Below are 57671 nucleotides of genomic sequence, written 5' to 3' on the forward strand. Positions count from 1 at the left end.
GCAGGGCAGATCACCCACGTGTTACTCACCCGTTCGCCGCTCGTGTACCCCGAAAGGCCTTACCGCTCGACTTGCATGTGTTAAGCACGCCGCCAGCGTTCGTCCTGAGCCAGGATCAAACTCTCCGTAAAAGACTCTCGATCAACAGTCGAAACTGCAAATCAGTCATAAACATGAAAGAGTCAAATCACTAGCAAAAAAACTCAACTAGCATTTCAAAACAACACCCGACAACAACCACCACAAGCGGGCAGCTGATACATCGAATGCATACCACCAAACAAAAAATTCGGCACTGACATTCATCGACACACTGTTGAGTTCTCAAAGAACACGCACACACCCAAACCCCACGAACACAATCCGCAGGCCTCGAGGGCAACTGTTCCAGCCTAGATCAGATGATCGTGCACGGTCAAGCCGGCGTCACACCCACCAAGCGTCTGAACCCCATCGGGTTCGTGATTCTTGGGTTTGCGCAGGCGAACTCGCTTCGCTCAGGCCTTGCGGTCTGGGCTGGCGTCCGTGTCGCTCTGACTTGGACAAAGTTACGCCCCGGATAACAGCGCGTCAAATCCCCAGGTCATTTTCACGCGAAAGGCGTGAACAGCCTGGCCACGGCCGCCTGGTTACCCGTCTGCCGGGCTCGGAAACCAAATTACACGGATGTGACTCCGGCCACTGAAGACAAGCCGATTCTCTAGCGCGCGAGCCGCGCGCCCGCAAAGTTCCGCTTGCCGCGGCGAACCACCAACCACTGGCCGTGGAGTAGGTCCTCCGCAGTCGGCGTCCACTCTTCGTCGGAGATCTTGACGTTGTTGATCGACGCGCCACCTTCTTTGACAGCCCGTCGGGCCGCACCCTTGCTTTCGCTCAGACCGGTAGCGACAAGCAGATCGACGATGGTCCTGGGTGAATCGACCGAGACCTCTGCGACGGAGGCCTCATGAAGGGCAGCTGCAAGAGTCGCTTCGTCGAGGTCCGTGAGTTCCGCTCGCCCGAACAGAGCCCGGCTGGCGAGTTCGACCGATCGAGTTGCCGCTTCCCCGTGCACGAGCGTCGTCATCTCGGCCGCCAAGCGTTTCTGCGCTTCGCGGGCATGTGGACGTTCCGCGGTCGCCACCTCCAGCTCGGCCAGCTCATCCTGGGACAGGAACGTGAACCAGCGCAGGTATTTCACGACGTCCGCGTCGCCGGTATTCACGAAGTACTGGTACCAGGCGTACGGACTCGTCATCTCCGGGTCGAGCCACAAACTTCCACCACCGGTGGACTTGCCGAACTTCTTGCCATCGGCCGAGGTGACCAAGGGAACCGTCAATGCATGGACCGGCTCGGCATCCTGCCTACGGTTCAGCTCCACCCCGGCGATGATGTTGCCCCACTGATCCGACCCGCCGATTTGCAGAGTGCAGCCGTACTCGCGGCGCAACTGCACGTAGTCATTGGCCTGCAGCAGCATGTAACTGAACTCGGTGTACGACATCCCATCGCCCTCGAGCCTGGTCTTGACCGTGTCGCGAGCCAACATCACGTTGACCGAGAAGTGTTTGCCGATGTCCCGGAGAAAATCGATGGCCGACAGCTCACCCGTCCACGACAAGTTGTCGACGACCACTGCACCTGTGGGGCTGTCGTCCAGATCGACGAATCGCTGAAGCTGACCGCGTATGCGCGAAGCCCACTCGGTCACCACCGCGGGCGAGTTCATGGTCCGCTCCCCCACGTCGCGTGGATCACCGATGAGCCCGGTAGCACCGCCGGCCAGAATGATCGGCCGGTGCCCGGCACGTTGGAACCGCTTGAGCGCAAGCAAAGGCACCAAGTGGCCGGCGTGCAGCGAGGGTCCGGTCGGATCGAAACCGGAGTACAGCGTGATCGGTCCCTCGGCCGCTGCCTTGCGCAGAGCGTCCACATCGGTGGACTGCGCGATCAGTCCGCGCCAGGTCATTTCGTCGATGATGTTGTCACTCACGGGTACATCCTCCCGCACGACCACGTGGGTCAGCTCTCGGGCTCACCGGTCGAGGGCGCACGCGGGCTTCGTCGGTAGGCCGACACCGCCGGCGATCCCTGCATCCAGAAACGCCACCGGCGATCGGCAGCCTGACTCACCCCGACCCGCGGACCACTTCCGACGGCACTACCTGTCAGCGGCCGACTGAGGAGTTCAAGCGTGACCGGTGCCGAAGCGTCGAACATGTCGGTTCCGTTGTCCTGCAACCCGACACCGAGCGCTCGTCCCAGATTGCCCGGACCGCTTGCCGCGCCTCTGGCCCACCGTCTCGCGGCTCCGCGCCTGGTCTCGACGACCCCAGCACCGGACAGCACCTCGCCGGCACGCAGCAATACCGCACCTGCTGTGCCTGCTCGGCCGCAGGTGACGTTCATGCACAGGTGCATGCCGTAACTGAGGTACACGTACAGACGTCCGGCCGGCCCGAACATGACGGAATTTCGAGCAGTGGCTCCCCGGAACGAATGGGACGCCGCGTCCGGCCAAGAACTGTCGATCGGTCCGCCATAGGCCTCGACCTCCGCTATCCGAACTGCCACCTCACCTGCGGTCACGATGCCGCCCAGCAACCGCACAGCGGCGCCTGCGGGACCGCCGCGCTCGAGATCTCGCACATCCACCCCCACATGATGCCGCCGCTTGACTGGTCGGCACATCCAGGCCTATAAATTCATCACCCGATGATTTCATCGGTTGATGAATTTAGGAGGTCGCAATGCCTCAGGCACACGAGTACGCCGTCGACATCGAACAGTTGACGATCCACCGCGGAGGACGCGAGGTGCTGCACGAGGTGGATCTGACGATTCCGCGGGGAGCGATCACCGGACTTCTCGGGCCTTCGGGCTGCGGAAAAACGACCCTGATCCGCGCCATCGTCGGTACCCAGGTCGTCCGGAGTGGAACTGTCACTGTCCTCGGAGCTCCGGCGGGTTCCACAGCCCTACGGAGCAAGGTCGGGTACGTCACCCAGAGTCCGAGCGTCTACCTGGACCTGACCGTTCGTGAGAACGTCCAGTACTTCGGGGCCATGTACGGCCGTCGTGCACCTGCGGTGAACGCGGCCATCGATTCGGTCGGACTGACGAACTGGGCGTCCTCGCGCGCAGGGCAACTCTCCGGCGGCCAGCTCGGGCGCGTCTCATTGGCGAGCGCACTGGTCGCGGAGCCTGAGTTGCTCGTGCTCGACGAACCGACCGTGGGCCTCGATCCCGTCCTGCGCGCCGAACTATGGTCGCGATTCGCCGATATCGCCGCCGGCGGGACGACGATCGTGGTGTCCAGCCACGTCATGGAAGAAGCCGAGCACTGCAGTTCGCTCATTCTCATGCGCGAGGGATCCGTACTGGCTCAGCTCAGTCCGGACGAATTGCTCACCCGGACCAACGAGACCAACCTCGAGCATGCGTTTCTGACACTGATCGAGTCGACTCAGATCACCGGAGACCAGTGATGAACAAGCAGATCTACGCCGCCGGCACAGGCCGAATCCTGCGCCAACTGCGAGCCGACCACCGCACGATCGCGATGATCCTGTTGGTGCCCACCCTCCTGATGGTGCTGCTGTACTTCCTGTACAAGAACGTGCCGACCATGCCAGGACAGCAGCCACTGTTCGACCGAATCGCGATCACGATGCTCGGGATCCTGCCGTTCGTGGTCATGTTCCTCATCACGTCCATCGCGATGCAACGCGAACGGACGTCGGGGACACTGGAAAGACTGCTGACCACTCCGATGTCAAAACTCGACCTCCTCGCGAGCTACGGATCCGCGTTCTCGCTCACCGCCGTTGTGCAGGCCGCTCTCGCCTGCGGGGTCGCATTCGGGCTACTCGGTTTGACGACCGCGGGTCCCGTCGGCTGGGTGGTGGTCATCGCTGTGCTCGATGCCATGCTGGGCGTCGCCATCGGACTGCTGTGCAGTGCGTTCGCCCGAACCGAGTTCCAGGCGGTGCAGTTCATGCCGGTCGTGGTGATCCCCCAGCTGTTTCTCTGCGGGCTCCTGGTGGCACGCGATCAGATGCCGGACTGGCTACACGCCATCAGCAACGTGCTCCCCCTCACCTACGCCGTCGACGCTCTCCAACAAATCTCACTCAACCCCGGCGTGACCGCGGAAATGGGCAGAGATCTCGCGGTGGTCGGTGGCTGCACCGTCCTGGCACTGTGCGCCGCCGCGGCCACGCTGCGCCGCAGAACCCCATGACACCCGACAACACCCGTGAGCACGGAAAGACCCCGCGATGGAGTGGAAACGGGCCGTCCGCAATGGTGGATCGAATGGTGAACGAAACAGATCCGTCCGCGACCCGAACCGGCCGTCGGCCGGGGCGATCAGGTACCAGAGACGCCATTCTGGAGTCCGCCCGCGGACTGTTCGCTCGACAGGGGTTCGACAAGACATCGGTACGCGCCGTTGCCGCTGGTGCCGGCGTCGACTCTGCACTGGTACACCACTACTTCGGCACCAAGCGCGAACTGTTCGTCGCATCGATCGCACTGCCGATCGACCCGAGCGACACGCTCGAACGGGTGCTGTCCGCGGACACCGATGACCTGGGTCGAGCGCTCGTCACCGGCGTACTCGGAGTGTGGGAATCCGACAACAGTGACGCAGTCATCGCCGCGTTTCGCACCATGATCGCCACCGGAGACACCGGTCTGCTCAGGACGTTCCTCATGCAGGTGGTACTTCGAGACATTGCTGCCCGCGTCGACGAACCAGCGGGATCGGCGCTCGAGCGCGTCAACCTGGTGGCCACTCAGATGTCCGGACTGCTGCTCAGCCGTCACATCCTGAAGTTGGAACCACTCGCCTCGATGCCCGCCGAACGAGTTGTCGATTGGGTGGCCCCGACCTTGCAGCGGTACCTCACCGGGCCGCTCCCGACGAGGTCGAGCCACTGATCCAACTCGTGAACAGCAGCGACCCGAAATCCCGAGGCTCAGGACTGGGCGCGCGCGACAATCGCGTCGTGCTCGGCGTCGTCCACGTCGCGGGCGTCGTCGGCAAGCAGAACGGGAATGCCGTTCTCGATGGGATACGCGCGCCGAAGACGGGGGTTGTAGAGCAACTCGCCCTCGACCAACAGCAGCGGCCCCTTGTCCACGGGGCAGGCAAGGATGGAGAGCAGTGTCTGATCGATCGCCACGAGTGTCCTTTGTTCTCTTCCGGCTCAGCCGGAGTCATGTACTGGCATACCGTACCCAACACCGTCGGCGGGCTGACGAGCTGCAGCTACGACGACACTTCCGCACCGTCGGCCCTGTCGACGAATCGTTCCGCAACAACGGCTTTGGTCAGTCGTCGATAGGTATTGGACTCCGCGTCGTAGAACCACGAACGAGCGCTCGGCGTCGGGATGCCGGCTTCCTTCAGTTCCGTTGCGTTCGGCCGGTACGCGCGCCCCACCGGAATTTCCGGCACCACGTGCACAATCCCTGGACGTTCCGCTGGAAGCAGCGCGCCGAGAGCGTCCGTCAAGGCACGAGCGGTTATCACCGCTTCCGGACGCAGCGAAATGGCGCAGACCGCCACCTCGGTCCCGCTGCCCTCGACGCGAACCGATCGCGGCCGATCGACAGTGACACGCACTCCGTAAACCACAGCCGAATCGACCTGGTCGAGATCTCCCACCGCGTCGACGATGGGCTGGGTGTACACCGGGCCACAAGCCGAGCGCACCACGGTGTCCTTGCGGTCGACGAGCCAGTAGTCTCCGTCGGAATCGCGGCGAAACAAGTTCTCGGTGGGGATCCACGCATCCGAGGGCTCGAAAACCCCACGCATCACGTGGCTGGTAGCTTCGCTCTCTCCGCTCGGTCTACCCAGGAGCAGACCGATCTCGTCGTCGCGGCACTGCCGGACGAAGCCGTCGTTGTCCTCTTCGAGCCGGCCGGTGCTCGGGTCGTATGCGGCCAAGGCAACCCGGGCGCTGCCGGGCAGCGGACGACCCTTCGAACCGATCTTCGACCCCGCCACGTTGGCCAGAATCACGTCGTTCTCGGTCGATGCGTAGAACTCGAGTACGCGGGCGGGACTGAACCGTGCCAGCGTGCGCCGCCACAATCCCACCGGCATACCGGAGCCGATGAACAGTCGCACCGGATGGCCGGAATCGACCGGAAAACGGTCGTCGTCGAGGATCTGCCGCATCATCGTCCAGGTGTAACTCACCACGGTGACGCCGTAGCGGTAGACCTCCTCGCTGAACCGCTCGGGATCGAGACCGCGGGAAAGCGCGATGCGCGATCCACCCGCGAGCGCACCGCCGATGGTGACCAGAACACCCGCCGAGTGATGCAGCGGAGCAAGGCAATACACGGTATCGCCAGGGCCGAGCGCGGCGGTGGTGGCGGTCCCGAAGGCCGACAATGCCCAGCGATGATTGGTGATGAACCGAGGTTCGGGGCCACGATCGGTGGCGGTGAACAAGATCATCGCGAGCTCGCGGGCAAGACCGGGATCGGGGTTGTACCACTGCGGCAGACGAACCGAGTCGGGATCGATGGCCTCGAGGTCGGTCACCTCGTAGCCCGCTGGAATGTCCAGTCGACGAGCGTCACCGCCGCCGAGAACCAACACATTCGGTGTCACCGGGAGCGCCGCTGCCGCATTCTCTGGATCCGCGACGACGGTATCGACATCGACGGTCCGCAGGGCAGCCGTCAGGTCGCTGCCCGGCTGCAGCAGAACCGGCACTGCCCCGATGCGCGAGAGCGCGGCGATCGCCGCCAGCGCACTCGGACGGGTCTCCATGAGCACTCCGATGCGTGAGGAGGGCCGCACCCCGACACTGATCAGACCTCGCACCACGTTGTCGATGCGAACGTTCACAGCGTCGTACGTGTGTACTCGGTCGTCGAACAGGAAGCATTCGCCGTTGGGAGACTTGCGGCCCTGTTCGGCGATCAAGCGGCCCAACGAGACCCGACTGTGCGGCTGCATCTGTCCCAGCCGAGCGAGCCGTGGCAACGTGCGCACGGCCTCGGTCGAGATCTCTCGGGTGCCGCGAACCGCGCCGGTGGCCGCCGACGCGAGGCCGCGGCCGACACCTACCCCGACCTCGGCGATGGAGGCAGCCGTATGGATCAGTCGGTTGGTGATCGACACTCCGCTCTCGGTATCGCTGTGTTCCTCGGGTTGCATGGCTCGGACCGCCTCCGGCTTCGGTCCGAGGTTCTCACGCCACCGAATCCAGTTCCCCGTTGTCGGCCACGTCTGGGCTGCGGCCGTGCTTCCGACCACCAAGCCGAAATGCCCTGCACGCAATGTGGTTTCGAACACGGGCGCACGCGGCGCAGCTCGCTGAATCCCGCGCACTGCCAACGGTTGACCGATATCGTCGACCTCGCCGACGAAAGCCAGCACCGGAAGCGTCAGTTCGGCAAGCGTCAACAACCGGTCCTTGATGACGAACCCACCGGTCATCATGCGATTGTGTACGACGAACTGCTTCAACAGCTCCGCCACAGCCGGCCCGGACCAGGCCACCCAGCCGTCCATCGCCAGAAAGCGACGCTGCGGCTCACGCGGCAACAGTGCCTCGCGATCGTGCAGCTGACGCAGGAAGTCCAGCCTCGACCGCACGGTCTTCGCCGGATCGAGCAATTGAAAACCCGTCCTGGCCATCCACCCCGATACGGCCAGGCGAGTGAACACGTGATCGGCCAGGAATTCCGCGCCCCGCGTGGCCACCCCCGCCGGGATCCCCAGGGGCAAACCGGCCAAAGTGTCCACCGGAGCACCGAATGTGATGAGGCTGGCGAGATTTCGTCCACCTCGGTAGGCAGCGGCCTGATAGCAGAACATTCCGCCCTGCGAGTAGCCACCCAGATGGACGTCACGCCCGGTGTGTTCGTGCACCTTGTCGACGACCTCGCTGATGGCAACGACGTGATCGGCGAGGGTACGGCTCCACCCGCCCTCCTCGGTGTCGGGTGAACCGAAATCGACCACCCATGGATCGAGCCCCATCCCGTGCAGGATTCCGGCGGCACCCTGGTCGGTGGTGACGTCGTAGACATCCGCCGAGACCATCATCGGCGGAATGAGCACTATCGGAGGACTGTCCGCAGCAACATCGTCGGGGAAGTAGCGCCGCAACCGATACATCGGCTCTCGGTCCATCACCCGAAACGGAGACGGATCCACCTCGGTTTCGAGACCACCCAATCGGATGACCTCGAGACCGTTCTGGGCCGTGGCGATGGCACGGCGGAGTGGACCACGTACGGCGTCTGCATTCAGTCCCACAAACTCAACTCCTGCGTTCGGCCCGACGGAACGACCGGCATCGATCTTCGCGTGACGACAGCTTCTCACATCCCACACGCGAGGAAACCGGCGTGGATATCGATTGCTACCTCAGTGCTGCAACACCGGTGCCTCGGCCCACGCACGCAAGGCCGACGCCGACGCCCGGACCCCGCCGAGCTGACTTGCCACCTGCACCGCAGCGGTACCGCCACGCGCATTTCGGGACGAGATGGAACCCTCCACAGTGAGCACCTCGCGAACCTCGGGAGTCAGTGCCGGATCGATGCCGGCGAGCTCCTCGTCGGTCAACTCCACCAGCCCGACGCCGCGTGCCTCTGCCGCCCGGACGCAGGCTCCCGCCGCCTCGTGGGCAACCCGGAACGCAATCCCCTGCCGCACCATCCACTCGGCGATATCGGTGGCAAGTGTGAACCCCGCAGGCGCCAGCTCGGCCATCCGCTCGGTGTCGAACTCGAGTGTGGCGGTCAACCCGGTGATTGCCGGAAGCAGCAGCTCGAGCTGCGCCACCGAATCGAACACCGGTTCCTTGTCCTCCTGCAGGTCACGGTTGTAGGCCAACGGTTGCGCCTTCAGCGTGGCCAGCAAGCCCGTCAGATTGCCGATCAACCGTCCCGTCTTGCCCCGGGTCAGCTCGGCAACATCCGGATTCTTCTTCTGCGGCATGATCGAGCTACCGGTCGACCACGCGTCCGCGAGAGTGACATAACCGTATTCCGGAGTGCTCCACGAGATGACCTCCTCGGCGAACCGAGACAGATCGACTGCGGTCATCGCCAGCACGAATGCAGCCTCGGCCGCGAAATCTCGCGAGGAGGTGGCATCGATCGAGTTCTCGGCAGACCCGTCGAACCCGAGCTCGGCCGCGATCTTCTCCGGGCTCAGCCCCAGAGAAGAACCAGCGAGTGCACCGGAACCGTAGGGCGACACCGCTGCTCGCTTGTCGAAATCGGCGAACCTCTGCACATCGCGTAGCAACGGATGCGTGTGCGCGAGCAGATGGTGCGCAAGCAGCACCGGCTGCGCCGCTTGCGAATGAGTCTTGCCCGGCATCACCGCGGTCGGATGCGCCGCAGCCTGTGTCGCCAGGGCGTCGACCACATCGAGAACACCGACCGACACTCGACGCACCGCATCGCGTAGCCACATTCGGAACAGCGTCGCCACCTGGTCGTTTCGCGATCGGCCTGCGCGCAGCCGCCCACCGACCTCCGGCCCGACACGATCGATGAGGCCGCGTTCGAGAGCGCCGTGCACGTCTTCGTCCGACTCCGCTGCCGCGAACTCACCCGAGGCGACGTCGTCGGCGAGCCGCTGCAAACCGTCGAGCATCGTCTCGAGGTCGTCCGGAGTGAGCAGGCCTGCACCGTTGAGGACGCGAGCGTGCGCCATCGATGCACGGATGTCGTAGGGCGCGAGAACCCAGTCGAAATGTGTCGACTTGCTCAGTGCAGCCATCGCGGCGGCAGGACCGGACGCGAATCTGCCACCCCAGAGCGAACCCTCGTTGGTTCCGTGTGAGTTCTCCGTAGTGCTCACAGGCCCAGGTCCCGCTTCGCTGCGATCTTCGACGACAGCCCGTGCAGCTGCACGAAGCCCTTGGCCGCCGACTGATCGAACGTGTCGCCCTCGTCGTAGGTGGCCAGATTGAAGTCGTACAGCGATTCCCCACTACGACGGCCGTTGACGATGATGCTCCCCGCGTGCAGCACCAGGCGGATATCGCCCGAGACATGCTCCTGAGTGTGGGCGGTGAACGCGTCGAGAGCGCCCTTGAGCGGCGAGTACCACAGACCGTCGTACACCAATTCTGCCCACTTCTGATCGGTGTGCCGCTTGTAGCGGCCCAGTTCGCGTTCGAGGGTGACGTGCTCGAGTTCCTCGTGCGCCCGAATGAGCACCATGGCACCGGGAGCCTCGTAGATCTCGCGACTCTTGATGCCGACGAGGCGATCTTCGACGACGTCCAACCGTCCGACCCCCTGTGCGCCTGCACGAGTGTTGAGCTCTTGAATTGCTTCGAGTACCGATACCGGGCGGCCGTCGATCGAAACAGGGCGCCCCTTGTCGAAGGAGAGAACGAGCTCGTCGGGTGCGCCGAAGTTGACCGTCGGATCCTCGGTGTAGTCGTAGACGTCCTTGGTCGGCGCATTCCACAGGTCCTCGAGGAAGCCGGTCTCGACCGCGCGACCCCAGACGTTCTGGTCGATCGAGAACGGCGATTTGGTGGTGACGTTGATCGGGATGTCGTTCTCCTCGGCGAACGCGATGGCCTTTTCACGTGTCCACGCGTAGTCACGAACCGGTGCAAGCACGTCGAGTTCGGGCGCGAGAGTGTTGAACCCGACCTCGAACCTGACTTGGTCGTTGCCCTTGCCCGTGCATCCGTGCGCGACGACGGTTCCGCCGTGCGCACGTGCGTTCTCGACCAGGTGCTTGACGATGAGCGGACGGCTGATGGCAGACACCAGCGGGTATCGATCCATGTACAACGCGTTGGCCTGCACAGTCGGCAGGCAGTACTCGTCGGCGAACTCGTTCCTGGCGTCGACGACGACGGATTCGACTGCGCCGCAATCGAGAGCGCGCTGCCGCACGACCTCCATGTCCTCACCGCCCTGACCCAGGTCGATCGCGACGGCGACGACCTCCTTACCGGTCTCCCTGCCGATCCAACTGATGGCGACGGAGGTGTCGAGTCCGCCGGAGTAGGCGAGGATGACGCGTTCGGCCATGGTGTTCAAGCTCCTTCGTTGTTCTTGTTGCACATGTGGGTAACCGGTTCTCAGTTCCCGCGTCGAGCAAGCTTCTCGATCTTGTCCGCGAGTTCGCTTCCGGTGTGCGGTTCGCGAGCGATGAGCAAGATCGTGTCGTCGCCGGCGATGGTGCCGACGATCTCGGGCAACGCAGCCCGATCGAGTGCGCTGGCCAGGTAGTGCGCCGCGCCTGGTGGTGTTCGCAGCACAGCCTGGTTTCCGCTGTGATCGGTCGAGACCAGCAACTCCCCCAACAACCTCAGCAGGCGGTCGGTTCCACCGGAGACTCCGCGAACCGGGCTGCCGTCCTCGGGCACCACGTACACCCCGACACCGCCGTCGGGGGCGCGCAGCTTCACCGCACCGAGTTCTTCGAGGTCCCGAGACAGCGTCGCCTGAGTGGTGTCGATTCCCTCGGCTGCGAGCAGCGACGCCAATTGCGGTTGACTACGCACCTCGTGCGTGGCCAGCAGCGCGATGATCCGTGCCTGCCTGCCCGCCCGGGTCGACGCGGTCAGCGGCACCGCAGTGGCGTCCTCTCTCACGGTCGCCGGGCCTGTTCGAGGAGCCACACCAGCAAAGCCTTCTGTGCGTGCAGGCGGTTCTCGGCCTCGTCCCAGACGACGCTCTGCGGGCCGTCGAGTACCTCGTCGGTGATCTCTTCACCGCGATGTGCGGGAAGACAGTGCAGGACGACCGCATCCGACTGGGCCTTCGACAGCAGATCGGAGTCGATGCGATACGGACGGAACGGAGCGACGCGATCGAGACCGTCGTTCTCCTGCCCCATCGACGTCCAGGTGTCGGTGACGAGCGCGTCGGCACCGGTGGCGGCCTCGACCGGATCCTCGGTGACGGTGATGGTGGCACCGGTCTCCTCGGCACGCGCGTGCGCAGCGTCGAGGACGTATCCGAGCGGGGCGAACTCCTTCGGGGCGGCGATCCTGACATTGAGCCCTGCCGTGACCCCGCCGAGAAGAAGTGAATGCGCCATGTTGTTGGCCCCGTCACCGAAATAGGCGAGAGTGCGGCCCTGCAGATTTCCCTTGTGCTCGATCAGGGTCTGCAGATCGGCCAGTACCTGGCAGGGATGGAACTCGTTGGACAGAGCGTTGACGATGGGAATCGTTGCGCCGGTGACCATCTGCTCGAGCCGCTTCTGCCCGAACGTGCGCCATACGACTGCCTCGACGTAGCGCGAGAGCACCCGCCCGGTGTCCTGAAGCGTTTCCTCACGTCCGAGCTGTGTGTCGCGGCCAGTGACGACCACGGCGTGACCGCCCAACTGCGCGATACCCATCTCGAAGGAGAAGCGCGTACGTGTCGAGTTCTTCTCGAAGATGACTCCGATTCCCTTCGGTCCTTCGAGAGGACGCTTCGAGAACGGTGCCCGCTTGAGTTCGGCGGCCAGAGCGAGGATTTCACCCTGCTGCTGTGGCGTGATGTCGTCGTCCCGAAGGAAGTGCTGAACCGTCATGGCTGATGAGCCTCCTGTGCTGCGTCGAGAATTGCCGGTAACGCCGCCACGAACGACGCGGCTTGTTCTTCGGTGATGATCAACGGCGGTGCGAGCCGAAGTACGTCGGACTGTGCCGCGTTGAGCAGGAAGCCCGCCTCGCGTGCGGCCGCCTCGACTGCCGGTGCCACCGCAGCGGTGAGCACCACCCCCAGCAGCAACCCCGAACCCCGAACATGGCTCACCAGAGGATGTTCGAGACTCTCGATGGAGTGCGCGATCGACTTGCCGACACTGTCGGCGTGCGAGAGCAGGTCCTCGTCCGCGATGGTGCGCAACACCGCCAGCGCCGCGGCGGCGCACACCGGATTGCCACCGAAAGTTGTTCCGTGCTTACCCGGGTGCAACAACTCCCCCGCCGCTCCGATGCCGATGCACGCCCCGATAGGCAGGCCACCACCCAAGCCCTTGGCGAGGGTGATGACATCGGGCACGATGCCGACCGCCTGATGGGCATAGAACCACCCGGTACGGCCGATACCGGTCTGCACCTCGTCGAGAACGAGCAACGCGCCGTGCTTCGTGGTGATCTCACGCGCTGCGAGAAGGTATCCCTCCGGCGGTACGACCACACCTCCTTCACCCATGATGGGTTCGAGAAACACTGCAGCAGTGTCGGAGTCGACGGCGGCCTCCAGCGCGGCAACATCGCCGTACGGCACGTGTCGCACACCGGCGGGCATCGGCTCGAACGGGGTCCGCTTGTCCGGCTGACCGGTCAGTGCGAGAGCGCCCATCGTCCGCCCGTGAAAGGACTTCTCGGCGGCGACGATGTTGGGTCGACCCGTCAGCCGCGCAATCTTGAACGCCGCCTCGTTGGCCTCCGTTCCGGAGTTGCACAGAAACACTCGACCGGTCGCGCCCGCGCCGAGGTGAGCGAGCAACAGCTCGGCCAACGCGATCCCAGGCTCGGTCGCATAGAGATTCGAGGTGTGCCCCAGCGTGGAGAGCTGACCGGTGACCGCCTCGATCACCGCCGGATGCGCATGGCCGAGGATGTTCACGGCGATACCGGCGAGCAAGTCCAGATACTGCTTGCCATCGGCATCGGTCAGCACAGCGCCCTCGCCGCGCACGAGCGCCACACGCGGGACTCCGTAGTTGTCCATCAACGAGTTCGACCACCGCTGTTGCAGATCGAGCGTGGACTCGGTGCCGGTCATGCTGTGACTCCTGACGTCGAAGAGCGATCGGGGGTGACCATGGTGCCGATGCCCTCGCCGGTGAACAGCTCCACCAGAACCGAATGTTCCACGCGGCCGTCGATGACGTGCGCAGACGGGACACCGGCCGATACTGCGCGTAGGCACGCTTCCATCTTCGGCACCATCCCGGCATCGAGCGAGGGCAGCAGAGCGTCGAGGGCAGATGCAGTGATCCGGGAGGTCAACGAGCTGCGATCCGGCCAGGCCGTGTACAGGCCCTCGACATCGGTGAGCACGACCAATTTCTCGGCACCGATGGCACTGGCCAGTGCGGCCGCCGCGGTGTCGGCATTGATGTTGTGCACGACGCCGTCACGGTCGGGAGCGATGGTGGACACCACCGGAATTCGGCCTGCCGCAATGAGATCGAAGATCGCCGCCGGGTCTACCGAGGTGACGTCGCCGACGAGACCGATGTCGGTCTGGGCACCGTCGACCAGAACCGTCCGGCGCGTTGCCGTGAACAGGTGCGCGTCCTCGCCGGAGATGCCGACCGCGTACGGACCATGACTGTTGATCAAGCCGACGAGTTCGCGTCCTACCTGCCCGAACAGAACCATGCGCACGATGTCCATCACCTCGGGGGTCGTGACGCGAAATCCGCCCCGGAACTCGCCCGCCAGCCCCAGCCTGGTCAACATCGCCGAGATCTGCGGCCCACCACCGTGTACGACGACGGGGTGGATGCCGACGGTGCGCAGAAACACCATGTCGGCCGCGAACGCCCGCTTGAGCGTGTCGTCGATCATGGCGTTTCCGCCGTACTTCACCACGACGGTCTTACCCGAGAAGCGCTGAAGCCAGGGCAGCGCCTCAGCGAGGGTGAACGCCTTCTGAGCAGCCGTCAGTTCGAGTGCACTGGAGTTCACGACGAGTAGGCCGAGTTCTCTTCGACGTACGCGTGCGAGAGGTCGGTGGTTCGGATGGTCGCCGACTCGGACCCGACACCGAGATCGATACTCACGGCGACATCGACACCGGACAGGTCCACCTCCCGAGCCCCCGGAGCACCCACGCCGTCGATGCACACAGGGTTTCCGTTGAAGGAGACGGAAATTCGATCGGGATCGAGCTCGATCGGTGCGATGCCGATCGCGGCGAGCACCCGACCCCAGTTGGGATCGGAACCGAACAGTGCCGTCTTGGTCAAATTGTCCCTGGCGACGGCCCGCGCACCGATCACGGCCTCGTCCTCCGACACCGCACCGGAGACGGTGATCTTCACCCTCTTGGTCACGCCTTCCGCGTCGGCCATCATCTGGTCGGCGAGGTCGTCGCAGACCGCAAGGACTGCGGCGTCGAGTTCGTCCTGCGTCGGGGTGATTCCGCTGGCACCGGAGGCGAGCAACAACACCGTGTCGTTTGTCGAGGTCGCGCCGTCGACGTCGAGCCGGTCGTAGGTCAACCGTGTTGCCGCGCGCAACGCGCGGTCGAGTTGGTCGGCAGTAGTAACGGCATCGGTGGTGATGACGCTGAGCATCGTGGCCAACGACGGTGCCAACATGCCTGCACCCTTCGCCATGCCACCGACGTTCCATTTGTCTGCGTGATGAACGGCGGCTTGCTTGGGCACCGTGTCGGTGGTCATGATCGCGTACGCCGCGTCGGTACCACCGGAGATGCCGCCCGCGAGTTCGTGTACGACCTCGGTCACTCCGGGTAGCAGCTTGTCCATCGGCAGCCGATCACCGATCAGACCCGTCGAACACACGGCAACCTCGATCGCTCCCGTCTCCGACCCCCAATTGCTCAGCGCGGACGCCACTTCCTCGGCGGTGCGGTGCGCATCCTGAAACCCTGGTGCACCCGTGCAGGCATTGGCACCACCGGAATTGAGAACGACCGCACGAAGCCGCCCGGTGGAGAGCACCTGCTGTGACCACAACACCGGGGCAGCTTTGACTTTGTTGCGGGTGAACACACCCGCCGCCGCGAAATCGGGCCCCTCGTTGAACACCAACGCCAGATCCGATTTGCCACTTGCCTTGAGACCAGCTGGAATTCCGGCCGCACGGAACCCGGCAGGAGAGGTGACCCCTTGAGTGCGGACCAGCTTGCCGACGGTCTTCGCATCGCTCCGAAGACTGCTCATGGCGCCACTCCTACGGTAGAGAGACCCTCGGTCTCGGTGATTCCCAGTGCAAGATTCATCGATTGGACGGCAGCTCCCGCCGTACCCTTGGCCAGATTGTCGATAGCCGCCACCACGACGAGCGTGCTCGCCTCGGCATCGACAGACACACTCATCTGTACCGCGTTCGATCCGAGGACCGCACCGGTCTGCGGGAGCCGACCGGCCGGCAGAACATGCACGAACGGCTCTGCCGCGTAGGCTTTTTCGTACACCTCGACCGCCTGCTCCTCGGTGGCTGTGGTGATCGCGGTGCACGTGGCCAGGATTCCGCGCGGCATCGGTGCGAGGACCGGTGTGAACGACACCGCGACAGCACTTCCGGCGACAGCCGAGAGATTCTGCACGATTTCGGGGGTATGACGGTGGGCACCTGCTACTGCGTACGCCCGCACCGATCCCATCACCTCCGACCCCAGAAGCTCAGCCTTCGGCGCACGACCGGCACCAGAGGTGCCGCTGACTGCCACGATATTGACGCGCGGTTCGATGATGCCCGCCGCGACGGCGGGTGCCAGCGCCAGCGACGACACCGTCGGGTAGCACCCGGGAACCGCGATGCGGGTAGCTCCGACCAGCCGCTCACGGCAGCCCTGCAACTCCGGCAATCCGTACGGCCAACTCCCCGCGTGCGGAGAGTTGTAGTACTTCTCCCATGCTGCGCCGTCGGTGAGACGGAAATCGGCACCGCAGTCGATGATCACCACCGACTCGGGCAGCTGCAGAGCAAGTTCTGCGGATTTACCGTGCGGAAGACCCAGGAACACGACGTCGTGACCGGCCAACTCGTCGACGGTGGTGGGGCCCAGGACGCGGTCTGCCAGGGGCAGCAGATGCGGATGGAATTCGCCCAGGGTCGCGCCTGCGTTACCTCCGGCTGTCAGCGATCCGATGACCAGCGAACCCTCCCGCACCGCCGGGTGCCCGAGCAGAATCCGAAGGATCTCACCGCCTGCGTAGCCACTTGCGCCCGCCACCGCGATACGCCTCGGCGTGGACTCCGAAATAGTCATGCGGTTTATTATGCAGCATCATGCAAGCTCATTCATGACCGGGTGTGTCAGTCCGGCTCCGAGCTGTCAGTTGCCGCCCATGGACTTACGGATCTCGTCGAGCTTCTTGCGGCCGGCTTCCTGACGCTCGTTCCACTGCTTGTCCAGGTCTTGGCCGGCGCGGGACTCTCGGTCCAGCTCCTGAGCCCCGACGGACGTCCCCGAACGATGCTCCACTTTCTCGCGTACACCGTCCCAGGTGGGCACTCCGGATTCGGTGAAGTCGCCGATCACGCCGTCGGCAGCATCGCCGGTGTATCCACCGCCTGTGCCGAGAGGTACATCGTCGACCAATTGAGCGTCGATGACGCCCGGCACCGTACCGCCCGGCGGAGCCACTGGCGGCGGATCCCCGAGCGGCTGATCGATCCGAGGCCTCGTGACCTGAGGAACGTCGACATCAGGCACCGTTCCCGGCGGGGCACCGCGGTCGGGTCCGGCGGGTTCGGGCACGACGGTTCCCAACTCGGCGGCCAGCGCCGACGCGGCAGCCGCAATCGGTGCCAGTCGCGGCCGATCCGCCACTGCCGCGAGAACATCCTTCACCACCTGCAGGTCCGAGGACGTGCCATCCACTCCGGATTCACTCATCTGCCACAGCTCCCGTCATCGCGATCACTCGTGACTCCACGCTACGGAAACGACGGCCCGGAGGTGGACCGATCAGCTACGTAGTCGGGCTCCGACCGCCTTCGTCGCTGCTTCGACCGCAGCGTCGCGTGCAGCGGTGGCCTGGTCCTCGGTCAAAGTGCCGTCGGTCCCGCGGAACCGCAATGCGAAAGCCAGCGACTTGCGTCCTTCCCCTACCTGCTCGCCGTCGTAGACATCGAACAACCGGATCGACTCGAGCAGGTCTCCGCCGCCGATCGTGAGCGCAGCCTGGACCGATGCCGCAGGCACGGACGCATCGACGACGACAGCCACGTCTTGCAGCACTGCCGGATACGGCGACACCTCGGGGGCGGGCAGTGATTCGACCACTGGGAGTGCACTCAGACTCAGCTCGACTGCACACGTACGCGGCGGTAGGCCAGAGCGCTCGAGCACTGCCGGATGCAGCTCGCCGGCATACCCCACGACCTCGCCGTCGAGCAGCACCTCGGCACACCGGCCCGGATGCCACGGAAGATGCTGCGCAGCTCGAAGATCGACATCAACTCCGGCCGCCTCGGCGATGGTCCGCACCGCAGCGAACGCGTCCGCCGCTTCGGCTGCGCGTCCCGGCCCCCACGGACCCGCGAACTCACGCTGACCGGTGAGCACCGCACCCACGTGCACCGGCTGCGCAGGCAACGAACCACGCAGCATGGCGACCTGGTCGTCGGTGGGTCGACGATCGACCGGGAGCGCCTCCACTGCCGCTGTGGCATCGTCACGAAGCACCACCTGGGCAATTCCGAACAACGAGACATCTCGCTGGCCGCGTGCGATGTTTCTGCCGAGCATCTCGAGCAAACCGGGAAGCAGCGTGGTCGCGAGTTCGGGACGGTCGGCCTCGAGCGGATTGAGCACCGAGGTGCTCACTCGCCGGGGATCGTCCGCGTCGAGACCCCAGGTGTCGAACACACCCTTGGGCAGAAACACCGGAGGCAACACCTCGACGTACCCGGAGAACGCCAGCGCCTTGCCGACGGCACGCCGACGCTTCTGTTCGGCGGTGAGGCCGCGACCGCCGGGAGCGGACGGTAGAACCGAAGGGATCTTCTCCAGCCCCTCCAGCCGCAGCACCTCTTCGACCAGGTCGGCGCGCTGCACCAAATCCGGTCTCCACGACGGCGGTGTGACGATCAACTGGCCGTGCCCGGCGTCGTCGACCGACACCTCCACTGCGCAACCGATCTGTGTCAACCGCCTAGCAGCGGTCCCGTTGGGGTACTCGACACCTGCAATCCGGTCCGGCAGATCGAAGTCCATCGTCACCGAGGGGTACTCGGTTGCCTCGCCGAAATCGGTGAGCACCGGCTCGATCCGGCCACCCGCGATCTCGACCAGTAGCTGCGCTGCGCGATCGAGCGCGGCGACGGGAAGCGCAGAATCCACGGTGCGTTCGAACCGCTTACTCGCTTCGCTCGACAGCTTGTGTCGACGACCGGTTCTGAACACAGCGAGCGGATCGAACGATGCCGCCTCGAGAATTACCTCGCTGGTCGTGTCGTCCACTTCGGTCGACGCGCCGCCCATGACACCCGCCAGGGAGATCGCTCCCGATTCGTCGGCGATGACGACGTCCTCTGGATCGAGCGACCGCTCGACGCCGTCCAGAGTGGTCAGCTTCTCCCCTGCCTTCGCGCGGCGGACAACGATGTCGCCGGTCAGCTTGGCAGCATCGAACGCGTGCAGCGGCTGGCCCAGTTCGTGGAGTACGTAATTGGTGACATCGACCGCCGCAGAGATCGGCCGTACGCCGGCGAGGAGCAAGCGACGCTGCAGCCACCACGGAGTCGTTGCCGTGGGATCGATACCGACGACCTTGCGCAGCGCGAATCGCGATGCGCCCGAGCTCGGTTCGACTGCGACCGACCATGCGTCGCCGGTGACCTCGGTAGGAGCCGTGCGAGCCGGGTCCACGTACGGCAGGTCGAAACTGCACGCCAGTTCGCGTGCGAGTCCTCGGACCGAGAAGGCGTAGCCACGATCCGGGGTGACGTTCAGCTCGATGACCGAATCCTGCAGCCCGAGAACGAGCTTGGCGTCGTCGCCGGGTTGAGCAGTGCCCGCGGGCAGCACCAGGATTCCGGAATGATCACGGCCGAGTCCGAGCTCGAGCGTCGAACAGATCATGCCGTTGGAATTTCGGCCGTACGTCTTACGCGACGCAATAGCGAAACCCCCGGGCAGAACACTGCCGGGTAGCGCTGCCACGATCAGATCGCCTTCAGCGAAATTACGCGCACCACAGACGATTTCCTGCGGGTCGTCGGCTCCGACATCCACGAGGCAGAATCGAATCGGCTTCTTGAACTCGGTCAGCTCCTCGATCGAGCTCACCCGGCCCACCACCAGTGGTCCGGTCACATTGTCCAGAGAGTCGAGCTCCTCGACCTCGAACCCGACCCGGACGAAACCGGCGTCCAGCTCCTCGGGCGAGACCTCCCAGTCGGGAGTCCCCGCGTGCAGAACCTCGGTCAGCCAGGATTGTGGGACTCGCACGTGTACTCAGCTCTTTCTTGTATCCGAGAAGATGTGGGGCGGGGGTGAGGCGATGTCAGGCCTGAACGCCGAAGGGCACCGTGAACCTGATGTCGCCTTCGACGATGTCGCGCATGTCCGGGATGTCGTTGCGGAACTGCAGGGTCCGTTCCAGGCCCATGCCGAAGGCGAATCCGGTGTAGACCTCGGGGTCGATACCGCTGGCTTGCAACACTTTCGGGTTGACCATTCCGCAGCCACCCCACTCGACCCAACCCGCGCCGCCCTTCTTCTTCGGGAACCACACGTCGACCTCGGCCGAGGGCTCGGTGAACGGAAAGTAGTTGGGCCGCATACGAGTACGCGTGTCGTTGCCGAACAACGCTTTCGCGAACGCATCCAGTGTTCCGCGCAGATGAGCCATGGTCAGGCCCTTGTCGATGGCGAGACCCTCGACCTGATGGAACACCGGTGTGTGCGTCGTATCGAGCTCGTCGGTGCGGAAGGTCCGCCCAGGGCAGACCACGTAGATCGGAAGCTCGCGCGAGAGCATCGACCGCACCTGCACCGGCGAAGTATGGGTGCGCAGCACCTGCCGCGACCCTTCGGGTGCGATGTGGAAGGTGTCCTGCATCGTGCGCGCAGGATGGTCGGGAAGGAAGTTGAGAGCATCGAAGTTGAAGTGCTCGGTTTCCACTTCAGGGCCTTCTTCGACTTCCCAGCCCATACCCACGAACACGTCGGCGACCTGCTCGGCGATGATCGTGATGGGGTGCCGGGCACCGATCGGAGCTCGATCGGTCGGCAGCGTCACATCGATGGTCTCTGCCACCAGGATCGCTGCGTCACGTTCCGCCGACAACACGCCGCGCCGCGCGTCGAACGCCGCCTGTACTCGATCACGCGCGGCCTTGACGCGTTTGCCCGCGTCGGCCTTGAGCTCACCGGGGAGCGAACCGAGCGCACGCTGAGCCAGTGCCAGCGGAGCCTTGCCGCCCACGTGGTCGATCTTGACCTTGGTCAGAGCATCGAGATCCGACGCATCGGCGAAGGCCCGCTCGGCCGAATCCACTGCGGATCCGAGCGCGGACTCCTCCAGAACGCTCGGATCTACCGGCTCGGGTCCGACATCTTTCTTCGCCACGACAGCTGCACTCCTCGAGTAATAGTCGGTGTCTGCCACGAAGGATCACTCCCGCAGGCTTCACTCCTGCGCGAAGCAGACAGGTATCGATCTTAGGCGACCGTGCTCACGAGTTTCCGAAGCGCCGCTGAGCTCGGGCACTCGCATACAGGCAGATCGCCGCCGCCGCTGCCAGGTTGAGGCTCTCGGCACGACCGTGGATAGGGATCCGGATGCGGTGGTCGGCGTCACGGGCCACGGACGCAGGGAGTCCGTGTGCTTCGTTGCCGAACAACCACGCGGTCGGCTGCGCAAGTAGGTGGTCGGCCTCGTCGAGGTCCACCTCGCCATCGGCTGCGGTGGCCACGATCGTCAACCCCGCGCTGCGCAATGCTCCGATACCGGACTCGACCGAGCGTTCCCGGGCGATGGGCAGATGGAACACGCTGCCCGCCGACGCACGGACGCACTTGCCGTTGTGGGGGTCCACCGAATCGCCGAGCAGCACCACCGAATCCGCACCGGCGGCATCGGCGACGCGGATGACAGTTCCGGCATTGCCCGGCTCGGCTACCTCCACCGGAACGGCCACCAACCGCGGGCCATCGGCCAAGGCTCGATCGAGTGAAACGTCGACGAGCGCGGTGACCGCTATCAGGCCCTGTGGTGTGACGGTGTCGGACAGAGCCTTCGCGGCGCGATCGGTGATCGGGAAGACTCGTGCGCCGCCGCCCTCGATGGACGCGATGAGCGCCTCGTGGCGATCGAGGGCATCGGAGGTGAAGAACAGCTCACGGACCAAACCGGACCGTGCCGCCTCGGAGACGGCGTTGAACCCTTCGGCGAGGAACCGTCCGGATTTCTTGCGCTCCGCGGCGCGCGCGAGCTTGACGGCCGAAACGACCCGTGGTGTTCGCTCGGTCAGCGAATCCACGGGCCGTTTCGGAGTTGAGTCGTCGTACGTCGACTCGCTCAGGCTGCTTCTCCGGCCGGAGCGTTGACATCGGCAGGCAATGCAGCCTTGGCGATGGCGACCAAGCCTGCGAATGCCTCGGCATCGGAGACGGCCAGCTCGGCGAGGATCTTGCGGTCGACCTCGACACCCGCGGCCTTCAAGCCCTGGACGAAGCGGTTGTAGGTGATGTCGTTGGCCCGCGCAGCAGCGTTGATTCGCGTGATCCACAGCTTGCGGAAGTCACCCTTGCGCGCGCGGCGGTCCCGGTACGCATAGGTCAGCGAGTGGAGCTGCTGCTCCTTGGCCTTGGTGTACAGACGTGAGCGCTGTCCGCGGTAGCCCTTGGACGCTTCGAGAATCGAACGGCGCTTCTTCTGGGCATTGACTGCCCTTTTTACGCGTGCCACTGGTGAATCCTGTCGATCTGGGGGTTGGTGAAACCCCGAATGGTAATGGGATGAAGCCGACCGAAATCAGTCGGCGACCGGACCGGATCAGATGCCGAGGAGGCGCTTGACCCGCGGTTCGTCGGCTTTCTTGACAACGGCGACACCATCGAGGCGACGAGTCACCTTGGTGGGCTTGTGCTCGAGCAGGTGGCGACGGCCGGCCTTCTGGCGCAGGATCTTGCCGCTGCCGGACACCTTGAATCGCTTCTTGGCACCACTGTGGGTCTTCTGCTTGGGCATGAAATCCTCTTCTTCTGAATTAACTCTTCGGTGGTGCATGGCACAACATCACGATGGCCCCGAACATCGGTGCCCGGAAGCCGGTGTGGGCTGTCTTACTGGTCGAGCGCGAAGCTCAGTTGGTCTGCGCCGGGGTGGCCGGAGCTGCCGCGGCGGGCTGTTCCGGTGCCGGAGCGGGTGCACGTTGAGCAGGCGGTGCCGCCGCGCTCTCCTGCGCCTTGACGCGAGTCTTGGCACCCTTGTGTGGTGCCAGGACCATCGTCATGTTGCGGCCGTCCTGCTTGGCCGAGGTCTCCACGAAACCGAGTTCCGCGACATCCGCGCCCAAACGCTGCAGCAATCGGAAGCCGAGTTCAGGTCGAGATTGCTCTCGACCACGGAACATGATCGTGACTTTGACCTTGGAACCGGCTTCGAGGAAGCGAACGACGTTGCGCTTCTTGGTCTCGTAGTCGTGCGCGTCGATCTTCGGCCGGAGCTTCTGCTCCTTGATGACGGTCAATGTCTGGTTCTTGCGCGATTCGCGCGCCTTCTGCGCAGCCTCGTACTTGAACTTCCCGTAGTCCATGATCTTGCAGACCGGCGGACGTGCGTCGGGAGCAACTTCGACAAGATCGAGGTCGGCTTCGAGAGCCAAGCGGAGTGCATCTTCAACACGCACGATCCCCACCTGTTCACCACCCGGTCCGACCAGGCGGACCTCGGGAACTCGGATGCGATCGTTGATGCGGGTCTCAGTGCTGATGGGGCCTCCTAGGTAGTGCGGTGTGGTGTGTAACCCGACCGCCTGCCACTGGCACAGCCCGTTGCCGCCGACTCTCGACACTCGCTGCGTCATCGATCACTGCAACGAAAAAACCCTGCTCTCGGTGGATACCGACAGCAGGGCCCGATGTCGACCGGTCGATCTGTACGACAACCATCGCCGTACAGTCTCCTCCCTGAGGAGGAAGCACACCGAACGCCTGTTGGGGGCGTCCCTCGTGCGACCGGACCGGAAGTCGTGTTACAACCACTACGTACCGGTGGGAGTCGGGCTCCACTTGCTGCCTCCGTGCGGTGCATTCCATCGAAGAGTGCACGCCGAAGACGGTCGTGGGATCACACTACCAGCAGATTCGAGAAATCGACAATCGGCACCGAGTGCTCGACATCGTCGACACCCAGTTCTCGTCGCTACGTGCGGCGTGGGATTCTCATAGGCATGACCAGCTCCCCCACTCCAGCCGACGCCGATCCCACGGGTACCGACCCCGCCGGCACCGAGCCCGATGTCCGTGAACTCGCCGACGTCCCCGCGGTCGAGGTCATCAGCCGCGCTGCGGTCATGTTGATGAGTTCGGCGGCCGAGAAGTTGGGGCTCTCCGAGGCCGATCCCGGCGAAAGTCCGTATCTGGACCTCGACGAGGCGCGGCGCGTCATCACCGCTCTCGCCGGCTTGGTCACGTCTTCGGTGGAATACCTCGGCCCCCATGCCGGCCCGATCCGCGATGGGCTGCAGGCACTGCAACGCGCGTTTCGAGAAGCATCGGCCCATCCGGACGAGCCAGGAATGGGCCCCGGCGAGAAGTACACCGGGCCGGTGCACTGAGGCGAAAGCGCAGAGGCAGAAGCACAGACCACGACGCGAGAGACAAACGCGACGCCGCATCCGGCGATGACCGGATGCGGCGTCCTCGTTCGCGTAGATGGCCTGCTCGCGTGGGTGGCCTGTTCGCGTGGGCGATCGGACTCCCAGCTCGGATCAGACCGCAGCAACCTTGCGTGGCCTGCGTTTTTTCGCCGGCTTCTTCACCGGGGCCGAAACAACCGACTCCCGGGTGAGCGCTTCCTGCAGGAACTTACCCGTGTAGCTTTCCGGCACGGCCGCGACGGACTCCGGATCACCCTGTGCCACAACCATTCCACCTCCCGAGCCGCCCTCGGGGCCCATGTCGATGATCCAGTCGGACACCTTGATGACGTCGAGATTGTGCTCGATGACAATCACGGTGTTGCCCTTGTCCACCAGACCGTTCACCACGCCGAGCAACTTCCTGATGTCCTCGAAGTGCAGGCCGGTGGTCGGTTCGTCGAGAATGTAGACCGTGCGCCCGGTGGACCGCTTCTGCAGCTCTGCCGCCAATTTGACGCGTTGCGCCTCCCCGCCGGACAACGTGGTCGCGGGCTGCCCGAGACGGACGTAGCCGAGGCCGACCTCGACCAGCGTCTTGAGGTACCGGTGAATCGAGGTGATGGCCTCGAAGAAGTCCGCGGCCTCCTCGATCGGCATGTCCAGAACCTCGGCAATGGTCTTGCCCTTGTAATGGACTTCGAGCGTCTCGCGGTTGTATCGCGCACCCTCGCAGACCTCACACGGAACGTAGACGTCCGGCAGGAAGTTCATCTCGATCTTGAGAGTGCCGTCTCCCGAGCACGCCTCACACCGGCCGCCCTTGACGTTGAACGAGAACCGTCCTGGTTGATAGCCACGAACCTTGGCTTCGGTGGTGGCCGCGAACAACGTCCTGATCTTGTCGAACACCCCGGTGTACGTGGCCGCATTCGACCGGGGGGTACGTCCGATCGGCGACTGGTCGACGCGAACGAGCTTGTCGAGTTGGTCGAGTCCGTTGATCCGCGTGTGTCGGCCGGGAACCTGCCGGGCCCCGTTGAGCTTGTTTGCCATCACGGTCGCGAGGATGTCGTTCACCAGCGTGGACTTGCCCGAGCCGGATACACCGGTGATCGAGGTCAGCACACCGAGGGGGAAACTGACGTCGATACCGCGCAGATTGTGTTCGCGAGCACCGACCACGGTGACCTGGCGCTTCTTGTCGACGACACGACGCGTGTCCGGAAGTGGAATCTCCAGGCGCCCCGCGAGATATGCGCCGGTCAGCGATTCTTCGTTGGTCAGTAGATCCTCGTAGGATCCGCTGTGAACGACCCGTCCGCCGTGCTCACCCGCCAACGGACCGATGTCCACGACCCAGTCCGAGGTACGAATGGTGTCCTCGTCGTGTTCGACCACGATCAGGGTGTTGCCGAGGTCACGCAGCCGCGTGAGCGTATCGATCAGTCGACGATTGTCTCGTTGGTGCAGACCGATCGACGGCTCGTCGAGGACGTAGAGCACGCCGACGAGACCCGAACCGATCTGAGTGGCCAGCCGGATTCGCTGCGCCTCGCCGCCCGACAACGAGCCCGCGGTTCGAGCCAGCGACAGGTATTCCAGACCGACATCGAGCAGGAAGCCCAGCCGCGCCTGCACCTCTTTGAGCACTTGCCCCGCGATCGCTTCCTCTCGCCGTCCCAGGGTGAGGCTGTTCAGGAAGTCGGCGGTCTCGGCGATCGACAGTTCGCACACCTCGGCGATCGACTTCGGCCCGAAATCGCCTGCAGCGATGGTCACCGACAAGATCTCCGGTCGCAGTCTCGCACCGTTGCAGGTGGGACACGGCACGTCGCGCATGTAGCCGTCGTAGCGTTCTTTCATCTGCTCGGACTCGGTCTGCTCGAGCCTGCGGTGCAGGAACGGCATCACACCTTCGAACTCGGCGTAGTACGAACGTGTTCGGCCGTAGCGGTTCTTGTACTTCACATGCACCTGGTGGTCGCTGCCTTCGAGCACAGCGCGTTTGACCTTGGCCGGCAGCTTGTTCCACGGCGCATTCAGATCGAACCCCATCGCGTCGGCCAGCCCGGAGAGCAGCCGGCCGAAATACTCCGACGTCTGTCCCATCGACCACGGCGCGATGGCACCGTCGGCGAGGCTGAGGTCGCCGTCGGGAACGACGAGTTCGGGATCGACCTCCTTGCGCACACCAAGACCCACACAGTCCGGGCAGGCACCGTACGGGGAGTTGAAGGAGAAGGACCGGGGTTCGAGATCGTCGATGGACAACGGGTGACCATTGGGGCAGGCGAGCTTCTCGGAGAATCGGCGCTCACGGTCCGCTGCGTTCTCGTCACGATCGACGAAGTCCAGGACCACGATGCCGTCGGCCAGTCGGAGCGCGGTTTCCACCGAGTCGGTCAGTCGCTGCTTCGAGCTGGACTTGACGGTCAGGCGGTCGACGACCACCTCGATGTCGTGCTTCTCCTGCTTCTTGAGCACTGGAGGACTGGAGAGCTGGTGCACGACGCCATCGACGCGTACACGGGAATACCCCTGGGTGTTGAGCGAATCGAACAGGTCGACGAACTCACCCTTTCGGGTGCGCACCACGGGCGCGAGGACCTGGAACTTGAGACCTTCCTCCATGTCCAGGACCTGATCGACGATCTGCTGGGGAGTCTGCTTGGCGATCTGTTCGCCGCACACCGGGCAGTGAGCCGTTCCCGCCCGGGCGTACAGCAGACGGAGATAGTCGTAGACCTCGGTGATGGTGCCCACGGTCGACCGCGGGTTGCGGTTGGTCGACTTCTGATCGATCGAGACCGCGGGTGAGAGGCCCTCGATGAAATCGACGTCCGGCTTGTCCATCTGGCCGAGAAACTGCCGTGCATAGGCGGACAGCGACTCCACATAGCGACGCTGACCTTCGGCGAAGATCGTGTCGAAGGCGAGAGACGATTTTCCCGAGCCGGACAGGCCCGTGAACACGATCAGTGCATCTCGGGGCAGGTCGATGTCGACTCCCCGAAGATTGTGCTCTCGTGCACCTCGCACTATCAGGCGATCCGCCACTGTGTTCCCTTCTTTCCGAACGAGCACGTCCAGCCGCACTGCTGCGGGCGCAGCGCTGCACGATGTACGAGTCGCGTGATGACGTGTGGTGCCTGCGTACGGCCACACGCTCGTGTAACCGAGGACCTCACGTCGAAAACCTGTCTCGGTGAGCGACGAAACTCACCGCTAGCAATGGTAGGTCCAGGCACCGACACACTTTTCCACGTTCCCGACCCCAGCGCCCCGCACGTCGCCGCCGACGGTAGCGTCCTCGAAATGGACGAGCACCTCTTGGTCATCGACGACGAGTACACCGGTGTCGTCGCACAGGGATCGGCGCCGCAGCGGCGGACGATACCCGGCGCGACGATCACGAAGATGTCGGTCGGCCCCATGGACAACAACACGTACTTGGTCGTGTGTTCCGCAACGGGAGACTCCCTGCTCATCGACGCTGCCAACGAGGCCGAACGCATCTCGTTGCTCATCGACGAGAATGCGCCGACGCTCACATTCATCGTCACGACACACCAGCACGCCGATCACTGGCAGGCGCTGGCCGACATCGCAGGAGGCACGGCTTCGCCGACTGCCGCGCACGAACTCGATGCCGAACCGCTGCCCGTCGCTCCCGACCGCCTGTTGGCCGATCGAGACACCCTGTCGGTGGGCGAGCTCACCTTCGAGGTGATCCATCTGACCGGGCACACCCCCGGCTCCATCGCGCTCGCACTCACCGATTCCGAGGGCGCACGCACCCACCTCTTCACCGGCGATTCACTCTTTCCCGGCGGCGTCGGCAAGACCGGAGACGCCGAGGACTTCACGCATCTACTCGACGACGTGACGACAAAACTGTTCGATCGATTCGGTGACGACACCGTGGTCTACCCCGGACACGGAAAGGACACCACTCTCGGTGCAGAGCGGCCTCACCTGGCCGAATGGCGTGAACGGGGCTGGTGACGACCGGCGCGCTTGAGAGCGCCGATCACGGGGTATGAAGGTGGGGACAAAGGACGCACATCGGTGAACATCAGGCCGGTGTGCGATTTCCGTACGCCGATGACAAGAACTACTACGCAGGAGGCTGTCACATGCTGGTCCGCCGTATCGCCCGTCCGTTGATGTCCACGATCTTCATCGCCGGGGGCGTCGACGCGCTCCGCAATCCCAGCGGCAAGGCAAAGGTTGCCGCTCCACTGATCGAGCAGGGCAAATCCGCGTTGCCGAACGAGGTGACGACCAACGTGCCCAACGATCCGGAGACTCTGGTTCGGGTCAACGGCGGGATTCAGGTCGCAGGCGGCATTCTGCTGGCTACCGGTAAGGCTCCGCGCATCGCGTCACTCGCTCTCGCGGGAAGCCTCGTACCGACGACACTCGCCGGTCACGCCTTCTGGAACGAGACCGATCCGGAGGCCAAGGCCGCCCAGCGCATTCACTTCTTCAAGAACCTCAGCCTTCTCGGCGGATTGCTGATCGCGGCAGTCGATACCGAGGGCAAGCCGTCCGTGGCATGGCGCAGCCGACGCGCCGCCCGGCGCGCGCAGGAATCAGTGGTCTCGGCACTGCCCGGACATTCCTCCCACGAAGCCGGGGAGCGCGTGAAGGAGTTCGCGTCGATCGCGGCCAGCCGGAGCGCAGATTTTGCCGATGCCGCGCAGCCGCAATTGGCCAAGTTCGCCGATGCTGCCCAGCCCAAGTTGGCCAAGCTCGCCGACATCGCCGGAGAAAAGGGCTCCGAGCTGGCCGAGGTGACGCAGCCTGCGCTGAACCGCTGGGCACACATCGCAGCAGACAAGGGTTCGGAGCTCGCGGAGGAAGCGCACAAGCGTGGCTCGAAACTCGCCGAACTCGCCGCCGACCGCGGCGGCGACTGGGCCGACGAGGCACACAAGCGCGGATCCAAGCTGGCCGACAAGGCAGCACACCGAGGATCGGATCTGGCCGACGCGGCCCACAAGCGTGGCTCGAAACTGGCCGAACTCGCCGCCGACCGCGGTAGCGACTGGGCCGACGAGGCACACAAGCGCGGATCCAAGCTGGCCGACGTCGCCGCCGATCGGCGTGTGGACCTGGCCGACGTAGCGCACAAGCGTGGCTCCAAGCTGGCCGAGCTCGCCGCCGACCGTGGTGCCGTCCTTGCCGACGAGGCGCACAAGCGCGGAGCAACCTGGGCCGACCTGGCGTCCGGTCGGGTCGAGACGCTGAGCAAGCGGGCCCGCAAGCGTGCGGAGAAGCAGAGCAAGGAACTCGAGAAGGCGACCGAGCAGGCTCGGGCCAAGCTCGACAAGCGTGTCGCCAAGGCTCAGAAGAACCTGGACAAGAAGATCCAGCAGTACGCGAAGTAGAGAAGCCTCGCTGATCACATCAGCAACGCACGGCTGCACGGCCCTGCCCCGGAACCGAGGTTCTGCGGCAGGGCCGTGGTGCGGCGTAGACTGCTCTGGCTGATTTCGAGGCGATATCTTCGCCTCGGCCGAACTCCCGAGGAGACCCTTTGCCGGAAGACGGCCACACATCGAGCAGCTCCGGTGTGCCGCTCGAAGAAGACTTCGAGCAGGCATACCTGACGCGGCTGTACACCCAGCTCGACGCGTTACGCGAATATGCAGCCAACCGATTGCGCGCAGTGCTGCTGGAGACCGGCGGTACCCCGCAGGCCCGTAGCGAGCGCGAATCGTTCAACCAGATGTACACCGAGGACATAGCCAAGTACGACGCAGCCGAGAACGGACTCTGTTTCGGACGTATCGACCTCGATCCGGACTCGCTCGATCCCAAGATCGACGACGGTCCCGAACGCTATATCGGCCGCGTCGGGATTCTCGACGACAAGAACGACTACGAGACGCTGCTGCTGGACTGGCGCGCACCGATGGCCAGGCCGTTCTATCTGGCCACCCCGGCGGCGCCCGAGAACGTCTTGCGACGCAGACACATTCGCACTCGTGGCCGCCGGGTGACGTCGATCGCCGACGAGTATCTCGATCTGAACTCGGCGCGATCATCCGGCGACAGTGCCGTGGCCGGTGGCGTGGCCAGCGAAAGTGCGCTGCTGTCGGCACTGGATGCCGCTCGTACCGGTCAGATGAACGACATCGTCGAGACGATCCAGAGCGAGCAGGACGCGATCATCCGATCCCAGCATCGCAGTGTGTTGGTCGTCCAGGGTGGACCCGGTACCGGCAAAACGGCCGTCGCCCTGCACCGCGCCGCGTACTTGCTCTACACCTACCGTCAACAACTGGGTAAGAGCGGCGTGCTGATCATCGGTCCCAACGCGACCTTCCTCGACTACATCGGGCAGGTTCTGCCCTCGCTCGGCGAGACCGGCGTGCTGCTGTCCACAGTCGGCGACCTGTACCCGGGAGTTCGCGCACAGCGCGAGGATTCGGCGTCGGCTACCGAGATCAAGGGCAGACTGTCGATGGTCGAGGTCCTGACCCAGGCGGTACGCGACCGTCAGGAAGTCCCCTCCCAGCCCCGTCGACTGACGTTCGACACCTACGACATCACGCTCGATCGCAAGATCGTCACCCGCGCTCGCGGTCGCGCCCGCTCGTCCCGGCGACCGCACAACCTGGCTCGGCCGCTGTTCGTATCCTCGGTCATCGACCAGTTGGCCAACCAATTGGCAGCGAAGCTCGGGCAGAACCTCGTCGACGGGTCCAGCTTGCTCAGCGCCGACGACATCGCCGACATGCGCGAGGAGATGCGCGAGGATCGCGACGTCATGGCCGCCGTGGACGAACTGTGGCCGGATCTGTCTCCCCAACAGGTCCTGCGGGATCTCTTCGCGTCACCGGAGAAGATCGCCTCGGCCGCGCCGGCACTGGACGAGGCAGAGCGTGAGGCGCTCGTCCGCCGAGGCCACGGCTTCTCGTCGGCCGATGCTCCCCTGCTCGACGAACTCGCCGAGCTTCTCGGCGTCGACGACGCCGCCGAACGGGAACAGGCACAACGTCAATGGCGCGGCCAGATCGCCGACGCCCAGGGTGCCCTTGACATCCTGACCGGTTCCGCACCGCAGGACCTCGAGGACGAACTAGATCCGGAGATTCTGATGGCGTACGACCTCATCGATGCGGATCAGCTTGCGCGACGGCAGAATTCGGGTCAACGACTCACCACAGCCGAGCGGGCAGCCGGTGACCGAACGTGGACCTACGGGCACGTGATCGTCGACGAGGCGCAGGAACTGTCTGCGATGGCGTGGCGAATGGTGATGCGGCGCATACCGAATCGATGGATGACTCTGGTTGGCGATACGGCGCAGACCGGTGATCCTGCCGGAACCTCGTCATGGGGATCGGTTCTCGAACCGTATGTGGCCAAGCGCTGGAAGCGCACCGAACTGACCGTGAACTACCGAACACCGTCCGAGATCATGGCTGTGGCACACGAGGTGCTGGCAGCCATCGATCCCGAGCAGTCCGAGCCGCGGTCGATCCGGAGCACCGGAGTACTTCCTTGGGCTCAGAGGGTGGCACCGGAAGATCTTGTCACCGCGGTGGAGAAGCGAGTGGCCGAGCACCCGCGCCCAGGCCTGAGCGCAGTGCTGACGCCCGCCGGCCACGTCGATCGATTCCGCCACCTGGCATCGGAATTGGTCACCGTGTCGACGGTCAAGGATGCCAAGGGACTCGAGTTCGATTCGGTGCTGATCGTCGAACCCGGTGCCATCGTGGCCGATTCGGCCAAAGGCATGAACGACCTGTACGTGGCGCTCACCCGAGCAACGCAGAGGCTCGGTGTGGTGCACGTCGAGGCGTTGCCAGCTGAGCTCTCGGCCCTCCGGACGTTCGAGCCTGCAGCCTAGGGCACCGCACAACACCCACCGCCGGCCCGAATCACAGCGGAGGCGGTGGGTGTTGTGCGCGATGAAATCAGCGGACGGTGTGCACGATCAGAACATCGCAGGTGGACTTGCGCGCGGCGTCCGACGGGACCGATCCCAACAGACGGCCCGTCAACGAGTTCAGACCGCGGTTGCCGACGACGAGCAGGTCGCCCTTCACCTCGTCCACGAGTGCCAGCAGCGATTCCACGGGAGCGCCGACAATCGCCTTTTCCTCGATGTTCTTGGCACCGGCTTTGGTGGCGTGCTCGCGCGCAGTGCGCAGGATCTCGCGCGTCGGAGCCGATCCGGTGATCTGGTAGGCGTCCTCGCGCAATGCGTCGGCAGCAGCAGAGGTGTCCTTCGGATCGGCCGGGTAATACGCGCAGGCAATCACCAGGGTGGCATCTGCGTCCCCCGCCAGAGCCGCGGCCTTCTCCACTGCCCGCAGGGACGATTCGGAGCCATCGGTCCCGACGACGACGGTGCGGTAGGCGCTCATTCATTCCTCCATTGGTCGGTCACACACAGATGTGACACTTCTGGTCGAACTCGATTGGTGCAAGTCACAGGACCGAAATGCGTGGTCCGGGGACTGATTCGCTGACATTAGCCGGAACCGGCCGATCGGCACGTGAACTTGGGGAACAACACGATCTGCGACACTCACATACATTGGTTTGCATGCCGATTCCCCGCCCGCCCCTGTCGAGACGGGCCGTCATCGTCGGCACCGCCGTGATCGCAGTTTTGGCGTTGGCCGCTCTCGCATTCGTATTCCTCCCCCAGGACCCGAGCGCCGATACGACCACCCGTGATGCGCGCATCACGCTACCGGAAAGTCCCGATTCGACGGGGACCGTCGATATCGACGCACGCCTGTACGTCCCCGCCTCCACCCCAGCGCCGACGGTACTGCTCGCCCACGGGTTCGGCGGCAGCAAGGACTCGGTCGACGGACAGGCGCGCGAACTGGCTTCCCGGGGGTACACCGTCCTTGCGTACAGCGCTCGTGGGTTCGGTGCCAGCACGGGTTCGATCTCGATCAACGATCCCGATCGTGAGGTCGCCGACGCACGTGGACTCATCGACTGGCTCGCCGAACAACCGGAAGTGCAACTCGACGGACCCGGCGATCCGCACATCGGCGTCGCGGGCGGTTCGTACGGCGGCGCACTGGCTCTGAGCGCAGGCGGCACCGATCCCCGCATCGATTCCATTGCCGCTGCGATCACGTGGAACGATCTGGGACAGGCGCTGTTCCCCAACTACGGGATCACCTCGGCCGAGGCTCGACAAGCGCTGGGCAACATCACCACTCCCGCTGCTGCAGAATACGGTGGGCCCGGCGTCCTCAAGCGCGGATGGGCCGGAGTGTTCTTCGGCGTCGGCGCGACGAGCAGACAGTCCGGCAACACGACAGACGCCAACTCGGCCGGCGAGCCGTCAGGTACTGCCGAGAGCGCGACGGCCTGTGGCAGGTTCGCACCCGAATTCTGCGAGGCGTACACCCAGTCCGCCGTGACGGGAATCCCCAGTCAACAGTTGCTCGATCTGCTGACCGCCCACTCGCCGGTCGCGGTGGCGTCGAACATCACCGCCCCGACCCTGTTGGTGCAGGGCACCCAGGACACGTTGTTCGGTGTGGACCAAGCCGATGCGACGGCCCGTCAGATCGCGGCCGCCGGTGGCAACGTCACCGTGCGGTGGTTCGATGGCGGACACGACGCAGGAGGCACGAACGCGGCGAGCGATCGAGCCATCGCCGACTTCTTCGACAACACACTTCGAAACTCGCCGTCGGGCAGCGGGGCCGAGCCCTTCGTCTACTCCACGCAGAGTGCGATCGATGAGCGCCGAAGCGACCGCAATCGACGGATGACTGCTCCCGACTATCCCGGGCTGGCCTCCGACTCGGACTCGACTCGGACCCGATCGGTGGACTTCACCGCTACCGCCGAGAATCAGTCGATCATCCGCCCGCCCGGCGCGTCACCGTCGGCCATATCGTCGATACCCGGCCTGGGATCGGTGCTCGGGGCGTTGGGATCGACCGGAGCGGGCGCAGCTCTGACCTCTGATCTGCCGGGTCAATCTGCGACCTTCAGCAGCGAGCCTCTCGACTCGTCCGTGACGATCACCGGCGCGCCACGGGTGAATCTGCGGGTGGCCTCGCTCGCTGCGCCGGGTCAGTCGGTGCTGTTCGCGAAGCTCTACGATGTCGCGCCGAACGGCACCAGAACGCTCCCCGGCGGCGGCGTCTCGGCGATCCGCCTCCCCGACACGCAGGGCATCGACCCCGTCGATGTCACCGTCGTTCTCCCCGGCATCAGCTACACCGTCCAGCAGGGCCATCGCCTCGAGCTCAGCATCTCCACCACCGACCAGGCCTACGCCGTACCGCTCGAGCCGGCGCAGTTCAGTGTGGCCATGACCGACAACGTCATTGCGCTGCCGACCGTCGCTGCCGTGGCAAGCGCGAACAGCACGGTTCCGATCACACCGCTGATCGGCATCGGAGTCGTCCTCCTCCTCGTGGGGTGTGTCATCGTCGCCGGAGTCGTACGCACCAGACGCCGGACGGTGGCAGAGGTCGACGAGGATCTCGTCGACACACCCTTGGTGATCACGGACCTGTCCAAGACGTACTCCAACGGCTTCCGAGCCGTCGACGGTGTCAGTTTCGAGGTGAAGCAGGGCCAGGTTCTGGGGTTGCTCGGTCCGAACGGCGCAGGAAAGACCACCACGCTGCGGATGCTCATGGGACTCATCGCACCCACCGGTGGCGACATCCGCGTCTTCGGCCACAAGGTGACCCCGGGTGCACCGGTGCTGTCCAGGCTCGGCTCCTTCGTCGAGGGGTCCGGCTTTCTCCCGCACCTGACCGGGACGCAGAATCTACGGCTGTACTGGGAGGCGACCGGGCGTCCGATCGAGGACGCCCACTTGGACGAAGCACTCGAGATCGCCGATCTCGGGACCGCGATCGAACGCAAAGTCAAGTCCTACAGCCAGGGAATGCGGCAACGCCTCGCGATCGCCCAGGCGATGCTGGGGTTGCCGGACCTGATGGTCCTCGACGAACCGACCAACGGACTCGACCCGCCGCAGATCAGGACGATGCGCGACGTCCTGATCAACTACGCGAAAACGGGCCGTACGGTGCTGGTCTCGAGTCATCTGCTCGCCGAGGTGGAGCAGACCTGCACCCACGTCGTGGTCATGAATCGCGGTTCGGTGATCAGTTCGGGCACTGTCCGAGAACTGACCGCAGCGGGCGGGCAGACCGAAATCAGAGTCGACGACGCCACCCGCACACGATCTGTACTCGAGGCCGCAGGCCACGACGGCGCTGTGATCGTCGACGACGGAACCGTGACTGTCGACCTGACCGACGCGGACTCCGCCGCCGTCATCACCGAACTCGTGACCGCAGGCGTCTCGGTGCGTGGCTTCTCGCAATCGACGCGCCTCGAGGATGTCTTTCTCGACCTCGTCCACCGGGACAATCCAGGATCCGACACCAGCAAGGATCAGCAATGAGCATCACGCACACGGACGGCCGCGCCAGCGGCTATACCGGCGGACAAACACTGCCGTTCCGAACCGAGCTGCGCAGGCAGCTCGGCCGACGCCGCACTCAGTTGGCGATCGGTTTTCTGGCCCTGCTCCCGGTGATCCTGGCCATCGCCTTCACCGTCGGCAGCTCGAGTGCCGACTCCGACGCCGGCGGGTTGATCGAACTCGGCACCAGGGGCGGCATGAACTTCACGGTGTTCGCACTGTTCATGTCGGTGGGTTTTCTGCTGATCGTCGTGGTGGCGCTGTTCTTCGGCGATTCGGTTGCCAGCGAGGCGTCCTGGTCGAGTCTGCGATACCTGCTGGCGATTCCGGTACCCCGCAGCCGGCTGCTGATGCAGAAGGCGCTGGTGTCGGCCACCTTGTCCGGTGCAGCACTTGCGGTGCTCGTCGGCGTATCCCTGGCGATCGGCACCGTGTTGTACGGTGCCGAATCGCTGATCACCCCGTTGGGTGAAGGACTTCCGTACGGCACCTCGCTGCTCCGACTGCTCATCGCGGCCGCATACATCGCTATCAATCTGCTGTGGGTCGCCGGACTGGCCATGCTGCTCTCGGTGCTCACCGATGCCCCGCTCGGGGCTGTCGGCGGGGCGGTGATGACGTCGATTCTCATGCAGATCCTCGATCAGATCACGGCACTCGGGTCGCTTCGAAACTATCTGCCCGGGCACTACGCGAATTCGTGGATCGATGCCTTCGGAACGAGTATCGACTGGAACGACATGGTGGTCGGCTCGTTCTCGGCCGTGACCTACGCGGCAGTGTTCGGGCTGATCGCCTGGCGGCGTTTCGCCACCAAAGACATCACCAGCTGACCCGACCTACTTCTTGGCGATTGCGGGTCCGAAGACGCCCGCTGGAAAGACGCCGTGGCCGACCAGCGCATCGCGCCACGGCGTCGCGAGCGAGACCAGCCGTGCGGCCCCGTCCTCGCCGAGCGCCGCCCAGGGTGCCGTAGCCAGATCGTTGGTGATGTCCTCGACCAGCTTGCGGAGATCTCTGCCGTCCTCGGACAGCGAGCCGTCGGCCGAGAGAAGTTCTCGATCGGACAGCGAGGACACAGCCGAATCCCACTGCTCCGTCGACCACCCGCGACGCGTGCGCGCGAACTCTTTCTCGAATCCGTATCCCGTGGCGGTATGGGTGATCAGCGCGTCGAGACCGTTCAAGCCCGCGGTCTGCAGCGCGGCGATATGCCCGTCACCGCGGTACTCGCGGATAAGCGTCAAGGCGTGCCACAGAACCAGATGCGGCGCAGTCGGCCAGTCCAACTCGGCATATGCGGCGTACAGGGGCCGACCGTCGTCACCGGGGATTCCCCGGGCGGCGATCGACGCGAGGTCTGCGGCCTCGGCCATGTCCGCAGACGTCACCACCTCGGGGCCGAGTAGTCGAGTGAAGGCGGCATCGAGAGTCTCGTACCGGATCGACATGATCGCCTCGGGCGAGGCGATGTCCCAGGCCGCCGGGATCAACGGTGCGATCAGTTCACGGTTGAAGTTGTAGAACGTAGCAGTCACCACACCGGCACCCACCCGCCCCAGAGGCGCTGCGCGGCCCGCGAAATAGCAGGCTCGCGGCGGTAATCCAGCGGCAACGAGGGCCTCCTGCGTTTCGGGCAGGAAGTACGTGGTCGAGTGGATGAGTTCGAGTGCACGCGAGGTGCGCCCTGCGGTTGTTGCGTCCATCTCCGAACCGTATCGAACTCTGCCGCCGGTCTACTTCAGGCCGGCTGCATCCATGCCGCGGAGTTCCTTCTTGAGGTCCTGGATTTCGTCCCGGAGACGACCTGCGAGCTCGAACTTCAACTCGCGTGCGGCGTTCATCATCTGGTCGGTCATGTTCTTGATCAGATCTGCCAGTTCTGCTCTCGGCATGGACGAGACGTCCTGCCCCTCGTAGACACCCGAGCTCACCGACCGGCCTGCCTCGCCCTGCGCCCGGCGTCCCCGGCTCGCATTTCGACCGGATCCACCGACCTCGACGACGGAGTCGGTGTCGTCTGCTTCCTCGTACACCTGGTCGAGGATGTCGGCGATCTTCTTGCGCAACGGCTGCGGATCGACACCCCTTTCCTTGTTGTACGCAATCTGCTTTTCGCGACGCCTTTCGGTCTCCTCTATCGCGTAGGTCATCGAGTCGGTCATCTTGTCTGCGTACATGTGTACTTCGCCGGAGACGTTTCGCGCCGCGCGACCGATGGTCTGGATCAAACTGGTGCCGCTGCGCAGGAACCCCTCCTTGTCGGCGTCGAGGATTGCCACCAACGAAACCTCGGGGAGGTCGAGTCCCTCACGAAGAAGGTTGATGCCCACCAACACGTCGTACTCGCCCAATCGAAGTTGGCGGAGCAGCTCGACTCGCCGAAGGGTGTCGATATCGGAGTGCAGGTAGCGGACGCGAATACCCAGCTCGAGCAGGTAGTCGGTCAGATCTTCCGCCATCTTCTTGGTCAGTGTGGTCACCAGTACGCGCTCGTCTTTGTCCGCGCGCTCACGGATCTGATGGACGAGATCGTCGATCTGCCCCTTGGTCGGCTTGATGACGACCTTGGGGTCGACGAGCCCGGTCGGACGAATGACCTGTTCGACGAACTCTCCCCCGGTCTGCCCCAGCTCGTACTTGCCCGGGGTCGCGGAGAGGTAGACCGTCTGGCCGATTCGCTGGGTGAACTCCTCCCACGTCAACGGACGGTTGTCGGTAGCGGACGGCAGACGGAAACCGAAGTCGACGAGGTTGCGCTTGCGCGACATGTCACCCTCGTACATCGCACCGATCTGCGGGACGGTGACGTGCGACTCGTCGATGACGAGCAGAAAGTCCTCCGGAAAGTAGTCGATCAATGTAGCCGGTGCGGTCCCCGCACCGCGACCGTCGATATGCCTGGAATAGTTCTCGATTCCCGAGCAGAACCCGACCTGCTTGATCATCTCCAGGTCGTACTGGGTCCGCATCCGTAACCGCTGCGCCTCGAGTAGCTTGCCCTTGCTCTCCAGCTCGGCCAGACGGTCCTCGAGTTCGGCTTCGATGTCCTTGACCGCGCGTTCCATGCGTTCGGGCCCGGCGACGTAGTGCGTGGCAGGAAAAATGCGAACCGAATCGACCTGCCGGACGATGTCTCCGGTCAAGGGATGCAGGTAGTAGAGCGCTTCGATCTCGTCGCCGAAGAACTCGATGCGGATCGCCAACTCCTCGTACGAGGGAATGATCTCGACGGTATCGCCGCGGACCCGGAACGACCCGCGGGTGAAGGCCATGTCGTTGCGGGTGTACTGCACGTCGACCAGAAGGCGAAGCAGTGCATCGCGCTGAACCTCGACGTTGACCTCGAGCTCGATCGATCTGTCGACATACGACTGCGGAGTACCGAGACCGTAGATGCAGGACACCGAGGCCACCACGACGACGTCGCGTCGCGAGAGCAACGATGCCGTAGCGGAATGCCGCAGACGCTCGACATCGTCGTTGATGGACGAGTCCTTCTCGATGTAGGTATCGGTTTGCGCGATGTACGCCTCGGGCTGGTAGTAGTCGTAGTAGGACACGAAATACTCGACCGCATTGTTGGGCAACATGTCGCGAAGCTCGTTTGCCAACTGCGCGGCCAATGTCTTGTTCGGAGCCATCACCAGCGTCGGACGCTGCAATTTCTCGATCAGCCACGCCGTCGTAGCGGATTTACCGGTACCCGTGGCACCGAGCAGCACGACGTCCTTCTCATCCGCCTGGATTCGCCGTTCCAACTCGGCGATGGCGGTGGGCTGATCCCCGGCCGGCACATGATCGCTGACGACCTCGAAGGCCGGCCCGGTGCGCTCGATCGCGCCCACCGGGCGGTGTTCGGAGTGTGCGACAACGGGATGTTCGGATGCAAACGCCATTTCACAAGCGTAGACGCGCCCACCGACAAGTTCAGAGGGCCGACCCACCGCGTCGGTTCACGGTAGTTTCTACAGGCATGGTCGCTCACAGGTCCGCAGGTGCGCACACCGTCGTTCACCCTCCCAAACACGAGACCTTCGACCTCGTTGCCAAGACCAACATCGACCCCAAAGGGTTCGTGCGCGTCGTCGACGAGTACCGCGTCGAACCGTGGGGGCTGTACATGGCCCGCCCCTCCGACCACGCCCACTTCGACTATCTGGAGTCCTGGTTGCTGCCGACGCTCGGGCTCCGAGCCTCGGTGTTCCACTACCTTCCCGCGCACGCCCGCGATCAGGACTACTACGTCGACATCGGCGAGTACACGGCAGGCACCACTCAGTGGTCGTCGATAGACCACTACCTCGACCTCAGCGTCCGTACCGGCCGAGACTACGACCTACTCGACGTCGACGAATTGTTCGACGCGCGGGTCGCACAGCACCTGGACACCGCGACGGCCGAGCGCGCGTTGACCCGATCGATCACGGCCATCGAGGGATTGACACGGCACGACTACGATCTCGACGCGTGGTTGGCTTCGGTCGGGATGCCGACCGAGTGGCGGGGCAAACCGTCCTGATTCTTCCGTCACCGGAACACCCGGTCGATGAACCGAAACGCCCCCAGTTCGTGATCGGCCCGGAAGTGCTCGTGATCCTCGCGTACTCGCTGCGCTGCATCGTCGGCAAAGGAAATGATGTCGTCGACGAACAACTCGCGCGGACCGATGGAGGCGAGAATCTCGGGCTCGATGTCGTGGTCGACCAAACCCGCCTCGTCGGACAATGCGTGGGCCTGGGCGAGCGAGCGGCCACAGATCCTGGCGTACTTCTTCCATTGTTTGCCGGACAGGTCGTCCAGATCGATGTCGTCACGGAACGGAGCGCGCTCGCGAACCATGAACGCAACGCCGTCGACCTCGGCCGCACCGTAGAAGCGGTCGCCGCCGACGAGTAGTACCGCCTGCGCATGGGAGATGCGGCCGGCATCACCGTCGACCACGTAGTCGCACGGTGGCGTCAGACCGTCCAGAGCAGAACGGCGGGCATGCTTGAACTCGATGATGATGTCGTCTGTCCCGTCCTGACGCGGGCCTTCCACTTTCAAGTAGTAGCGAGGCAGGCCCAGTGAAGCGGTGCCCTGCCCGAGCCGTTTACAGACATCCTTGACCCGAAGTTCGCCGGCGCGATCCGGTATTTCGACGCCGTTGTCCTCGACGAAACGCTCGAGTGCCCGCTGAAACTCGGGCAACCGGTGGGTGATCGGTACGTGCTCGTCGTCGGCCTTGAAACCCCAGCTGTACTCGTCGTGATATTTCCTGGACAACCAGTGCGATCGATCCTCCAGCGAGTCCTCGATCAGCTTTCTGATCAGTGTGGGCGCGTTGTCCTGGCGCATCTGCTGGTATTGCTCGCTGGAGTCTGCGGCGAGTTGCTCCATGGCGTCGATGTAGCCACTCACGAAGCAGGCAGCGATCCTCCGCTGCTTCTTGCGACCCTTTCCGCCCTCGGCCCCCGCCCCGATCATGAACGCCGTCGCCCCACGCTTGAGGTCCCAGGTGAACGGTGCGTAGAACGATTCATCGAAATCATTGGGGCCGAAGATCGGTACGTTGTCCACGCTCGGCATCACTCCGAAGTTCTCCGGGTGGACATCGCCGAGAGTCAGGACCGTCGGCATCCACGCGTCCTCGCCCGCGATATCGCGGTAGAACAGCAGGCACGTTCCGCGGAAGAACGAAAAGACGCTCTTGTGTAGCTTGTCGAACTTGGCGACGGCCCCTTCGTCCTTGTTGGCAATCCGCTTCTCATGATCCTCGCGAATGGTCTGACGCACATGCCTGCGCCGTTCGTGACCAGTGAGGTGACGCGGAAGAAACACCATCTGGCCCCGGGCTCTGGCCTGAGCGAGATCGCGGAAAGCCTCGAACCGAGACGCCGTTGTGCCGCCGCCCAACCCGTCTCCCGCATCGGAGGGCTGGGAATCTGCGGGCGACTTCTTCGTATCTGGGCGCGGCTTCTTCGTGTCTGCGGTGGACTTCTTCGCGGTCATGGCTGTGCGCATACCCCGGGGAGCGGCTACTTCAATCGCCGCCGAGCCAGAGGCCGAGCCGTCATGCCGACCATTCGGTGTCCGCCGCCCATTGCCATGCTCGACGGTATGCCACGTCGAACCATGGGGCCTTCGCGTCCTCGTAGGCCACGATGGCCGCTGAATAGTCCGCGATTCCGGCAGCCGCCTCGGAGGCACGTCGCTTGATTGCCTCGTACTCAGTGGCTGCTCCCGCCTCGGCACGGAGCCAGTCACGAAACAGCAGAGCGAACTTCTGATTCGGCCAACCGTCCACTCGAAGATGAACGTTCACGGGTCGACCGGGATCGGCGCTGCCGTGAAAACGTTTGCCCCACACCGCTGGATCGGCTTCACCACCGATGCCGTATGCGGGTTTCGGATCGTCGTAGTTGCTGGCCTCGACACCGGGAAATCCTGCCGAGCGCAACTGGTCGCCTACCGCATCGGCATCCTCCAGTGCGCGGACCGTGACCTGAATATCGATGACGTTCTTGGCATCGAGCCCGGGCACAGCAGTGGAGCCGACGTGGTCGATCCGCACGGCCTTGTCGCCGCAGGCGAGGGCAAGGCGACCGATGATTCGGCGGGCCTGCGATTCCCATGCCGGGTCGGCGGTCACCAGTTCCGGATGTATCCGGGCAACGACGCCCTCTCTGATGTTGCGCTCGAACGGAATCAAGCGTTCGTTCCACAGCGCACGTACCTGCTCGTCGATACTGCCCGGAGCTCCGGTGTTGTCGATCCACACGTCCGCTGCCGCTCGACGCGCGTCGTCGGTGGCCTGGGCTGCGATTCGGGCTCGTGCGTCCGCCTCCACCATGTTTCGTTGACCGGTGAGTCTGCGTACCCGTTCTTCGGCGTCGACCCAGACGATGACCACCAGCTGGAAGAACGGGCCCATCGATCCTTCGACCAAGAGCGGAACGTCCTGCACCACTATGGCATCCGCGGCCGCACCGTCGATGATCTCGGTCGTACGTGCGCCGACCAAGGGGTGCACGATCGCGTTGAGTTTCCGACGCGATTGTTCGTCGCCGAAGACTTTGGCCGCCAGGGCCGGCCGGTCGAGGGTGCCGTCGGGTTCGAGTATGTCGGGGCCGAACGTGTCCGTCAGTTGTTGCAGCCCAGGCGTTCCCGGCTCCACGACTTCGCGGGCGAGAACATCGGAATCGACGAGAACGGCCCCCTGTTCGGTCAGCACTTTCGCGACAGTCGATTTTCCGGCGCCTATTCCACCTGTCAGTCCCAGTCTCAGCATGCACCCAGTCTGTCACTCGAACACGCCGAAGCACACCAGCCTCAAATGCACCGTTTTCGGAGGTGTGTCGGTTATCTTCGACGAGCGCGACCACGATGTGCCGACCCACTGCTATCGAAAAGGACACCCATGCGAAGCAATCAGATCCAACCGGGTCGGCACCGCCTTGGCATGGATGCAGGCGTTCATTGCGTTCTCATTCCGGAAGTTGCCTCGGCGTTGGCCGACCACCGGCGTAACTGGTTCACCAATCTTCTGACTCCCGCTCGCCACAGCTTCGCCACCATGCGCAAGCGCACAGCGAGCGTCGGCCAGTGGAGTCCAGCCACCGCCGCGTAGTTCGCACTCCCCCTCACACCATGGGCCCGGTTCACTCGAACCGGGTCCATCGTCGTTTCGCCGGCTCCTGTACCGGGACGTTCCGCCGGACCAGGTGTTCGAACGAGAAAGCCCCGGTTCTCGTGACGAGAACCGGGGCTGCAGTCACACCCTCACGGGCGGACGACATCTATCAGGCGTTGCCCGACAGCTTCTCACGAAGTGCAGCGAGCTGCGCATCGCTGGCCAGCGATCCACCGGTCGACGCGGGAGCCGACGCTGCGGGAGCATCGCCTTCTGCATCAGCGGGAGCCTGGCCCGACTCGGAGGAGTAGTTGGCGTTGGCAGCTTCGGCAGCTTCGTCCTTGGCCGTCTTCTCCATCTGAGCGGTGTGCATCTTGTGGCGACGCTCCGCCTCGGCGTAGCGACCTTCCCACTCTTCACGCTGCTTCTCGTAGCCTTCGAGCCATTCGTTGGTCTCGGAGTCGAAGCCCTCGGGGAAGATGTAGTTGCCACCCTCGTCGTAGGAATCGGCCATGCCGTACTTGGACGGATCGAACTCTTCCGCGTAGTCCTCGTTGGCCTGCTTGAGGCTCAACGAAATACGACGACGCTCGAGATCGATGTCGATGACCTTGACGAGTGCGTCGTCGCCGACACCCACGACCTGGTCCGGAACCTCCACATGGCGCTCGGCCAGCTCGGAGATGTGCACGAGGCCCTCGATGCCCTCTTCGACGCGCACGAATGCACCGAAGGGAACGAGCTTGGTGACCTTGCCGGGCACGATCTGGCCGATCGCGTGGGTGCGAGCGAACTGGCGCCACGGATCTTCCTGAGTTGCCTTGAGCGAGAGCGAAACACGCTCGCGGTCCAGATCGACGTCGAGCACCTCGACGGTGACCTCGGTGCCGACCTCGACAACCTCGGACGGGTGATCGATGTGCTTCCAGGACAGCTCGGAGACGTGCACGAGGCCGTCGACGCCACCCAGGTCCACGAAGGCACCGAAGTTGACGATGGAGGACACGACGCCCTTACGGACCTGGCCCTTCTGCAGCTGGTGCAGGAACTCGCTGCGAACCTCGGACTGAGTCTGCTCGAGCCATGCGCGACGCGACAGGACCACGTTGTTGCGGTTCTTGTCGAGCTCGATGATCTTGGCCTCGATCTCCTTGCCGACGTACGGCTGGAGGTCGCGGACACGACGCATCTCGACGAGCGAGGCGGGAAGGAAGCCACGGAGACCGATGTCGAGGATGAGTCCACCCTTGACGACCTCGATGACGGTGCCCTTGACGGCCTCGTCCTTCTCCTTGAGCTCTTCGATGGTGCCCCAGGCGCGCTCGTACTGAGCTCGCTTCTTGGACAGGATCAGGCGGCCTTCCTTGTCCTCCTTGGTGAGGACGAGAGCTTCGACCTCATCGCCCACGGAGACGACCTCGTTGGGGTCGACGTCGTGCTTGATGGAGAGCTCACGGGAAGGGATGACGCCTTCGGTCTTGTAACCGATGTCGAGCAGAACCTCGTCACGATCGACCTTGACGATGGTGCCCTCGACGATGTCACCATCGTTGAAGTACTTGATCGTGGCGTCGATGGCGGCGAGAAAATCCTCTGCGGAGCCGATATCGTTGACGGCTACCTGCGGTGAGGTTGTGGTTGAGGGCATGTGTTGAGTTGCTCCGGACGGGTTGGGTATCGGTTGATGGATGTTCGGTCGGACCTGTAGAACATGTGCAGCACGAGCATTGTCGGCAACGTCGCTGCCGATTCCGCAGCACCGACGCCGGGGTGAACCCGACCTGGGCGCAGCATGAACACACTCGCGTTGAACAGGGTACGCGATGCCGCAGTACCAGCACAAACCTGGTTAGAGTCGACGCGTGAACGATCCTTCCGTCCCGACGTCCACCCCCGGCCGCGGCAGACTCGATTCGGCTACGAGCGACCGCGCCAGTCGGCTCTGGTGGGACTTCGACGCCGACAACTACCACCGTACGCACGGTGCGTTTCTGGGTGCATCGACCGCGTCCGGGGAGTTCGTCTGGTGCCCGGAGGGATTGCACGAGGGCGACGTGCACCTGTTGGGTGAGGTTGCCGACAAGGATGTTCTCGAAGTCGGCTGCGGCAGCGCTCCGTGTGCCCGTTGGCTCGCCACTCAGGGAGCACGAGCGATCGGCCTGGACATCTCGATGGGCATGTTGCAGCGCGGGCTCGACGCCATGCATGCCGGAGGGTCGACGGTTCCACTCGTCCAGGCCAGTGCCGAGTCGTTGCCGTTCGGCAATGAGCGGTTCGACATCGTGTGCTCGGCCTTCGGTGCCGTTCCGTTCGTCGCGGACTCGGCCAACGTGATGCGCGAAGTGGCACGTGTGCTGCGACCGGGTGGAATCTGGGTCTTCGCCGTCAACCATCCGATGCGCTGGGTATTTCCCGACGATCCCGGGGTCGGCGGGCTCACCGCCACGATTCCGTACTTCGACCGAACTCCGTACGTCGAATACGACGCGGACGGCATCCCGAACTACGTCGAACATCACCGCACCATCGGTGACCGGGTGCGCGAACTGGTCGCCGCGGGCCTCGAGGTGCGCGACATCGTCGAGCCGGACTGGCCGGAATGGCTCGACCGCGAGTGGGGGCAATGGAGCCCGCTTCGTGGACAACTCTTTCCCGGCACCGCGATCTTCTGCAGTCGCAAATCGCCCTGAGCCTGTGGTCGATCAGCGCCGATGCACGCGGGCCTCGACGGTCTCGGTGAACGCGCTGGTCGATGCCTGCCCACCCAGGTCGGCCGTCGCGACGCCGGATTCGACCGTGGCGTCAACGGCATGTCTGATCCTGCCGGCTGCCGCTGCCAGCCGTTCGTCCCGATGCCGTGGGGCGAGCCATTCGAGCAGCATCGCAGCCGAGAGAAACAGCGCGGTGGGGTTGGCACGGTTTTTGCCCGCGATATCCGGTGCCGAGCCGTGCGAGGCCTGGGCCATGGCCTTCGATTCCGAGGAATTGATCGACGGTGCCGTGCCCAACGACCCGGACAGCTCGCCCGTCAGATCGGAAAGTATGTCGCCGAACATGTTCTCGGCCACGATCACGTCGTAGTCCTGTCCCCGCCGGACCAGATGTGCTGCGAGTGCGTCCACATGCTCCTCGGTGATCTCGACCTGCGGGAATTGCTCCCCCACCGCTCGGCACGCATCGCGGAACAGACCCGTGGTCATGGACAGCACGTTGGTCTTGTGCACGATCGTCAACTTTCTTCGGCGTCGGTCGGCCAGCGTGAACGCCTCGTGAGCAATGCGCTCGCATGCTCGGCGAGTGAACACCGCCACTGCCAGCGCCACATCGGGGGTCGGCATGAACTCGCCACTGCCGAGGCTCATGTTGCGGTCGGCGTAGAAACCCTCGGTGTTCTCCCGCACCACCACCAGGTCCATCTGCGGCGACAGCGCCAGCACGCCCGTGAGCGCCTTCGCCGGTCGAATATTGGCGAACAAATCGAAGTCCTTGCGGATCCGTCCGCCGGGCGTCAGTTGCGAGCGGAACGGCTCGGGATACGACGCGCTGTCGTGTGGTCCCAGAATCCAGCATTCGAGTTCGGCCACAGCAGCGAGCGTGCTCTCGGGGATCGGCGTTCCGTGTTGGTCCATCGCGCTCAGACCCAGCGGAAGGTGCACCCACTCGACAGCCGGTCCACCGACGGACGCCAGTGCAGCGTCGACAACTCTGATCGTCGCCGGCACGATCTCGTGGCCGATGCCGTCGCCGGTCAGCGCCCCGATCCGTAGCGTCGATGCGTTCCGGTCGTCCTTCTGCGCAATCATGGCCTCCATGGTGCAGTCTGCAGAACTTCTTCTCGACTCCGGCCTGGACTCCGCGGTTCGCCGTGAGTGGGCGACGCTGTCCGACGCCGATCTTCCGAGCCAGAACCGTCATCGGGGTGAGTCCAATCGCCCGCACATCACCGTCGCGGTGGCGTCCTCGATGCCCGAGGACGTGAACGACGGTGCGGCCGTGCGCTTCGACCCGTTCGATGTGCGTCTCGGGGGTCTCGTCGTGTTCGGTGGTCGCACGATCACCCTCGCGCGCTTGGTCGTCCCGACGTGCGAGTTACTCGACCTGCACGCACGGATGCTCGAGGCCGTCGGGGAACATTCGCTCGATCATCTCGGTCTCGGTCGATGGACACCGCACGTGACGCTGGCCCGTCGATTGACACCCGAGGAAGCGGGCAACGCTGTGCGCTTGCTGTCCGGGACCACCGAGGATCTCGTCGGATCTGCGTTGACACTGCGCCGTTGGGACGGAGAAGCCAAGCGGGAGTGGCGAATCGGCTGAACAGCGGGTCAGAATCGAAAATCGCCGAACTGGGTCGTCTCCGCGTGGGTGTCGGGGGTGAAGCCGGCGAGTACGAGAACATCGAGGGCCAGAAACAGCAGCACAACTACCAGTACGAATGTCATGTCATCAGCGTCCTACCTGCGCCGATCGACCGCGAGTGGCAGTAACGTCACGTGTCCGCGAATTTCTGCCATACTCGTGTGCATGCTGAAACGAGTGGTCGTCGCACTGATGCCGTTGACCGAGCAGTTCGAACTCGGCGTCGCGTGCGAGGTGTTCGGGTTCGACCGCTCGGACGAGGGTCTGCCCACCTACGACTTCTCCCTGATAGCGGCCGTCCCCCAACCGATCCGCACACGCGTGGGCTACACCATCGACGTACCCCACGATCTTGACCGACTCGACACCGCCGATCTGATCATCATCCCGGCCGGTGGCACCGAAGCGGCGATCGACGGCAGCTACGTGTGCGGTACCGACTACGACGCCTCCGTCGAGCCACTGTTGGCCAAACTTCGCGCGGCGGTGGACCGCGGCGCGCTGGTCGCCAGCCTGTGCAACGGCGCCTTCGTCCTCGGCAAAGCCGGTTTGCTCGACGGCCGTCCGTGCACGACGCATTGGCGTCACTCGGCCTCGCTGGCTGCGAAAATACCCTCTGGCACAAGTGGATCCGAACGTGCTGTACGTGGACGCGGGGAACGTTCTGACCAGTGCGGGTACGGCTGCGGGAATCGATCTGTGCCTACACATCGTGCGCAAGTATCAAGGCAGCATCGTGGCCAACGGGATCGCCCGCAGAATGGTCGTCCCGCCGCATCGCGACGGCGGCCAGGCCCAGTTCGTCACCAGTCCACTTCCCACCACGCGCACGGAGACCTTGGCACCGCTCCTGGACTGGATGACCGAGAACCTCGATTCCGAGCTGACGATCGGCCGTTTGGCGGCTCGGGTGAACATGTCAGCGCGTACGTTCGCCCGAAAGTTCGTGGCCGAGACAGGCACCACGCCCGCGCGATGGCTCAACGATCAGCGGGTCCTCGCGGCTCAGCAGTTGCTCGAGAACTCCGATCTGTCGATGGATTCGATCGCCGAGGTGGTCGGCTTCGGAAACGCCGCTGCTCTGCGGCAGCATTTCGTGAGATTGCGATGCACCACTCCGAACTCGTACCGTCGGACGTTCCGGGCGGCACCCCAGCCTGTCTGACGGGCGGGGATGATTTGGGCCGACAGCTGCGTTGACACCGTCCAGAAGCGCAATCAACGAAAGGAAGCGCATGGCCACTCAGACCTTGACTCAGCAGAACTTCGACGACATCGTCACCAACAACGACGTGGTGTTGGTCGATTTCTGGGCCTCCTGGTGCGGCCCGTGCCGTCAGTTCGCTCCGACCTTCGAGAAGTCGTCCGACGCGCATCCCGACGTCGTACACGCCAAGGTCGACACCGAGGCCGAGCAGGGACTCGCGGCCGCAGCTCAGATCCAGTCGATCCCGACGATCATGGCCTTCCGCGAGGGCATCCTCGTCTACGCGCAGCCGGGCGCTCTTCCCGCCCCGGCCCTGGAAGACCTCGTCGGTCAGATCAAGGCACTCGACATGGACGTCGTACGCCAGCAGATCGCCGAACAGACTTCCGAAGCCGAGTGACGATTCGCCGATGAAACCGGTGCGCGCCGCGTGGTGCGCACCGGTTTCGGCCGGCGTAGGGCGTCAATGCGCTGCGGCATCCCAGCTACGACCGGTGCCTACGGAGACTTCCAACGGCACCGACAATTCGATCGCCGACGACATCTTCTCGCGCACCAGGGCCTCGACTTCCTCGCGCTCCGACTCGACGACCTCGAGTACCAATTCGTCGTGCACCTGCAGCAACATTCGCGACTTCAATGTCGACTCCGCCAACGACCTCTGCACGTCGATCATCGCCACCTTGATGATGTCCGCGGCGGTTCCCTGAATCGGGGCATTGAGCGCTGCTCGCTCAGCGACCTCGCGGCGCTGCCGGTTGTCGCTGTTGAGATCCGGTAGGTAGCGACGCCTGCCGTACAGCGTCGAGGTGTACCCCACCTTGCGCGCTTCTTCCACTGCATTGCGCAGGTAGTCACGGACCCCACCGAACCGGGCGAAGTATGCCTCCATCTGTTGCTTGGCTTCGTCGGTGGAGATCTTGAGCTGCGCGGCGAGGCCGAACGCACTCAGTCCGTAGGCCAATCCGTACGACATGGCCTTGACCCGACGGCGCAGCTCGGGGGTGACCTCCTCGATCGGCACGCCGAAGGCGCGCGATCCGACGAAACTGTGCAGATCTTCACCGGTGTTGAACGCCTCGATCAGACCCTCGTCACCGGACACGTGCGCCATGATGCGCATCTCGATCTGGCTGTAGTCGGCGGTGAGCAGCATGTCGTAGCCCGCTCCGACGACGAACCCGTCGCGAATATGCCGGCCCGCCTCGTTGCGCACCGGGATGTTCTGCAGGTTCGGCTCGGTGGACGACAGTCGACCGGTAGCCGCAACGGTCTGATTGAACGTGGTGTGGATGCGACCGTCGTCGGCAACGGACTTGAGCAGACCGTCGACAGTCACCTTCATCCGCGTCGCGTCGCGATGATCGAGCAGAAACTTCAAGAACGGGTGCTCGGTCTTCTCGAACAAACCTTGCAGCGCATCGGCATCGGTGGTGTAGCCGGTCTTGGTCTTCTTCGTCTTGGGCATGTCGAGTTCCTCGAACAGCACCACCTGCAACTGCTTCGGCGACCCGAGGTTGATCTGCTTGTCGATCACACCGTATGCGGAGTTCGCGGCCTCCTCGACCTGTGCGGCGAACCCGGACTGCAAGGCGCGCAGGTGATCACCGTCGACGGCGATACCGGTTCCCTCGACCTCTGCCAACACCGTCAGCAAAGGCAACTCCATCTCGGACAGCAGCGTGGTCGACTCGATGGCGGCGAGCTCGGCGTCGAGTGCATCGGCCAGATCGATCACCGCCCGGGCCTTGAGAATCTCGCCCTCGGCGAACGCGGCGTCGGCAGTATCCTCGGCATCGAGCAGTGACATCTGGCCCTCGCCCGAATCCTCGACTCGGAGTTCGCGCTTGAGGTACCGCAGCGACAGATCGTCGAGATTGAACGATCGTTGACCGGGCCGAACGAGGTACGCGGCCAAGGCGGTGTCGGTGGTCAATCCGCCGAGAGTCCAGCCCCGACCACGCACGGCATGCAGAGCCCACTTCGCCTCGTGCAGTGCCTTGGGCTGCGCCGGATCCTCGAGCCACGCGGCGAGTGCTCGCTCGTCGGATTCGTCGAGGGCCGTCGTCGTGACGAATGCGCCCTCCCCGTCGGCCGCAGCGATCGCCACCGACGTCGCATCGCTCTCGAAAGGCCTGCGCGGCCCGAGAATGGACACTCCGCTACGTCGGCCGTCGGAGGCATGTTCGTCCAACCATGCGCCCAGTTCGCCCGGCGCGACGATCCCGCCCCGCACGTCGAAGCCCTCCTCCGCCTCGGGTTCGACCGAGGCGAGAGTCTCGAAGAGTCGATCGCGCAGGATCCGGAACTCGAGGTCGTCGAACAGGGCATGGATCTTTTCGCGATCCCAGGGCGCGAGTTCGAGCTGGTCCGGCGTGTACGGCAACGGAACGTCTCGCACCATTTCGGTGAGTTCACGATTGAGCACCACGCTCGACAGATTGGCGCGCAGGGCATCTCCCACTTTGCCCTTGACCTTGTCCACGTTGTCTACCAGCGCGGCGAGGGATCCGTATTCGATGATCCACTTGGTGGCCGTCTTCTCGCCGACGCCCGGGATGCCGGGAAGATTGTCGCTCGGGTCCCCGCGCAGGGCCGCGAAATCCGGGTACTGGGCCGGCGTCAAACCATATTTGCCGGTGACTTCGTCGGGGGTGAACCGGGTGAGATCCGAGACACCCTTGCGGGGGTAGAGCACCGTGACGTTGTCGGTGACCAACTGCAGAGCATCTCGGTCGCCGGTGACCACGAGAACGCGAAAGCCGAGCGCCTCGGCTTGTGTCACCAGAGTGGCGATGATGTCGTCCGCTTCGAACCCCGCCTCTGCCATCACCGGGATCCCCATGGCCCCGAGGACATCCTTGGTGATGTCGACCTGGCCGGCGAACTCGTCCGGGGTCTTGCTGCGGTTGGCCTTGTACTCGGGAAACCGCTCGGCACGAAAGGTCTGCCGCGAGACGTCGAAGGCTGCGGCGATGTGCGTCGGCTTCTCGTCCCTGAGCAAATTGATCAACATCGAGGTGAATCCGTAGACGGCATTGGTCGACTGACCACTTGTGGTCTTGAAGTTGTCCGCCGGCAGCGCAAAGAAGGCACGAAACGCCATCGAATGACCATCGATGAGCAGCAACGTGGGCCGTTGCTCGCCCACTTTCGCATCGGTCTCGGCGGCGGGCGCTGCACTGTTCTCGGTTACTGGGCTCACGGTTGACCAGTCTAGGTAGCGGGTCCGACAACGCGTAGCCGGATGCTCGTCGCGCCCGGTGATCACCGTCGCGCCACAACTTCGAGCCGCGAAACACAACCGATACTTTCCGGAAATCTCAGTCGCCGATTTTGCGTCGCTTCAACCGATAGAGTCCGACAATTGCAGGAAGCCCACATTTCAGTGGCTCAACGACAACCGTCCGGAGGACGTGCGTGGCTCCAAATGTTCGATGGACCAGAAAGGCGCAACCGCCAGGGGTGCGCGCAAGATCTGCCGTTCGGCTCCTCCAGCGAACACTCCTTCTCACCATCCTCGCTTCGATCGCTGCTCTGATGTTCGGAGCGCAGGCCATGGCTCAGGAACCCACCCCGAGCGCGGGTCCCGTGACCAGCACCGAACAGGCACCCCCTCCCGCCGACGCGGTCAGTGTGGCCGGATCGTTGAACAACGGCGGCGAGCGGTTGGTCGGCGTCGACGTCCAGGCACTGGATTCGAGCGGGTCCGAGGTCGCCCGCACCACCTCCGAGGCCGGGGGCCGGTGGACCCTCGAATTGTCTCCTGGCACATACACATTTCAGGTGGTCCAGGAAACCCTTCCCGATGGAGTGAGCGTGCAGGGTGAGGTGGAACGCGACGTGCAGGCGGGGCGATCCAACACCGTCATCTTCTCCTTCGGCGAAGCCAGGACCTCAGTGGACAACCCGTTCTACGAGCAGTTCATTCGGACGACGGTCGACGGCATTCGCTTCGGACTCGTGATCGCCATCTCGGCAATCGGCCTCAGCCTGATCTTCGGCACCACCGGCTTGACCAACTTCGCGCACGGCGAACTCGTCACTCTCGGTGCGGTGGCGGCCTGGATCTTCAACGTCACCATGGGCATTCAGCTGATTCCTGCCACCGTATTGGCGATCATCGTCGGCGTGGCGATCGGCTGGCTCAACAACACCCTGATCTGGAGACCGCTACGAAAACGTCGAACGGGTCTGATAGCCCAGCTGGTGGTGACCATCGGCCTCGCGATCGCGCTGCGCTACCTGATACTCATTTTCTTCTCGGACCGTTCCGAGCCGTACAACGACTACCAGGCGCAGACCCAGAACGAGTGGGGTCCGCTGGCGATCACCAATGTCAATCTCGCCTGCATCATCATCAGTGTCGTCGTGCTGATCGGTGTGGCATTGATGTTGCAGCGCACGAAGATCGGCAAGGCCATGCGCGCAGTGGCGGACAACCGTGATCTCGCGGCCTCGTCCGGAATCAACGTCGAGCGTGTGGTGACCTTCGTCTGGTGCCTGGGTGGCGGGCTCGCGGCCCTCGGAGGCGTGCTGTTCGGAATGTCCGAACTCGGCGGCCGCGTCCAGTGGGAAATGGGCTTCAAGCTGCTGCTGCTCATGTTCGCCGGCATCACGCTCGGCGGACTCGGAACGGCATACGGCGCGTTCCTCGGCTGCGTCATCGTCGGCCTACTCGTCCAGTGGTCCACCCTGATCATCAATCCCGATCTCAAATACATCGGAGGCCTGCTCGTCTTGATTCTCATCCTGGTCGTTCGTCCTCAGGGCATCCTCGGCTCGCGACAAAGGGTCGGGTGACCACGCAATGGATATCATCGGCGCACTTCAGATTTCCCTCGCGCAGTTGGTCGGACCGTCTGCGATCTTCTACGCCATGCTCGCCATCGGCCTGAACCTGCATTTCGGCTACGCCGGGTTGCTCAACTTCGGACAGATCGGATTCGCGCTGCTCGGCGGCTACGGCGTCGGCATCATGACGATCACCTACCAACAGCCGCTGTGGCTCGGTGTGCTGGTCGGTCTCGGTGCGGCAGGCCTTCTCGCCGTGGTTCTCGGAATCCCCACTCTTCGATTACGTGCGGACTATCTGGCGATCGTGACCATCGCTGCCTCGGAAATCCTGCGGTTGGTGTTTCGTTCCACGGCAACGGACTCGGTGACCAAGTCGACCAACGGGATCACCGGCTTCGCCGGCCCGTTCACCAGTATGAATCCATTCGAGGGGGGTAAGTCCTACAGCTTCCTCGGCGTGCGCTTCCTCGGCAACGACCTGTGGGCCATGCTCGTCGGCTGGACCATTGTGCTCCTGCTGTGCGGGGTCGTATACCTGCTGACCCACAGCCCATGGGGACGTGTTCTCAAGGCCGTCCGTGAAGACGAGGACGCGGCCCGCTCCCTGGGTAAGAACGTGTTCGTCTACAAATTGCAGGCGCTGGTTCTCGGCGGCGTCATCGGCGGCATGGGCGGTGTATTCAACGCACTGCAGACCCAATCCATCAACCCGGACTTCTACTCGACAGCGCAGACGTTCTTCGCCTTCGGTGCCCTCATTCTCGGTGGTGCCGCAACGGTGTTCGGCCCTGTGCTCGGCGCCATGCTGTTCTGGTTCCTGCTGTCCATTCCCGATGCGATCCTGCGCCAATTGATCTCCGGAGACGACCCGGTGCTCAGCCTCAGCGGCGCTCAGGTCGGTGCCACGCGGTTCGTACTCCTGGGAATCCTGATCGCCGTACTGATGGTGTTCAGACCCCAGGGCATTCTCGGCAACAAGCGAGAGGTTCAACTCAATGCCTGACCCGGACAACGATGCGGCCGTGAAGGCAGCACCGAGCAAGAAGGCCAGTACGCTCGAAGCCCGCGCAGCGCAGGCATTGTCGAGCGAGCAACGTGCGACTCTGTTCGCCGGCGTTGCAGGCGAACCCGGCTCGGCGAAACCCGACGCCACCCTGGTGGTCGACGGTGTCTCGCGCACCTTCGGAGGACTCAAAGCCGTCGATGTAGCACACCTGGAAATTCAGCGCGGTTGTATCACCGGCCTGATCGGCCCCAACGGTGCCGGTAAGACAACCCTGTTCAACCTGCTCACGGGGTTCGATCGACCCGACACCGGCACATGGTCGATGGATGGTCAAGAGCTGGGGAAGATGCACCCGCACCAGGTGGCACGCAAAGGCGTGGTGCGTACTTTCCAACTGACCAAGGCTCTGTCCAAACTCACTGTGCTGGACAATGTTCGACTCGGAGCGACGAACCAGCGCGGTGAACGCATGCTCAATACGTTCATGCCGTGGATGTGGAAGGCCCAGGAGCGAGACATCACGGCGCGTGCGTACGAGCTGCTCGCTCGTTTCAAGCTCGACGCCAAGGCAGATGATCTGGCGGGGTCGCTGTCCGGCGGTCAGCGCAAGCTGCTGGAGATGGCGCGGGCGCTGATGACCGATCCGTCGGTCGTGATGCTCGACGAGCCGATGGCCGGAGTGAATCCCGCTCTGACACAGTCACTTCTCGGACACATCAAGTCGCTCCGCGACGACGGCATGACGGTCGTGTTCGTCGAGCACGACATGGACGTGATACGCGACATCAGCGACTGGGTGGTGGTGATGGCGCAGGGCAGCATCATCGCCGAGTCCACACCGGAGGAACTGTCCAACAACGGTGCCGTCGTCGACGCCTATCTCGGCAGCCATCACGATCAAGCTCTCGAATTCGATGCCGACGGAAACCCGGTCGGTGCCACAGCCGAATTGGCGGAGACCCTGAAGAAGGCCGAAGTCGAGGAGCTCGAAGCGGGGGGCACTCTCTCGGAACCGGAGTTCACCAGCCCGGTGAATTCCGATGTCGCCGAGGGTGGCTCACACCGAGCCAAGGAGGACAACTGATGAGCGAACAGACACTGACACCCGCGGAATTCGCCGCGACACCCGCCGAGCACGCACGCCTGGCCGAGGGTGCCCTGCTACGCGCCGACGGCTTGGTCGCCGGGTACATTCCCGGCGTCAACATCCTGAGCGAATGCAACTTCTTCCTCGAAGACGGTGAGATCGTCGGCATCATCGGCCCCAACGGAGCCGGCAAGTCCACACTGCTCAAAACTCTATTCGGGCTGGTCGCGGTCCGTGAGGGCAGCGTGAGTCTACGTGGCGACAACATCACGTCCGCCGAGGCGCACGTGCTGGTCACCAAGGGTGTCGGATATGTGCCACAGACTCAGAACGTGTTCCCGTCCTTGACGATCGAGGAAAACCTCGAGATGGGTATCTATCTGCGACCCAAGAAGTTCGGTGAGCGTTTCGAGTTCGTCAGCGAACTCTTCCCGCTGCTGTCGGAACGCCGAAAAGTCAAGGCGGGGGCGCTGTCCGGCGGCGAACGCCAGATGGTCGCCATGGGACGGGCGCTGATGATGGAGCCCTCGGTACTTCTTCTCGACGAGCCCTCGGCCGGATTGTCACCGATGTTCCAGGACGAGGTGTTCATCCGCTGCAAGAAGATCAACGCGACAGGAGTCTCGATCATCATGGTCGAGCAGAACGCTCGTCGGTGCCTGCAGATCTGCGATCGCGGATATGTGCTCGACCAGGGCCGCAACGCCTATACCGATACCGGTCCTGCACTGATGAACGACCCGAAGGTGATCGAGTTGTACCTCGGAACTCTGGCGGGAAACAAAGAGAAGAAAAAGGCCTGAGAGCCTCCACGACAGCGACAACGGCCCCGGTTCGACTTCACATCGAACCGGGGCCGTTGTCTTTGGACTTCTCACCCGAGCAGACGGAACGTGTCAGCGCTTGGCAGAGCACTGGGCTGTCCGGCTCTTGGCAGAGCACTGGGCTCGAGTCCCCTACGAGGACCCGAGCCCAGTGGATATCGATTGTTACTGACCGACGACGATGTATCCGTCCGTGGTCAGCGTGTTGTCCGGTCCGAAGACCAGGTTGCCGTACGACCCGGTAGCGGGCTCGCCTGCATCACTGAAGTTCAGTGCGCCGGTGATGCCGTCGTAGTCGATGTCGGTGCCGGCCTTGACGAGCGGCAGGCACTCGGCGTAGCTGGTGCACTTGGTGCCGTCCTTGGTGACGCTGTTGATGTTGGCAGCGATGTCGGTACCTGCCGTCGACTTGGCCTGCTCGGCAGCGAGCGCCGAGATGACCACCGCGTCGTAGGACTCACCGGCGTAGTTGAAGTCCACCAACGCCGGATCGACAGCCTTGAGCCGGTCCTGGAACGCAGTGCCGACGTCGGTCAGCGGAGTCGTGCCACGCATGGTGTCCAGCAGACCCGGAGCCATCGCTTCACCGAGAGCGTTACCCATGTTGCCGTCGACGCCATAGACGAGCATGCCGTCGGACGGACCGATGCCGACCGCGTGCATGCGGGTGAGGATCTTCGCCGACTCCTCGAAGCCGATCACGGCCACAGCGTCGGGATTGAAGGTCTTCACGCCATCGACCTCCGCGTTGAACGACTGCGCGTTGGGGTCGTAGATGGTCGTCTGAATCTGGTCCGCCGGGATGCCTGCTTCTTCGAGGTTCTTGGCGGTGTTCGCTGCCAAGCCGGTGCCGTACGGATCGT

Annotated in this window: 47 protein-coding genes, 1 rRNA gene and 1 pseudogene (1 of these 49 running past the window's edge); 19 read left to right on the plus strand and 30 right to left on the minus strand. The window is 64.1% G+C overall.

Going from position 1 to position 57671, the window contains the following annotated elements:
* From ACOQFP_RS17340 to ACOQFP_RS17350, 3 genes are all read right to left on the minus strand, one after another.
* Positions 1–131: ribosomal RNA gene (locus ACOQFP_RS17340) — 16S ribosomal RNA — on the minus strand; the annotation flags it as partial.
* Between the two features lie 569 nt (positions 132–700).
* Entirely contained in the window at positions 701–1975 is a 1275-nt protein-coding gene (tyrS, locus tag ACOQFP_RS17345; protein ID WP_206488652.1) for a tyrosine--tRNA ligase, read from the minus strand.
* 29 nt (positions 1976–2004) lie between these two features.
* Positions 2005–2673 (minus strand): DNA-3-methyladenine glycosylase, encoded by a 669-nt coding sequence (locus ACOQFP_RS17350; RefSeq protein ID WP_421585016.1) that lies wholly within the window; start codon positions 2671–2673, stop codon positions 2005–2007.
* A 59-nt stretch (positions 2674–2732) separates the two neighbouring features.
* Here ACOQFP_RS17350 and ACOQFP_RS17355 point away from each other — a divergent pair, with 59 nt between their 5' ends.
* The 3 genes from ACOQFP_RS17355 (at position 2733) to ACOQFP_RS17365 (ending at position 4926) form a co-directional block, all read left to right on the plus strand.
* Complete coding sequence (locus tag ACOQFP_RS17355) at positions 2733–3470, plus strand: ABC transporter ATP-binding protein (RefSeq protein WP_421585017.1); 738 nt, start codon at positions 2733–2735, stop codon at positions 3468–3470.
* The gene (locus tag ACOQFP_RS17360) at positions 3470–4225 is read left to right on the plus strand and encodes an ABC transporter permease (protein WP_206488655.1); all 756 of its coding nucleotides are present in this window, start codon (positions 3470–3472) and stop codon (positions 4223–4225) included. Before ACOQFP_RS17355 ends, ACOQFP_RS17360 begins: the two co-directional genes overlap by 1 nt.
* Positions 4226–4299: 74 nt before the next feature.
* Complete coding sequence (locus tag ACOQFP_RS17365; protein ID WP_341244410.1) at positions 4300–4926, plus strand: TetR family transcriptional regulator; 627 nt, start codon at positions 4300–4302, stop codon at positions 4924–4926.
* 38 nt (positions 4927–4964) lie between these two features.
* Here ACOQFP_RS17365 and ACOQFP_RS17370 read toward each other — a convergent pair whose 3' ends face one another.
* The 17 genes from ACOQFP_RS17370 to infC all read right to left on the minus strand — a co-directional run bounded on the left by ACOQFP_RS17370 (position 4965) and on the right by infC (position 23690).
* The gene (locus tag ACOQFP_RS17370; RefSeq protein ID WP_206488656.1) at positions 4965–5171 is read right to left on the minus strand and encodes a Trm112 family protein; all 207 of its coding nucleotides are present in this window, start codon (positions 5169–5171) and stop codon (positions 4965–4967) included.
* Between the two features lie 86 nt (positions 5172–5257).
* Positions 5258–8275 (minus strand): AMP-binding protein, encoded by a 3018-nt coding sequence (locus ACOQFP_RS17375; protein WP_421585018.1) that lies wholly within the window; start codon positions 8273–8275, stop codon positions 5258–5260.
* 111 nt (positions 8276–8386) lie between these two features.
* On the minus strand, positions 8387–9835 hold the full coding sequence (argH, locus tag ACOQFP_RS17380) for an argininosuccinate lyase (protein ID WP_341244408.1): 1449 nt from the start codon (positions 9833–9835) through the stop codon (positions 8387–8389).
* The gene (locus ACOQFP_RS17385; RefSeq protein WP_206488659.1) at positions 9832–11031 is read right to left on the minus strand and encodes an argininosuccinate synthase; all 1200 of its coding nucleotides are present in this window, start codon (positions 11029–11031) and stop codon (positions 9832–9834) included. The genes argH and ACOQFP_RS17385 overlap by 4 nt, the downstream gene beginning before the upstream one ends.
* A 50-nt stretch (positions 11032–11081) precedes the next feature.
* Entirely contained in the window at positions 11082–11597 is a 516-nt protein-coding gene (locus ACOQFP_RS17390) for an arginine repressor (RefSeq protein ID WP_374222356.1), read from the minus strand.
* Complete coding sequence (gene argF, locus ACOQFP_RS17395) at positions 11594–12529, minus strand: ornithine carbamoyltransferase (RefSeq protein ID WP_421585019.1); 936 nt, start codon at positions 12527–12529, stop codon at positions 11594–11596. Before argF ends, ACOQFP_RS17390 begins: the two co-directional genes overlap by 4 nt.
* A complete protein-coding gene (locus ACOQFP_RS17400) occupies positions 12526–13731 on the minus strand; it encodes an acetylornithine transaminase (protein ID WP_421585020.1) in 1206 nt (401 codons plus the stop codon). The genes argF and ACOQFP_RS17400 overlap by 4 nt, the downstream gene beginning before the upstream one ends.
* Positions 13728–14642: an acetylglutamate kinase gene (gene argB / locus ACOQFP_RS17405; RefSeq protein WP_421585021.1), complete on the minus strand. Its 915-nt coding sequence runs from the start codon at positions 14640–14642 to the stop codon at positions 13728–13730. The genes ACOQFP_RS17400 and argB overlap by 4 nt, the downstream gene beginning before the upstream one ends.
* Positions 14639–15865 (minus strand): bifunctional glutamate N-acetyltransferase/amino-acid acetyltransferase ArgJ, encoded by a 1227-nt coding sequence (gene argJ, locus ACOQFP_RS17410; protein ID WP_421585022.1) that lies wholly within the window; start codon positions 15863–15865, stop codon positions 14639–14641. Before argJ ends, argB begins: the two co-directional genes overlap by 4 nt.
* Positions 15862–16917, minus strand: coding sequence for an N-acetyl-gamma-glutamyl-phosphate reductase (gene argC / locus ACOQFP_RS17415; RefSeq protein WP_421585023.1), 1056 nt, complete (start codon positions 16915–16917; stop codon positions 15862–15864). The genes argJ and argC overlap by 4 nt, the downstream gene beginning before the upstream one ends.
* Before the next feature lie 66 nt (positions 16918–16983).
* Entirely contained in the window at positions 16984–17547 is a 564-nt protein-coding gene (locus tag ACOQFP_RS17420) for a hypothetical protein (RefSeq protein ID WP_421585024.1), read from the minus strand.
* Positions 17548–17619: 72 nt separating this feature from the next.
* Positions 17620–20106 carry a phenylalanine--tRNA ligase subunit beta gene (gene pheT, locus ACOQFP_RS17425; protein ID WP_206488666.1) on the minus strand — a complete coding sequence of 829 codons (2487 nt, stop codon included), beginning with the start codon at positions 20104–20106 and terminating at the stop codon, positions 17620–17622.
* 55 nt (positions 20107–20161) lie between these two features.
* Entirely contained in the window at positions 20162–21229 is a 1068-nt protein-coding gene (pheS, locus tag ACOQFP_RS17430; RefSeq protein WP_206488667.1) for a phenylalanine--tRNA ligase subunit alpha, read from the minus strand.
* 106 nt (positions 21230–21335) lie between these two features.
* Positions 21336–22142 carry a TrmH family RNA methyltransferase gene (locus ACOQFP_RS17435; protein WP_206488668.1) on the minus strand — a complete coding sequence of 269 codons (807 nt, stop codon included), beginning with the start codon at positions 22140–22142 and terminating at the stop codon, positions 21336–21338.
* A gap of 38 nt (positions 22143–22180) precedes the next feature.
* On the minus strand, positions 22181–22570 hold the full coding sequence (gene rplT, locus ACOQFP_RS17440) for a 50S ribosomal protein L20 (protein WP_008715924.1): 390 nt from the start codon (positions 22568–22570) through the stop codon (positions 22181–22183).
* Between the two features lie 87 nt (positions 22571–22657).
* Complete coding sequence (gene rpmI / locus ACOQFP_RS17445; protein WP_206488669.1) at positions 22658–22852, minus strand: 50S ribosomal protein L35; 195 nt, start codon at positions 22850–22852, stop codon at positions 22658–22660.
* 115 nt (positions 22853–22967) lie between these two features.
* Positions 22968–23690 carry a translation initiation factor IF-3 gene (infC, locus tag ACOQFP_RS17450; RefSeq protein WP_241256343.1) on the minus strand — a complete coding sequence of 241 codons (723 nt, stop codon included), beginning with the start codon at positions 23688–23690 and terminating at the stop codon, positions 22968–22970.
* A gap of 366 nt (positions 23691–24056) precedes the next feature.
* Between infC and ACOQFP_RS17455 the strand changes: the two genes are divergently transcribed.
* Entirely contained in the window at positions 24057–24443 is a 387-nt protein-coding gene (locus ACOQFP_RS17455) for a DUF1844 domain-containing protein (RefSeq protein WP_206488670.1), read from the plus strand.
* 153 nt (positions 24444–24596) lie between these two features.
* Here the strand turns inward: ACOQFP_RS17455 and uvrA are convergent, their stop codons facing one another.
* Entirely contained in the window at positions 24597–27524 is a 2928-nt protein-coding gene (gene uvrA, locus ACOQFP_RS17460; RefSeq protein WP_421585025.1) for an excinuclease ABC subunit UvrA, read from the minus strand.
* A 258-nt stretch (positions 27525–27782) separates the two neighbouring features.
* Here uvrA and ACOQFP_RS17465 point away from each other — a divergent pair, with 258 nt between their 5' ends.
* From ACOQFP_RS17465 to ACOQFP_RS17475, 3 genes are all read left to right on the plus strand, one after another.
* On the plus strand, positions 27783–28472 hold the full coding sequence (locus ACOQFP_RS17465; protein WP_206488672.1) for an MBL fold metallo-hydrolase: 690 nt from the start codon (positions 27783–27785) through the stop codon (positions 28470–28472).
* A 131-nt stretch (positions 28473–28603) separates the two neighbouring features.
* On the plus strand, positions 28604–29860 hold the full coding sequence (locus ACOQFP_RS17470) for a DoxX family protein (protein WP_206488673.1): 1257 nt from the start codon (positions 28604–28606) through the stop codon (positions 29858–29860).
* 149 nt (positions 29861–30009) lie between these two features.
* A complete protein-coding gene (locus ACOQFP_RS17475) occupies positions 30010–32331 on the plus strand; it encodes a HelD family protein (RefSeq protein ID WP_421585026.1) in 2322 nt (773 codons plus the stop codon).
* 67 nt (positions 32332–32398) lie between these two features.
* Here ACOQFP_RS17475 and ACOQFP_RS17480 read toward each other — a convergent pair whose 3' ends face one another.
* Positions 32399–32851, minus strand: a complete 453-nt coding sequence (locus ACOQFP_RS17480; RefSeq protein WP_032378962.1) for a universal stress protein — start codon at positions 32849–32851, stop codon at positions 32399–32401.
* Positions 32852–33033: 182 nt separating this feature from the next.
* On the opposite strand from ACOQFP_RS17480, the gene ACOQFP_RS17485 reads away from it, so the two are divergent.
* Positions 33034–35892, plus strand: coding sequence for an alpha/beta fold hydrolase (locus tag ACOQFP_RS17485; RefSeq protein WP_421585027.1), 2859 nt, complete (start codon positions 33034–33036; stop codon positions 35890–35892).
* Positions 35889–36746 carry an ABC transporter permease gene (locus tag ACOQFP_RS17490; protein ID WP_421585028.1) on the plus strand — a complete coding sequence of 286 codons (858 nt, stop codon included), beginning with the start codon at positions 35889–35891 and terminating at the stop codon, positions 36744–36746. The genes ACOQFP_RS17485 and ACOQFP_RS17490 overlap by 4 nt, the downstream gene beginning before the upstream one ends.
* A gap of 6 nt (positions 36747–36752) precedes the next feature.
* Here ACOQFP_RS17490 and ACOQFP_RS17495 read toward each other — a convergent pair whose 3' ends face one another.
* Both ACOQFP_RS17495 and uvrB read right to left on the minus strand, forming a co-directional pair.
* Entirely contained in the window at positions 36753–37619 is an 867-nt protein-coding gene (locus tag ACOQFP_RS17495; protein ID WP_206488677.1) for an SCO6745 family protein, read from the minus strand.
* A 30-nt stretch (positions 37620–37649) separates the two neighbouring features.
* On the minus strand, positions 37650–39812 hold the full coding sequence (uvrB, locus tag ACOQFP_RS17500) for an excinuclease ABC subunit UvrB (protein ID WP_421585029.1): 2163 nt from the start codon (positions 39810–39812) through the stop codon (positions 37650–37652).
* A 77-nt stretch (positions 39813–39889) separates the two neighbouring features.
* Between uvrB and ACOQFP_RS17505 the strand changes: the two genes are divergently transcribed.
* A complete protein-coding gene (locus ACOQFP_RS17505) occupies positions 39890–40435 on the plus strand; it encodes a DUF402 domain-containing protein (RefSeq protein ID WP_341244868.1) in 546 nt (181 codons plus the stop codon).
* 8 nt (positions 40436–40443) lie between these two features.
* Here ACOQFP_RS17505 and ACOQFP_RS17510 read toward each other — a convergent pair whose 3' ends face one another.
* Positions 40444–41907 carry a DUF2252 domain-containing protein gene (locus tag ACOQFP_RS17510; RefSeq protein ID WP_421585030.1) on the minus strand — a complete coding sequence of 488 codons (1464 nt, stop codon included), beginning with the start codon at positions 41905–41907 and terminating at the stop codon, positions 40444–40446.
* A 61-nt stretch (positions 41908–41968) separates the two neighbouring features.
* Positions 41969–43186: a dephospho-CoA kinase gene (gene coaE, locus ACOQFP_RS17515; protein ID WP_421585031.1), complete on the minus strand. Its 1218-nt coding sequence runs from the start codon at positions 43184–43186 to the stop codon at positions 41969–41971.
* A 129-nt stretch (positions 43187–43315) separates the two neighbouring features.
* Here coaE and ACOQFP_RS17520 point away from each other — a divergent pair, with 129 nt between their 5' ends.
* Complete coding sequence (locus ACOQFP_RS17520) at positions 43316–43525, plus strand: hypothetical protein (RefSeq protein ID WP_206488682.1); 210 nt, start codon at positions 43316–43318, stop codon at positions 43523–43525.
* Between the two features lie 172 nt (positions 43526–43697).
* Here ACOQFP_RS17520 and rpsA read toward each other — a convergent pair whose 3' ends face one another.
* Positions 43698–45176, minus strand: coding sequence for a 30S ribosomal protein S1 (gene rpsA / locus ACOQFP_RS17525; protein ID WP_206488683.1), 1479 nt, complete (start codon positions 45174–45176; stop codon positions 43698–43700).
* A gap of 214 nt (positions 45177–45390) precedes the next feature.
* Here rpsA and ACOQFP_RS17530 point away from each other — a divergent pair, with 214 nt between their 5' ends.
* Positions 45391–46218 carry a class I SAM-dependent methyltransferase gene (locus tag ACOQFP_RS17530; protein WP_206488684.1) on the plus strand — a complete coding sequence of 276 codons (828 nt, stop codon included), beginning with the start codon at positions 45391–45393 and terminating at the stop codon, positions 46216–46218.
* 12 nt (positions 46219–46230) lie between these two features.
* Here the strand turns inward: ACOQFP_RS17530 and ACOQFP_RS17535 are convergent, their stop codons facing one another.
* Positions 46231–47331, minus strand: a complete 1101-nt coding sequence (locus tag ACOQFP_RS17535; protein ID WP_421585032.1) for an isocitrate/isopropylmalate dehydrogenase family protein — start codon at positions 47329–47331, stop codon at positions 46231–46233.
* A 7-nt stretch (positions 47332–47338) separates the two neighbouring features.
* On the opposite strand from ACOQFP_RS17535, the gene ACOQFP_RS17540 reads away from it, so the two are divergent.
* From ACOQFP_RS17540 to trxA, 3 genes and pseudogenes are all read left to right on the plus strand, one after another.
* Entirely contained in the window at positions 47339–47845 is a 507-nt protein-coding gene (locus ACOQFP_RS17540; RefSeq protein ID WP_421585033.1) for a 2'-5' RNA ligase family protein, read from the plus strand.
* A 207-nt stretch (positions 47846–48052) separates the two neighbouring features.
* Positions 48053–49052, plus strand: a pseudogene (locus tag ACOQFP_RS17545) (helix-turn-helix domain-containing protein).
* Positions 49053–49122: 70 nt separating this feature from the next.
* Positions 49123–49494: a thioredoxin gene (gene trxA / locus ACOQFP_RS17550; protein WP_206488688.1), complete on the plus strand. Its 372-nt coding sequence runs from the start codon at positions 49123–49125 to the stop codon at positions 49492–49494.
* A gap of 63 nt (positions 49495–49557) precedes the next feature.
* Here the strand turns inward: trxA and polA are convergent, their stop codons facing one another.
* Positions 49558–52299, minus strand: a complete 2742-nt coding sequence (gene polA / locus ACOQFP_RS17555; protein WP_206488689.1) for a DNA polymerase I — start codon at positions 52297–52299, stop codon at positions 49558–49560.
* Between the two features lie 335 nt (positions 52300–52634).
* Between polA and ACOQFP_RS17560 the strand changes: the two genes are divergently transcribed.
* Genes ACOQFP_RS17560 through ACOQFP_RS17575 form a run of 4 tightly spaced genes read left to right on the plus strand, consistent with a single transcriptional unit; the run spans position 52635 to position 56787 of the window.
* Positions 52635–53897, plus strand: coding sequence for a branched-chain amino acid ABC transporter permease (locus tag ACOQFP_RS17560; protein ID WP_241256517.1), 1263 nt, complete (start codon positions 52635–52637; stop codon positions 53895–53897).
* 7 nt (positions 53898–53904) lie between these two features.
* The gene (locus ACOQFP_RS17565) at positions 53905–54894 is read left to right on the plus strand and encodes a branched-chain amino acid ABC transporter permease (protein ID WP_206488691.1); all 990 of its coding nucleotides are present in this window, start codon (positions 53905–53907) and stop codon (positions 54892–54894) included.
* On the plus strand, positions 54887–55981 hold the full coding sequence (locus ACOQFP_RS17570; protein ID WP_241256344.1) for an ABC transporter ATP-binding protein: 1095 nt from the start codon (positions 54887–54889) through the stop codon (positions 55979–55981). Before ACOQFP_RS17565 ends, ACOQFP_RS17570 begins: the two co-directional genes overlap by 8 nt.
* Positions 55981–56787, plus strand: a complete 807-nt coding sequence (locus tag ACOQFP_RS17575) for an ABC transporter ATP-binding protein (RefSeq protein WP_206488692.1) — start codon at positions 55981–55983, stop codon at positions 56785–56787. The genes ACOQFP_RS17570 and ACOQFP_RS17575 overlap by 1 nt, the downstream gene beginning before the upstream one ends.
* A gap of 186 nt (positions 56788–56973) precedes the next feature.
* Here ACOQFP_RS17575 and ACOQFP_RS17580 read toward each other — a convergent pair whose 3' ends face one another.
* Positions 56974–57671: the 3' portion of an ABC transporter substrate-binding protein gene (locus tag ACOQFP_RS17580; protein WP_206488693.1), read on the minus strand. The gene runs 631 nt beyond the window's last position; the window shows 698 of its 1329 coding nt (coding positions 632–1329); its start codon lies beyond the right edge, outside the window — the gene reads right to left on this strand; its stop codon occupies positions 56974–56976.

The organism is Rhodococcus sp. MALMAid1271 (assembly GCF_049195265.1).
In the GTDB taxonomy this organism is placed as follows: Bacteria; Actinomycetota; Actinomycetes; order Mycobacteriales; family Mycobacteriaceae; genus Rhodococcoides.

Coding starts and splice junctions, on each gene's coding strand:
- infC (WP_241256343.1), bottom strand. CDS start 23,690: ATGACGCAGCGAGTGTCGAGAGTCGGCGGCAACGGGCTGTGCCAGTGG.
- ACOQFP_RS17470 (WP_206488673.1), top strand. CDS start 28,604: ATGCTGGTCCGCCGTATCGCCCGTCCGTTGATGTCCACGATCTTCATC.
- uvrB (WP_421585029.1), bottom strand. CDS start 39,812: ATGGCGTTTGCATCCGAACATCCCGTTGTCGCACACTCCGAACACCGC.
- ACOQFP_RS17565 (WP_206488691.1), top strand. CDS start 53,905: ATGGATATCATCGGCGCACTTCAGATTTCCCTCGCGCAGTTGGTCGGA.
- argC (WP_421585023.1), bottom strand. CDS start 16,917: ATGACTATTTCGGAGTCCACGCCGAGGCGTATCGCGGTGGCGGGCGCA.
- ACOQFP_RS17465 (WP_206488672.1), top strand. CDS start 27,783: ATGGACGAGCACCTCTTGGTCATCGACGACGAGTACACCGGTGTCGTC.
- ACOQFP_RS17535 (WP_421585032.1), bottom strand. CDS start 47,331: ATGATTGCGCAGAAGGACGACCGGAACGCATCGACGCTACGGATCGGG.
- ACOQFP_RS17540 (WP_421585033.1), top strand. CDS start 47,339: ATGGTGCAGTCTGCAGAACTTCTTCTCGACTCCGGCCTGGACTCCGCG.
- ACOQFP_RS17560 (WP_241256517.1), top strand. CDS start 52,635: ATGTTCGGAGCGCAGGCCATGGCTCAGGAACCCACCCCGAGCGCGGGT.
- ACOQFP_RS17350 (WP_421585016.1), bottom strand. CDS start 2,673: ATGTGCCGACCAGTCAAGCGGCGGCATCATGTGGGGGTGGATGTGCGA.
- ACOQFP_RS17455 (WP_206488670.1), top strand. CDS start 24,057: ATGACCAGCTCCCCCACTCCAGCCGACGCCGATCCCACGGGTACCGAC.
- ACOQFP_RS17520 (WP_206488682.1), top strand. CDS start 43,316: ATGCGAAGCAATCAGATCCAACCGGGTCGGCACCGCCTTGGCATGGAT.
- ACOQFP_RS17570 (WP_241256344.1), top strand. CDS start 54,887: ATGCCTGACCCGGACAACGATGCGGCCGTGAAGGCAGCACCGAGCAAG.
- ACOQFP_RS17365 (WP_341244410.1), top strand. CDS start 4,300: ATGGTGAACGAAACAGATCCGTCCGCGACCCGAACCGGCCGTCGGCCG.
- ACOQFP_RS17505 (WP_341244868.1), top strand. CDS start 39,890: ATGGTCGCTCACAGGTCCGCAGGTGCGCACACCGTCGTTCACCCTCCC.
- ACOQFP_RS17360 (WP_206488655.1), top strand. CDS start 3,470: ATGAACAAGCAGATCTACGCCGCCGGCACAGGCCGAATCCTGCGCCAA.
- argF (WP_421585019.1), bottom strand. CDS start 12,529: ATGACGGTTCAGCACTTCCTTCGGGACGACGACATCACGCCACAGCAG.
- ACOQFP_RS17420 (WP_421585024.1), bottom strand. CDS start 17,547: ATGAGTGAATCCGGAGTGGATGGCACGTCCTCGGACCTGCAGGTGGTG.
- ACOQFP_RS17510 (WP_421585030.1), bottom strand. CDS start 41,907: ATGACCGCGAAGAAGTCCACCGCAGACACGAAGAAGCCGCGCCCAGAT.
- ACOQFP_RS17495 (WP_206488677.1), bottom strand. CDS start 37,619: ATGGACGCAACAACCGCAGGGCGCACCTCGCGTGCACTCGAACTCATC.
- argJ (WP_421585022.1), bottom strand. CDS start 15,865: ATGAGCAGTCTTCGGAGCGATGCGAAGACCGTCGGCAAGCTGGTCCGC.
- ACOQFP_RS17480 (WP_032378962.1), bottom strand. CDS start 32,851: ATGAGCGCCTACCGCACCGTCGTCGTCGGGACCGATGGCTCCGAATCG.
- coaE (WP_421585031.1), bottom strand. CDS start 43,186: ATGCTGAGACTGGGACTGACAGGTGGAATAGGCGCCGGAAAATCGACT.
- ACOQFP_RS17485 (WP_421585027.1), top strand. CDS start 33,034: ATGCCGATTCCCCGCCCGCCCCTGTCGAGACGGGCCGTCATCGTCGGC.
- ACOQFP_RS17575 (WP_206488692.1), top strand. CDS start 55,981: ATGAGCGAACAGACACTGACACCCGCGGAATTCGCCGCGACACCCGCC.
- ACOQFP_RS17400 (WP_421585020.1), bottom strand. CDS start 13,731: ATGACCGGCACCGAGTCCACGCTCGATCTGCAACAGCGGTGGTCGAAC.
- ACOQFP_RS17355 (WP_421585017.1), top strand. CDS start 2,733: ATGCCTCAGGCACACGAGTACGCCGTCGACATCGAACAGTTGACGATC.
- rpmI (WP_206488669.1), bottom strand. CDS start 22,852: ATGCCCAAGCAGAAGACCCACAGTGGTGCCAAGAAGCGATTCAAGGTG.
- ACOQFP_RS17490 (WP_421585028.1), top strand. CDS start 35,889: ATGAGCATCACGCACACGGACGGCCGCGCCAGCGGCTATACCGGCGGA.
- ACOQFP_RS17385 (WP_206488659.1), bottom strand. CDS start 11,031: ATGGCCGAACGCGTCATCCTCGCCTACTCCGGCGGACTCGACACCTCC.
- rpsA (WP_206488683.1), bottom strand. CDS start 45,176: ATGCCCTCAACCACAACCTCACCGCAGGTAGCCGTCAACGATATCGGC.
- trxA (WP_206488688.1), top strand. CDS start 49,123: ATGGCCACTCAGACCTTGACTCAGCAGAACTTCGACGACATCGTCACC.